52 protein-coding genes (2 of these 52 cut by a window edge) are annotated in these 57,671 nt (G+C 53.9%); 32 read left to right on the top strand and 20 right to left on the bottom strand.

Translation table 11 applies throughout. The features are described from left to right. From QVF11_RS28505 to nagE, 4 genes are all read left to right on the top strand, one after another. On the top strand, positions 1-228 hold the 3' end of the coding sequence (locus QVF11_RS28505; protein ID WP_287861204.1) for a glycyl-radical enzyme activating protein. It extends 687 nt beyond the left edge of the window; the window shows 228 of its 915 coding nt (coding positions 688-915); the start codon falls outside the window, past its left edge; it ends in the stop codon at positions 226-228. A gap of 9 nt (positions 229-237) precedes the next feature. Next, the gene (gene nagB, locus QVF11_RS28500) at positions 238-975 is read left to right on the top strand and encodes a glucosamine-6-phosphate deaminase (RefSeq protein ID WP_112216356.1); all 738 of its coding nucleotides are present in this window, start codon (positions 238-240) and stop codon (positions 973-975) included. Positions 976-984: 9 nt separating this feature from the next. Further along, entirely contained in the window at positions 985-2,127 is a 1,143-nt protein-coding gene (gene nagA, locus QVF11_RS28495) for an N-acetylglucosamine-6-phosphate deacetylase (RefSeq protein WP_287861203.1), read from the top strand. 273 nt (positions 2,128-2,400) lie between these two features. Beyond that, a complete protein-coding gene (gene nagE / locus QVF11_RS28490) occupies positions 2,401-4,416 on the top strand; it encodes an N-acetylglucosamine-specific PTS transporter subunit IIBC (protein ID WP_287861201.1) in 2,016 nt (671 codons plus the stop codon). Between the two features lie 180 nt (positions 4,417-4,596). On the opposite strand, the gene QVF11_RS28485 is transcribed toward nagE, so the two are convergent. Both QVF11_RS28485 and metF read right to left on the bottom strand, forming a co-directional pair. Next, the gene (locus QVF11_RS28485; protein WP_287861199.1) at positions 4,597-5,502 is read right to left on the bottom strand and encodes a DMT family transporter; all 906 of its coding nucleotides are present in this window, start codon (positions 5,500-5,502) and stop codon (positions 4,597-4,599) included. A gap of 136 nt (positions 5,503-5,638) precedes the next feature. Continuing rightward, entirely contained in the window at positions 5,639-6,526 is an 888-nt protein-coding gene (gene metF, locus QVF11_RS28480) for a methylenetetrahydrofolate reductase (RefSeq protein WP_181484205.1), read from the bottom strand. A 396-nt stretch (positions 6,527-6,922) separates the two neighbouring features. Between metF and QVF11_RS28475 the strand changes: the two genes are divergently transcribed. Both QVF11_RS28475 and malI read left to right on the top strand, forming a co-directional pair. After that, positions 6,923-8,422 carry a PTS transporter subunit EIIC gene (locus QVF11_RS28475; protein WP_287861196.1) on the top strand — a complete coding sequence of 500 codons (1,500 nt, stop codon included), beginning with the start codon at positions 6,923-6,925 and terminating at the stop codon, positions 8,420-8,422. A 91-nt stretch (positions 8,423-8,513) separates the two neighbouring features. Next, on the top strand, positions 8,514-9,524 hold the full coding sequence (gene malI, locus QVF11_RS28470) for a Mal regulon transcriptional regulator MalI (RefSeq protein WP_287861194.1): 1,011 nt from the start codon (positions 8,514-8,516) through the stop codon (positions 9,522-9,524). Here the strand turns inward: malI and QVF11_RS28465 are convergent. Next, a complete protein-coding gene (locus QVF11_RS28465) occupies positions 9,516-10,424 on the bottom strand; it encodes a LysR family transcriptional regulator (RefSeq protein WP_287861192.1) in 909 nt (302 codons plus the stop codon). The two genes, malI and QVF11_RS28465, sit on opposite strands and share 9 nt — an antisense overlap. A gap of 91 nt (positions 10,425-10,515) precedes the next feature. Between QVF11_RS28465 and QVF11_RS28460 the strand changes: the two genes are divergently transcribed. Beyond that, a complete protein-coding gene (locus QVF11_RS28460) occupies positions 10,516-10,887 on the top strand; it encodes a carboxymuconolactone decarboxylase family protein (protein ID WP_110276159.1) in 372 nt (123 codons plus the stop codon). A 37-nt stretch (positions 10,888-10,924) separates the two neighbouring features. Here the strand turns inward: QVF11_RS28460 and QVF11_RS28455 are convergent, their stop codons facing one another. Continuing rightward, complete coding sequence (locus QVF11_RS28455) at positions 10,925-12,481, bottom strand: bifunctional metallophosphatase/5'-nucleotidase (RefSeq protein WP_287861190.1); 1,557 nt, start codon at positions 12,479-12,481, stop codon at positions 10,925-10,927. Between the two features lie 138 nt (positions 12,482-12,619). Here QVF11_RS28455 and QVF11_RS28450 point away from each other — a divergent pair, with 138 nt between their 5' ends. Then, complete coding sequence (locus QVF11_RS28450; RefSeq protein WP_287861188.1) at positions 12,620-13,756, top strand: cytoplasmic protein; 1,137 nt, start codon at positions 12,620-12,622, stop codon at positions 13,754-13,756. On the opposite strand, the gene QVF11_RS28445 is transcribed toward QVF11_RS28450, so the two are convergent. Further along, positions 13,731-16,163 carry a bifunctional aspartate kinase/homoserine dehydrogenase II gene (locus QVF11_RS28445; RefSeq protein WP_112216346.1) on the bottom strand — a complete coding sequence of 811 codons (2,433 nt, stop codon included), beginning with the start codon at positions 16,161-16,163 and terminating at the stop codon, positions 13,731-13,733. The two genes, QVF11_RS28450 and QVF11_RS28445, sit on opposite strands and share 26 nt — an antisense overlap. A gap of 2 nt (positions 16,164-16,165) precedes the next feature. After that, positions 16,166-17,326 carry a cystathionine gamma-synthase gene (metB, locus tag QVF11_RS28440; RefSeq protein WP_112216345.1) on the bottom strand — a complete coding sequence of 387 codons (1,161 nt, stop codon included), beginning with the start codon at positions 17,324-17,326 and terminating at the stop codon, positions 16,166-16,168. Positions 17,327-17,592: 266 nt separating this feature from the next. Here metB and metJ point away from each other — a divergent pair, with 266 nt between their 5' ends. Together metJ and QVF11_RS28430 are read left to right on the top strand one after the other, a co-directional pair. Next, positions 17,593-17,910 (top strand): met regulon transcriptional regulator MetJ, encoded by a 318-nt coding sequence (metJ, locus tag QVF11_RS28435; RefSeq protein WP_004869405.1) that lies wholly within the window; start codon positions 17,593-17,595, stop codon positions 17,908-17,910. 63 nt (positions 17,911-17,973) lie between these two features. After that, positions 17,974-18,582 (top strand): YiiX family permuted papain-like enzyme, encoded by a 609-nt coding sequence (locus QVF11_RS28430; RefSeq protein ID WP_287861183.1) that lies wholly within the window; start codon positions 17,974-17,976, stop codon positions 18,580-18,582. A gap of 159 nt (positions 18,583-18,741) precedes the next feature. Here the strand turns inward: QVF11_RS28430 and rpmE are convergent, their stop codons facing one another. Continuing rightward, positions 18,742-18,957, bottom strand: coding sequence for a 50S ribosomal protein L31 (rpmE, locus tag QVF11_RS28425; RefSeq protein WP_045853658.1), 216 nt, complete (start codon positions 18,955-18,957; stop codon positions 18,742-18,744). A gap of 241 nt (positions 18,958-19,198) precedes the next feature. Between rpmE and priA the strand changes: the two genes are divergently transcribed. From priA to rraA, 7 genes are all read left to right on the top strand, one after another. After that, positions 19,199-21,394, top strand: coding sequence for a primosomal protein N' (gene priA / locus QVF11_RS28420; protein ID WP_287861179.1), 2,196 nt, complete (start codon positions 19,199-19,201; stop codon positions 21,392-21,394). Between the two features lie 150 nt (positions 21,395-21,544). Next, on the top strand, positions 21,545-22,573 hold the full coding sequence (gene cytR / locus QVF11_RS28415; protein ID WP_110276153.1) for a DNA-binding transcriptional regulator CytR: 1,029 nt from the start codon (positions 21,545-21,547) through the stop codon (positions 22,571-22,573). A gap of 91 nt (positions 22,574-22,664) precedes the next feature. After that, positions 22,665-23,636, top strand: coding sequence for a cell division protein FtsN (ftsN, locus tag QVF11_RS28410; RefSeq protein WP_287861177.1), 972 nt, complete (start codon positions 22,665-22,667; stop codon positions 23,634-23,636). Between the two features lie 90 nt (positions 23,637-23,726). Then, positions 23,727-24,257, top strand: coding sequence for an ATP-dependent protease subunit HslV (hslV, locus tag QVF11_RS28405; RefSeq protein ID WP_110276151.1), 531 nt, complete (start codon positions 23,727-23,729; stop codon positions 24,255-24,257). Between the two features lie 9 nt (positions 24,258-24,266). Then, positions 24,267-25,601, top strand: coding sequence for an HslU--HslV peptidase ATPase subunit (gene hslU, locus QVF11_RS28400; protein WP_287861175.1), 1,335 nt, complete (start codon positions 24,267-24,269; stop codon positions 25,599-25,601). Positions 25,602-25,869: 268 nt separating this feature from the next. Beyond that, complete coding sequence (menA, locus tag QVF11_RS28395; protein ID WP_112216340.1) at positions 25,870-26,796, top strand: 1,4-dihydroxy-2-naphthoate polyprenyltransferase; 927 nt, start codon at positions 25,870-25,872, stop codon at positions 26,794-26,796. A gap of 92 nt (positions 26,797-26,888) precedes the next feature. Further along, on the top strand, positions 26,889-27,374 hold the full coding sequence (gene rraA / locus QVF11_RS28390; RefSeq protein WP_112216339.1) for a ribonuclease E activity regulator RraA: 486 nt from the start codon (positions 26,889-26,891) through the stop codon (positions 27,372-27,374). 62 nt (positions 27,375-27,436) lie between these two features. Here rraA and pfkA read toward each other — a convergent pair whose 3' ends face one another. The 3 genes from pfkA to cpxP all read right to left on the bottom strand — a co-directional run bounded on the left by pfkA (position 27,437) and on the right by cpxP (position 30,161). Then, entirely contained in the window at positions 27,437-28,399 is a 963-nt protein-coding gene (gene pfkA / locus QVF11_RS28385) for a 6-phosphofructokinase (RefSeq protein WP_112216338.1), read from the bottom strand. Between the two features lie 203 nt (positions 28,400-28,602). Beyond that, entirely contained in the window at positions 28,603-29,499 is an 897-nt protein-coding gene (gene fieF / locus QVF11_RS28380) for a CDF family cation-efflux transporter FieF (protein ID WP_112216337.1), read from the bottom strand. A gap of 158 nt (positions 29,500-29,657) precedes the next feature. Beyond that, the gene (gene cpxP / locus QVF11_RS28375; protein ID WP_112216336.1) at positions 29,658-30,161 is read right to left on the bottom strand and encodes a cell-envelope stress modulator CpxP; all 504 of its coding nucleotides are present in this window, start codon (positions 30,159-30,161) and stop codon (positions 29,658-29,660) included. 149 nt (positions 30,162-30,310) lie between these two features. On the opposite strand from cpxP, the gene cpxR reads away from it, so the two are divergent. Both cpxR and cpxA read left to right on the top strand, forming a co-directional pair. Further along, positions 30,311-31,009, top strand: coding sequence for an envelope stress response regulator transcription factor CpxR (cpxR, locus tag QVF11_RS28370; RefSeq protein WP_110276144.1), 699 nt, complete (start codon positions 30,311-30,313; stop codon positions 31,007-31,009). Then, positions 31,006-32,379, top strand: a complete 1,374-nt coding sequence (gene cpxA / locus QVF11_RS28365) for an envelope stress sensor histidine kinase CpxA (RefSeq protein WP_112216335.1) — start codon at positions 31,006-31,008, stop codon at positions 32,377-32,379. The genes cpxR and cpxA overlap by 4 nt, the downstream gene beginning before the upstream one ends. Before the next feature lie 153 nt (positions 32,380-32,532). On the opposite strand, the gene yiiM is transcribed toward cpxA, so the two are convergent. After that, entirely contained in the window at positions 32,533-33,207 is a 675-nt protein-coding gene (gene yiiM / locus QVF11_RS28360; RefSeq protein ID WP_142514971.1) for a 6-hydroxyaminopurine reductase, read from the bottom strand. Positions 33,208-33,278: 71 nt separating this feature from the next. Beyond that, positions 33,279-33,899, bottom strand: coding sequence for a superoxide dismutase [Mn] (gene sodA, locus QVF11_RS28355; RefSeq protein ID WP_110276139.1), 621 nt, complete (start codon positions 33,897-33,899; stop codon positions 33,279-33,281). Positions 33,900-34,190: 291 nt separating this feature from the next. Between sodA and rhaT the strand changes: the two genes are divergently transcribed. The 4 genes from rhaT (at position 34,191) to QVF11_RS28335 (ending at position 38,262) form a co-directional block, all read left to right on the top strand. After that, positions 34,191-35,225 carry an L-rhamnose/proton symporter RhaT gene (gene rhaT / locus QVF11_RS28350; protein ID WP_110276138.1) on the top strand — a complete coding sequence of 345 codons (1,035 nt, stop codon included), beginning with the start codon at positions 34,191-34,193 and terminating at the stop codon, positions 35,223-35,225. Positions 35,226-35,487: 262 nt separating this feature from the next. Beyond that, positions 35,488-36,447 carry a TRAP transporter substrate-binding protein gene (locus tag QVF11_RS28345; protein ID WP_376767684.1) on the top strand — a complete coding sequence of 320 codons (960 nt, stop codon included), beginning with the start codon at positions 35,488-35,490 and terminating at the stop codon, positions 36,445-36,447. Between the two features lie 14 nt (positions 36,448-36,461). Next, positions 36,462-36,965 (top strand): TRAP transporter small permease, encoded by a 504-nt coding sequence (locus QVF11_RS28340; RefSeq protein ID WP_112216332.1) that lies wholly within the window; start codon positions 36,462-36,464, stop codon positions 36,963-36,965. Next, on the top strand, positions 36,958-38,262 hold the full coding sequence (locus QVF11_RS28335; protein WP_112216331.1) for a TRAP transporter large permease: 1,305 nt from the start codon (positions 36,958-36,960) through the stop codon (positions 38,260-38,262). Before QVF11_RS28340 ends, QVF11_RS28335 begins: the two co-directional genes overlap by 8 nt. 124 nt (positions 38,263-38,386) lie before the next feature. Here QVF11_RS28335 and QVF11_RS28330 read toward each other — a convergent pair whose 3' ends face one another. From QVF11_RS28330 to rhaS (QVF11_RS28320), 3 genes are all read right to left on the bottom strand, one after another. Continuing rightward, the gene (locus tag QVF11_RS28330; protein WP_462346287.1) at positions 38,387-39,058 is read right to left on the bottom strand and encodes an oligogalacturonate-specific porin KdgM family protein; all 672 of its coding nucleotides are present in this window, start codon (positions 39,056-39,058) and stop codon (positions 38,387-38,389) included. A gap of 447 nt (positions 39,059-39,505) precedes the next feature. After that, complete coding sequence (gene rhaR / locus QVF11_RS28325; RefSeq protein ID WP_112216329.1) at positions 39,506-40,357, bottom strand: HTH-type transcriptional activator RhaR; 852 nt, start codon at positions 40,355-40,357, stop codon at positions 39,506-39,508. A 73-nt stretch (positions 40,358-40,430) separates the two neighbouring features. Next, positions 40,431-41,267: an HTH-type transcriptional activator RhaS gene (gene rhaS, locus QVF11_RS28320; RefSeq protein WP_112216328.1), complete on the bottom strand. Its 837-nt coding sequence runs from the start codon at positions 41,265-41,267 to the stop codon at positions 40,431-40,433. 311 nt (positions 41,268-41,578) lie between these two features. Between rhaS (QVF11_RS28320) and rhaB the strand changes: the two genes are divergently transcribed. The 9 genes from rhaB (at position 41,579) to rhaM (ending at position 51,499) form a co-directional block, all read left to right on the top strand. Beyond that, on the top strand, positions 41,579-43,045 hold the full coding sequence (gene rhaB / locus QVF11_RS28315; RefSeq protein WP_287861162.1) for a rhamnulokinase: 1,467 nt from the start codon (positions 41,579-41,581) through the stop codon (positions 43,043-43,045). Next, positions 43,042-44,301 carry an L-rhamnose isomerase gene (gene rhaA / locus QVF11_RS28310; protein ID WP_142512761.1) on the top strand — a complete coding sequence of 420 codons (1,260 nt, stop codon included), beginning with the start codon at positions 43,042-43,044 and terminating at the stop codon, positions 44,299-44,301. Before rhaB ends, rhaA begins: the two co-directional genes overlap by 4 nt. A 104-nt stretch (positions 44,302-44,405) precedes the next feature. Further along, complete coding sequence (gene rhaD, locus QVF11_RS28305; protein ID WP_142512760.1) at positions 44,406-45,236, top strand: rhamnulose-1-phosphate aldolase; 831 nt, start codon at positions 44,406-44,408, stop codon at positions 45,234-45,236. Positions 45,237-45,317: 81 nt separating this feature from the next. Continuing rightward, positions 45,318-46,304 (top strand): rhamnose ABC transporter substrate-binding protein, encoded by a 987-nt coding sequence (gene rhaS / locus QVF11_RS28300; RefSeq protein ID WP_287861159.1) that lies wholly within the window; start codon positions 45,318-45,320, stop codon positions 46,302-46,304. Positions 46,305-46,411: 107 nt separating this feature from the next. Next, positions 46,412-47,923, top strand: a complete 1,512-nt coding sequence (locus QVF11_RS28295; protein ID WP_287861157.1) for a sugar ABC transporter ATP-binding protein — start codon at positions 46,412-46,414, stop codon at positions 47,921-47,923. Further along, entirely contained in the window at positions 47,923-48,927 is a 1,005-nt protein-coding gene (locus QVF11_RS28290) for an ABC transporter permease (RefSeq protein ID WP_287861155.1), read from the top strand. The genes QVF11_RS28295 and QVF11_RS28290 overlap by 1 nt, the downstream gene beginning before the upstream one ends. Beyond that, positions 48,924-49,928 (top strand): ABC transporter permease, encoded by a 1,005-nt coding sequence (locus QVF11_RS28285; RefSeq protein ID WP_287861153.1) that lies wholly within the window; start codon positions 48,924-48,926, stop codon positions 49,926-49,928. The genes QVF11_RS28290 and QVF11_RS28285 overlap by 4 nt, the downstream gene beginning before the upstream one ends. A 111-nt stretch (positions 49,929-50,039) precedes the next feature. Next, positions 50,040-51,188, top strand: a complete 1,149-nt coding sequence (fucO, locus tag QVF11_RS28280; RefSeq protein WP_287861151.1) for a lactaldehyde reductase — start codon at positions 50,040-50,042, stop codon at positions 51,186-51,188. Beyond that, positions 51,185-51,499 carry an L-rhamnose mutarotase gene (gene rhaM / locus QVF11_RS28275; protein ID WP_287861149.1) on the top strand — a complete coding sequence of 105 codons (315 nt, stop codon included), beginning with the start codon at positions 51,185-51,187 and terminating at the stop codon, positions 51,497-51,499. The genes fucO and rhaM overlap by 4 nt, the downstream gene beginning before the upstream one ends. A gap of 46 nt (positions 51,500-51,545) precedes the next feature. On the opposite strand, the gene QVF11_RS28270 is transcribed toward rhaM, so the two are convergent. The 5 genes from QVF11_RS28270 to QVF11_RS28250 all read right to left on the bottom strand — a co-directional run. Next, positions 51,546-52,925 carry a carbohydrate porin gene (locus QVF11_RS28270; RefSeq protein WP_287861147.1) on the bottom strand — a complete coding sequence of 460 codons (1,380 nt, stop codon included), beginning with the start codon at positions 52,923-52,925 and terminating at the stop codon, positions 51,546-51,548. 233 nt (positions 52,926-53,158) lie between these two features. Next, positions 53,159-53,749 (bottom strand): DapH/DapD/GlmU-related protein, encoded by a 591-nt coding sequence (locus QVF11_RS28265; RefSeq protein ID WP_287861145.1) that lies wholly within the window; start codon positions 53,747-53,749, stop codon positions 53,159-53,161. A gap of 56 nt (positions 53,750-53,805) precedes the next feature. Continuing rightward, positions 53,806-55,071: an MFS transporter gene (locus QVF11_RS28260; protein WP_112217393.1), complete on the bottom strand. Its 1,266-nt coding sequence runs from the start codon at positions 55,069-55,071 to the stop codon at positions 53,806-53,808. A gap of 41 nt (positions 55,072-55,112) precedes the next feature. Further along, entirely contained in the window at positions 55,113-57,236 is a 2,124-nt protein-coding gene (locus tag QVF11_RS28255; protein WP_287861143.1) for an alpha-galactosidase, read from the bottom strand. Positions 57,237-57,350: 114 nt separating this feature from the next. After that, positions 57,351-57,671, bottom strand: partial view of a substrate-binding domain-containing protein gene (locus QVF11_RS28250; RefSeq protein WP_112217390.1) — the 3' portion only. 675 nt of this gene lie beyond the right edge of the window; the window shows 321 of its 996 coding nt (coding positions 676-996); its start codon lies off the right edge, out of view — the gene reads right to left on this strand; its stop codon occupies positions 57,351-57,353.

Below are 57,671 nucleotides of genomic sequence, written 5' to 3'. Positions count from 1 at the left end.
AATGATGACGCGGAAGATATCCGTAAACGCCTCGATTTTATCCGCAAGCTTGGCAGTGCCGTGCTGCAGGTCGATATCCTTGAATATCATATCTATGGCGTTGGGAAGTATCAAAAACTTGGCATGCCCTATCTTCTCAACAATATTCCGGCATGCCCGCGAGAAATGACGGAACAAATAAAATACTACGCCGAAGAAATTGGTCTAAAAGCAACTATAGGCGGATAAAGGATGAACATGTTAAATTTTATCATTACTGAAACCTACAAAGAAATGAGTGAGCTATCGGCAAATAGAATAGCTATTGCGCTAGCGAAAAAACCGGACTTAGTCATGGCTCTGCCGACCGGAGGAACGCCTGTTGGTCTTCTGGAAGAGATGTCCCGAATGGCAAAAAGTGGTGAAGTTAATTTCTCCCAGTCCAAATCATTTAACATTGATGAATATATTCCGCTAAAAAAAGACAATCCACAGAGCTATTATTGGTTTTTAGAACATTACTTTTATCAACACGCTAATATTCCATCTGAAAACACCTTTGTACCAAACGTGCTGGCCGATGATTTAACCGCAGAATGCGCACGCTATGAGCATGAAATACAGTCACACGGCGATTTTGACATCACCATTCTGGGAATTGGTCACGACGGGCATATCGGCTTTAACGAGCCTCATGCTACTCATAGCCCCGTCTGCCATATTATCGATCTCAATGAAGAGACGATCGAAGCAAATTCTCGCTTTTTCTCGCGCAAAGAAGATGTCCCGCTGCAGGCCATAACCCTCGGCATGGGGACTATCCTGAGAAGTAAAGAGATTGTCCTGATTGCTAACGGAAAATCGAAGGCGGCAGTGATGAAACAGCTTCACGACTGCATCCGCATCGATCCGTTATTCCCTGCATCATTCTTACTGATGCATCCTGACGTCACCATTATTTGCGACCGCGAGGCGGCATCGCTTATCAACGCGTAAGGTGGGCATATGAAAATCCAGAGTAAACGCGTCTGGCTGGCCGGTGGATTCTATCCGGCGCAGTTAACGCTGGAAAATGGCCTGATCAGCGACATTACGCTGGGGCTGAGCGCAAATGCCGATCGCGACTACGGTTCCCTACGCATCATTCCGGGCCTTATCGATACCCACGCCCACGGAGCCTGGAACTACGATACTAACGAAAACGACCCCGAAGGGCTGCGGCGCTGGACATCACGTCTGCCGGAAGAGGGCGTTACCGCATTTTGCCCCACTACGGTCACCGATGAAGACACAACCTTACTGGCCGCGCTGGAAAATATCTCCCGCGTGATGGATGAAGGCTACCAGGGCGCGGAAATTCTCGGCATCCACCTGGAAGGACCGTTTCTTAGCCAGCTATATCGCGGCGCGCAGCCGGAAAAACAGATTCGTCCCGCCAGCGTCAGTGAGTTTCAGGCTTTTGAGCGTGCCGCCCACGGGCGCATTATCGCCATCAGCCTCGCGCCGGAAGAAGATACCGGATTTGCCCTAACGCGCTACTGCGCGCAAAAAGGGATCGTGGTCAATATGGGCCATTCGGATGCCTCCTTCGAGCAGGCAGTGGAAGCCGTTGCCAATGGTGCAAAAAATGTGACCCACGTGTTTAACGGAATGGCGAAATATGTCAACCGCGAGCCCGGTCTGTTAGGCGCCGTGCTGCGCCTCGACGGCCTGTATGGAGAAGTGATTGCTGACGGCATTTTCGTCAGCCTGGTCTCCGCGTCCCATCTGTATCGCATAAAAAATGATGATGACGTCATTATGATCAGCGATTCAATGAAAGCAAAAGGTTGTCCACCCGGTCGCTATATGTTCGGCGGAGAGCCGATGATTTTATGCGAAGATGGTGCAACGCGACGGGAAAACGGCGTGCTGGTCGGCAGTACGTTAAAACTTAATCGCGGACTCTATAATATGGTCGAAGGCGCGATGGTACCTTTTGGCGCGGCATTAAAATCCTGCACAATTAATCCAGCCCGACTTTTAGGGTTAGATAATCACAAAGGTAAATTACAGCGCGGTTTTGATGCCGATATCGTCGTATTAGAAGATAATTACCAGGTCAATACAACTTATTGCAAAGGAGTCATCGCCTATTCCGTAAATTAAGAATAGTTTTATCGATCTGGCATCACATAATTAAGCGGTTATTGAAAAATAACCGCCAATTTTTTATTGCCAAAATTTAATTAAAAATGAGCCTGCTAAAGAATTTAATAAAATGCGACAGAGCTAACATTAAGCCTTGATAAATTCCCTTAAAAATAAAACCACAAAAATAATATAGCTATTAATGCCGTAATACCCATCGCCGGGTCAGTCAGTATAAACAATCTATTGATTGTTGCTGGCTTCAGGAACTTTATTTCTAAGGGAACGACTATGAATATATTGGGTTATCTCCAGAAGGTTGGCCGCGCGCTAATGGTGCCGGTCGCTACATTGCCCGCCGCAGCGATTTTAATGGGTATCGGGTATTGGATTGATCCCAATGGTTGGGGAAGTTCTAACGCCCTCGCGGCGTTATGCATTCAATCCGGGGCCGCCATTATCGATAATATGGGCGTACTTTTTGCTGTAGGTGTCGCTTATGGTATGTCAAAAGATAAAGACGGTGCGGCTGCGCTGGCGGGTTTCGTTGGTTTTCTCGTCTTAACCACGCTGTGTTCGCCAGCCGCCGTCGCAATGATCCAGAAGATTCCAGCAGATCAGGTCCCTGCAGCCTTCGGTAAGATTAAAAACCAGTTTATCGGTATTATGGTCGGTATCATCGCCGCCGAACTTTATAACCGCTTCAGCAGCGTCGAACTGCCCAAAGCACTCTCCTTCTTCAGCGGTCGCCGTCTGGTGCCCATAGTCACCTCCTTCGCCATGATCGTCGTAGCCTTTGCCCTGATGTTTATCTGGCCGGTGGTATTTAGCGGTCTGGTGAGCTTTGGCGAGCATATCCAGAAACTTGGATCGGTCGGTGCCGGGATCTATGCCTTCTTCAACCGCCTGCTGATTCCGGTCGGTTTACACCACGCGCTCAACTCGGTGTTTTGGTTTGATGTCGCTGGAATTAACGATATTCCCAACTTCCTCGGCGGCGCACAGTCGCTTGCCTCAGGCAAAGCGGTACTCGGTATCACTGGCCGATACCAGGCAGGTTTCTTCCCCATTATGATGTTCGGCCTGCCGGGCGCGGCGCTGGCTATTTATCAATGCGCGCGGGCGGAAAACAAAGCCAAAGTGCTGGGTATTATGATGGCTGGTGCCTTTGCCGCCTTCTTTACTGGCATCACCGAACCGCTGGAGTTTTCCTTCATGTTCGTTGCGCCGGTGCTGTACCTGATTCACGCCTTCCTGACAGGCCTCTCAGTATTCATCGCGGCCTGCATGCACTGGATTGCGGGTTTTGGCTTTAGCGCTGGTTTAGTCGATATGGTGCTCGCCTCCCGCAACCCGCTCGCCACGCAATGGTATCTGCTGATCCCAATGGGCCTGGTGTTCTTTGTTATCTACTACCTGGTCTTCCGCTTCACCATCATCAAATTTAATCTGATGACGCCGGGCCGCGAACTGGCTGTAGACGGAAGTGGCGCCGATGGCGAAGACCTGAATATTAGCGCAAACAAAGAGCAAAGCGCTGCAGCGCTGGCCCGCCAGTATATTGCGGCTATCGGCGGGTCTGATAACCTGACCAACATTGATGCCTGCATCACTCGCCTGCGTTTAGGCGTTAAAGATGCTGCTCTGGTGAACGACGCGCTGGCAAGACGTTTAGGTGCCAGCGGCGTAATTCGTCTGAACAACACGAATGTGCAGATTATCGTCGGATTTGTGGCAGAGAAAATCGCCAATGAGATGAAAACTACTGGTCACGTCGACGCTGCAGAAGCTCTGCCGGTCGCCGCGGCACCTACCGCATCCAAACCACGTACGACAACCGCCACCACGGTTATCGCCGAACTGCTCTCCCCGGTCAGCGGCGAAGTTGTCGCTTTAGAACAGGTGCCAGACGAAGCTTTTGCCAGCAAAGCGGTCGGTGACGGTATCGCCATCAGACCGACCAGCCCTATCGTCTTCTCTCCTGCCGCGGGCACAATAGTCAAAATCTTCAACACCAATCACGCGTTCTGCCTAGAAACCGAAAAGGGTGCGGAAATTGTGGTTCACATGGGACTGGATACCGTCGCGCTGGATGGTCAGGGGTTTAAGCGGTTAATTGAAGAAGGCGCAGAAGTCGTCGCAGGACAGCCTATCCTTGAGATGGATCTTGAGTTTCTCAATGCGAATGTACGTTCGATGATTAGCCCGGTGGTGTGTAGCAACGTTGAAGACTTCGCCTGTCTGGAAATCAAGGCACAAGGCCAGGTTATTGCCGGGCAAACTCTGCTCTATGAGATTAGGGGATAAACTTACAGACAAAATGAGACTGATGACAAACTTGGTTTAGATAGGGTGCCGTATTCTTGTCGGGTGGCGGCTGACGCCTTACCCGACCTACAAAACCATCAATATCATCAGGTTATGCACTCCCCGTAAGCCCGGTAAGGCGCTAGCCGCCACCGGGCAATGCCTGAGACGCACACTTTGTTAGCAATCTGAGACACTTTGTACCTGAGCTTCGCGTTTTTTCAGGCTAATAATGGTCAGCGCCAGCACGATAAGCACGATACCTGCGCCCTCCACCAGACCCGGGTTTTCCCCTAACAGCCACCAGGAAAAAAGTACACCGCAGACCGGCACCGCCAGGGTGCTCAACCCCGCGACGCTGGCGGGCAAATTACGCAATACAAACAGCCATAGACACCAGGCCAGCGCTGTCGCCAGAATGGCGCTATATCCCAACGCCCAAAACACGCCGGGTTGCCAGTCAATACTGCGCTGCGGCACCAGCCACGCCACCGCGCTCATCACCAGCGCGCCATACAACATCTGCCAGGTCGTCAACGCCAGCAAATCAACATGCGGATAGCGGACATACATCCGCTTTACCACAATCGCACTGGCTCCCCAGCTCATCCCGGAGAGGATCGCCAGTAGCGCGCTTTTCATTGATGAAAAATCAAGTTGCCACGGTTGCAGCACCAGCAATAAGCCGCATGCTGCCACCCCAATCGCAGCATACTGCAACCGCCGCATGCGTTCGCCTAAAAACAGCGCCGCCATAATCACCACCCAAAACGGCATGGTATAGCTCAGAATTGCGACCTTTCCGGCCCCACCGCTGACCAGCGCCCACTGCGCCAGCCCCACCATACCGCAGGTCTGCAACAGGGCAATCGCCAGCGTATAGCCAAACGGTGTTGGCCGCATCCCACGCCCGCGCAGGAGCAAAACGATAAGCAGCAAAGCGGCACCCGAAATACAGCGTAGCGCGGTAAAATCGAACGCGCCGATATAGAGCGTCACCTGCTTCATCGCAATCCAGCTGTAGCTCCAGATAAGCGTCAGAATAATCAGGCCGCCGAAGGCCCGCAGGCTGCTGTTCCCTGCCATAGTTATCATCTATCCGTTATGAAGATTTTGCGGGCACTATACTCGCTTTACTGACGGGGCGATAAACCAAAAGCGGCGACGAAGGGTGTTTTCGTCGCCGCAGAGCAGAGAAAGCGGGGATAAATCTAAATCTTACTTACGCCGGGCGCACGCCCAGGGTGTGGCAAATCGCGTAGCTCATTTCCGCGCGGTTCAGCGTATAGAAGTGGAAATCCTTGACCCCTTCGCGACTTAAAATCTTCACCATGTCCATGGCGATGTTCGCGCCCACCAGCTGACGGGTTTCGGCGTCATTGTCCAGACCTTCGAACATTTTCGACATCCACGTCGGGATCCGCACGTTGGTCATATCGGCAAACTTTTTCGCCTGTTTAAAGTTCGAGACCGGCAGAATACCCGGGATAATTTCCACGTCAATTCCCGCAGAGACGCAGCGGTCGCGAAAACGCAGATAGCTTTCGACATCAAAGAAGAACTGGGTGATTGCGCGGTTTGCACCCGCATCCACTTTACGTTTCAGGTTGAGCAGGTCAGCCTGGGCGCTTTTGGCTTCCGGGTGGACTTCCGGATAGGCCGCAACGGAAATATCAAAGTCACCCACCTCTTTGAGTAAAGTGACCAGATCGGCTGCGTACATATCCGGCTTACCGCTGCCCGGCGGCAGGTCGCCACGCAGAGCAACGATATGGCGGATTCCACTATCCCAGTAATCCTGGGCAATGGCGCGCAGCTCATCGCGGCTGGCATCAATACAGGTCAGGTGCGGCGCGGCTTCCAGACCGGTACGATCCTTAATGCCTTTGATAATACTATGGGTACGGTCACGTTCACCGGAATTGGCGCCGTAGGTAACGGAGACAAACTTCGGCTTCAGGCTGCTCAGGCGATCGATGGATTTCCACAGGGTTTGCTCCATTTCACTGGTGCGCGGCGGAAAGAATTCAAAGGACACATTAATCTGACCCTGCACTTCCGCCAGGCTCTGATTCAGGGCTTCCCGCTGATTGGCGTGAAAAAAGCTCATACCTTACCTCATCAATCGCATTTTATTGTTTGTTGTGTTCGCGAACTTCTATACGTTTAGACGTCCAGATGTAAAAATGACGGAAAAGAGCGCAGGCGTCAATAGAAAAATCTGCGTAAAGAGTGAGGAATATTCAGGCAAGTTGAAAAAAGCTCATCTGTTTTCGAGCCGCTTTACCTACCCCTGTCAACCGGCAGCAGCAAACTCTCAGCAAATTAGGATTTTTTTATCCGCACAATTTTGAAGCACTTCAAATAATCACAATTTCCCCCGATCCGATGATGAAAATGAGGTTGCGATGTAATCGGCCTTGTCTCACGATAAGTATAACGTTCTACTACAACGTTCTACTTAATAAAAATAACGCAACATTGCGTCTTCATCGGGGGAATCAGCATGGGTCTGATATCTGGGTTCATAAAGTCATTATCAAAATTGTCGATGATTGGCCGGGCATTAATGCTGCCAATTTCACTTCTGCCCGCAGCGGGCTTACTGCTGGCTTTCGGCGATAAATTCCATTTACCGCTGATGATGAACGCAGGCGGGGTTATCTTTGATAACCTCCCGATGCTGTTCGCTATCGGTTCTGCGGTTGGTCTGGCATCGGAATCCGGTATCGCCGCGCTTTCCGCCGCCGTTTCCGTTTTCGTCACCAATATCACCATCGGTACCGTGCTGAGCATTACGCCGGAGATGGCGTCCCAGGGCGGAAAATATGCCATGGTGGTCGGCATCCCAACGCTGCAAATGGGGGTCTTTGGCGGGTTAATTTGCGGCATCCTTGCCGCCTGGTGCTACAACCGCTTCCACTCGTTGCAACTGCCTGAGTTCCTGGGTTTCTTTTCCGGCAAACATTTTGTGGCAATCGCCACCGCCTTCCTGTCATTTATCCTCGGCCTGCTGCTGCCGTATATTTGGGAGCATATCCAGTCGGGCATCGATGCATTATCGGTGGTTATCAACGGCGATAACCAGGCGGCGTCAACCTTTATCTTTGGTCTTGTTGAACGTGCGCTCATCCCGCTCGGCCTGCACCATATCTGGTATCCCTCCTTCTGGTACTCTTTCGGCGACTTCACGACCCAGAGCGGCCAAATGATTCACGGCGACCAGACCATCTGGTTCAAAATGCTGGAAGAAGGCGTGAAATCGTTCAGTTCCGATAGCTATCAAAACGCGGGTAAATTCATGCAGGGCGAATTCCCGCTGATGCTGTTCGCGCTGCCAGCAGCCTGCCTGGCGATGTACCACGAAGCGCATACCAAAAATAAGAAAATCGCGGCCGGTATTCTCTTTTCCGCCGCCCTGACCTGCTTCCTGACAGGTATTACCGAACCGGTTGAATTCACCTTTATTTTCGTCGCACCGATTTTGTATGTGTTCAACGCCATCATGGCGGGCCTGTCCTATATGGCCATGTACCTGCTGCACGCGCATATCGCCAAGTCGTTTTCCGCAGGGCTTATCGACTACATCTCCTTTGGCATCCTGCCATCGTTGAATGGCTACCAGACCAACTTCCTGAGCGCAGTGTTTGTTGGCGTGCCGATGGCGTTGATTTATTATTTCACCTTCCGTTTCGTCATCCGTCGTTTTGATGTTAAAACACCGGGCAGAACTGAAGTGACCGTGACCGCTGATGACAAAACCGATGCCGAGCTGGCAACGGAGATCATCAACCTGCTCGGCGGCGCGAAAAATATTGATTCTGTCGGTTCCTGTATCACCCGACTTCGCCTGGAAGTTGCCCAGCGAGATGCTGTCGATAAAGATGGCCTGAATGGAATTGGTGCACGCGGGGTGGTATTTGTCGGCGATAATGGCATCCAGGTTATTTTTGGTGCCAGAGCGCAATTTATCGCACAAACCATGTCGGGGATGATTGGCAAATAATCAGAAGGTGTTATGGTGTGGAAGATCGCCCGTCCCTGGCAGGCGATCTTCTTCTATCTGACTGTCATAAAAGAGTTTTCAGGGAGAGATTTTGAAGAAAGTCAGCATCATTGATGTCGCTAAAATGGCGGGCGTTTCCGTTTCTACGGTATCGCTGGTACTTCGTCAAAAAGGGAAGATTTCCGAAGCCACCATTGAAAAAGTCAATGCTGTTATCAACGAACTGGGCTACGTCCATAACGTTGCCGCTGCGAACCTGCGTTCAAATACCTCCAATCTTATCGGCCTGATATTGCGCGACTTTAGCGACAGCTTCTCCATCAAAGTCATGGCCAGCATCGTGCAGGAACTGGAAACACAAGGCTATATGGTTTTCCTCGGCCAGCCACGCGACGATGGCGAATATCTTGAACGCTGCTTACTCTCTTTCAAACAGCAGGGCGTTGCGGGCGTGATTTATCTGGCCTCCGGCTCCGCTACATTGCCCGCCCCGCTGCTTCAATATCCACTTCCGCTGGTTATCGTTTCACAGACGCCGCTGGTGGAAAACTGCAACCAGGTAGTTCGCGATAATCGTCAGGCGGCAAGCCTTGCCACGCGCTATTTAATCGAGCGCGGCCACCGCTATATTGCCTATATCGGCGGTCAGGAAAACGATCTTATTCGTCAGCAGCGCCTGCTTGGTTTTCGCTCCGTGCTGGAGAAATACGGCATGACGATGCGCGATGAATTCATTCCCGCATGCAGTAACGATACTCAGGCCGTCAGCGTTGCTACCCGCCAGCTACTGGAGAAAAACAACGCTATCACCGCGTTACTCTGCCACTCTCCGGACGCCATGATCGGCTGCCTCAGCGGGATTAATCAGGTAGGGAGAACCGTTGGTAAAGACGTCTTCCTTACCCAGCAGGTCGCGCTAGTCGGCTTTGAAGACATGATGCACGTCAATCTGACCTCCCCGTCATTTACCTACGTCTCTTCCGCTAGCGAAGAGACCGGACGCCAGGCGGCAACGCTGATAACGCGCAAGATCAAAGAGCCTGCGCTGCAAACGCAGAGTATTACCCTTTCCGGGCAGCTGGTGACCAGAGAGTCAGCCTGACACTAAGTGGTTCTCCAGCAAAGGAAGCCATTCTTGAACGGATTTATCATTGTGCGGCGCGTATATAACACCGATGCTTAACAGCATTCGTCCCCCTTCATCCAGCGGGCAAAAAACCACCCCCTGACGCTGAATGGCGGAAAATGATGCCGGCAGCAGGATCATCCCTTCTCCACGCGCAATCCGTGCCAGCAGGACGTCATGCTCGGCAGGTTCCTCCACGTATGCGGGCGCATATCCTGCACGGTCAAAAATACGTCGCGTATAGTCAAAAAAATCTGGATTGCGTTCGCGCTTAAACCAAAAAAGCGGCCGATGGTTGAGCGTGCTTAGCGTAAGATTTGCCGCACTGGCCTCTGGCCAGGATGCGGGTAATGCTGCAATTAGCGGCTCGTGATACGGCAAAGGGTGCAGACTCAGCCCTTCGGTATTCAGCGGCAGCGCCACCAGCGCCGCATCGAGTTTGCCTTTGCGCACCAGTTGGGCCAATGCTGGTGATGATTGCCGGGTGACATGCAAAGTGCTCGAATAATCACTCAGTGCAGACTCTACTGCGGCAAAAATACCCTGCTCAAAAGCCGTCGTCAGCCCCAGACGCAGAGGATGTTGCGAATATTCAGAAAGCTGGCTCAGCGCGGCCAGCGTGCGGTCCTGAACCTCCAGCAGCGGCCGAATGATGTCCAGCACCCGTCTCCCCTCGTCGGTAAGAATCAGGCCTTTGGTGTGACGCAAAAACAACGTCACCCCCAGCTGCGTTTCCAGATGGCGGATATGACGGCTTAGCGGCGGCTGCGAAATAAATAGCCGCTGCGCCGCCCGACTGATGTTGTTCTCCTGTGCGACGACGGCAAAGTAGCGCAGCAGGCGAATGTCCAGAGTATGTAAAGATGGATTTGTCATACTGAAAAGGTATCACGAAAAGGGTATTACTCAAGCCCGGCAAACTCCCCTAACCTTCCTCACAACGCATAATCACCATGAGGAAAAAGTTATGACCAGCGTTCGTTTTACCACCGGACAGGAAATGCTGCAGCGCGTGGATGGCAAAGGCGGCGATGCCGTCATCAATAGCCTGAAAGATATCGCTCCCGATTTTGCCCGCTATCTGATTGAGTTCCCCTTCGGCGATATTTACGCCAGACCGGGGCTTGATTTACGTAGTCGGGAAATCGCCACCATCGCGGCGCTAACGGCCCTCGGCAACGCCGCCCCGCAGCTAAAAGTGCATATCGCCGCGGGACTCAATGTCGGCCTGACGCAAGAAGAAATTACGGAAGTCATCATGCAGATGGCGGTCTATGCCGGGTTCCCGGCGGCCCTGAACGGCCTGTTTGCCGCCAAAGAGGTCTTCGCGGCGCACTGATTATTTCAGGCCAGGCTAACCGCCCGGCCTGAGGTTCTTATTTCTTCACATCGATGACGCGCATGCCGTTAAGCTGTTCATCCGTTATCTTATTCCCGGCCTTAAAGTAGTCTACTACCGCATTTGAAACGTAGTAGCCGCCGGAAGTGTTACGCGCCTGCCCTTGGGTAAACGCGGCAAACCCATCACCGCCATCGGCAAGGAAGCTATTGGTGGCAATATGATAAACCGCCGCATCTTCAACGGGTTTGCCGTTCAGCATAAATGACACGACACGCTGGCCCAGCGGTTTGCTGCTGTCATACTGCATCTCCAGGCCTTTGGAGACCTGCAGCACGCCGTTGCTCAGCCCTGCACCGTGTTCCATCAGGCTGCGCAACCGCTTGCCGCTCAGATCCATGGTGACCAGCTCGTTCGGGAACGGGAAAGTACTGATAACAGCTCCCATGCTCACCGCCCCGGCAGGGATTTCATTACGGATACCGCCCGAGTTGGTTAACGCCACCTGCGTCTCCTTACCTGCCGCCAGCATCAATGCATCTGCGGCAAGATTGCCCAGCGGCGAAGAGACGCCATAAGCGCGGGTCAGTTCAACAGGCGATTGAGTAATAACCTGCTGCACCACCTGATCCAGTTTCTTATTCCAGCCATCAATGACCTGCTTCGTTTGCGGGTCGGCCTGCCACTCATCGGCATAAATAGTTTTCAGCTCGAAGCTCTTCACCGCAAACTGATGCGGCTTCTCCTGATAATCCAGTACCAGTTTCCCCACGTCGATGCCGCCGCTATCGGTGGATAGAATCAGCGTATTACCCACTTTAATCGGCTCCGGCGTGCCAACATGGGCGTGGCCGGTAATCAAAACGTCCAGCCCTTTGACCTGGCCTGCGGTCTGAATATCTTTATCCAACGCGCGACGCACATCGGTTCCTCCCTGGCTCGACTGACGCGCCGGAACGCCTTCATGAATCAGGGCAACGGTCAGATCCACTTTGCCCTTAAGCTCATCAATATAATGCTGTAGCCATTTCACCTCATCGCGCGCTTCAATACCGACCCGCGTCGCGGCGGAAACCGTATCGTCAAAAGCAAACACGCCGTGCAGGCCAATCACGCCGATTTTCACGCCATCTTTTTCGATAATAGTATACGGCTTATCCCAGAACGCTTTATCGCTGTTCTGGTAGAAAATATTGCCCTGCACAATCGGGAATTTCGCCTGGCTAAGCTGGAGCAACGTATTGTCCCAGCCGTGATCAAACTCATGATTACCGATGGTTACCGCGTCGTAGGGCATGGTGTTCATAATATCGATGACCGCTTTGCCCTTGGTCAGGCTGCTGATATAGGGGCCGGTAAAATAATCACCGGCATCAAAAAACCAGGTCGCATTATTTTTCGCTTTTTCCTGTTTCACCATCGTCGTGATATTCGCCCAGCCGCCGATATCCCGCTTACCGTCGGCAATCCACGGCACTTTATAGGGTTCGACATGGGCATGAAGATCGTTGGTGTAAATGATGGTGACATCTTTGGCGCATGCCCAGAAAGGCAAGGTCAGCAGGATAACGGCGCTCATTGTTTTTAATTTCATCGGAGTTCCTTTCAGAGAGGTAAAGAACCGCTAAGTTACGTTCTGAAAGACTTTTTTATGTGAGAGCATTCACATTTGTATGCAACTTGAGCAAGGCAAAATTAACGACCTGCAAAAATCGTTGGTATTGGCCTGTAAATGGATAACCTTTTTACCCTTAACGCCTGCAAAACCTACGGCTGTCGCAATTTAGGCTTACCGTCTGCGGCCGACTATCATTCCCCGGACTATCGGCTGGGCTATCCCGCGCTGCACTGTTCAGCCTGCGGCAGCTATCCGCCCTTATTTAATGATGAGGAGTTCCGGCCCTGGCTGGCCGCTTATCTGACCGATTACGCCCGTCGCGAGGGCTATTTTTGCCCGGCCTGTTACCAGCGGGACATTATTCGCTACGGCTACAATCCGAAGGGAACCCAGCGCCTTCAGTGCCGCCGCTGCGAAAAAGTCTGGACGCCGAAACTCCCGCGCCCCGCCACGATTGCACTTCCGCAGCATATTTGCAGCGTGCCGCTGATCGTGCCATTTCAGGGGACTCATGAAGGGCAAAAGCTCTATGTTTTGCTGAGTTTCGACGCCGTTCGCGGCAATGTGCTCCATCTGTCGACCAACTTTACCCCTCTTTCGGCTGGCGCATCATTACGTTATCGCTGGCGGGGAACGCCAGAGACGCAGGGCGCGGCTGGCGATATCGTTCAGCGAGTTTCGCAGACCGAAGCGGGCTTTTTGCAACGCAGTCAGTTCGATGAAATACAGTACGGCAGCGCCGCACCAAAGCGAAATTCCCGCGGCAGTATTCTGCGTCCGGTTATCACCGCGCACGGTCACTTCAAGCTGCTCAGCCATCGGTTTCCTGAGGTGAAAACGCACGTGATTGCCCATGAATGTTTTTTACGCGGTGCGGCAATCGTTGCCTGGGCTAAGGTGTTCCGCCAGCGGCAGGGAGAGTTGTGGTATGTGGAAGAAGAAATAAATAATCCTGCCAGCTCAGCCCCGTGGCGGCTACAGGGAAAAACGTATCATGGCTGGTGGCAAAATCCGTGGCAGCTCTGGACGCAGGAAGAGAACCAGAAAATGACCTGCCTGCTTGCCGGTACTTCGGGTAAGAGCGCCTTCACCCCGGACCTCGCGGCCAGCCGATGTTTCACAACATGGCTGGAAAAGAGGCCAGAGTTCACACAGAGCGCCCTGTTTTCCGCAGGACGCGTGACGCAAATACTGGCCTCGTTGGCGCGAGAGTATAGCGTGGCGCTTACAGCAGCTGCGCCAGGCGGTTGATATCGGACTGAATCGCCCCGGCGGTCACATCACGACCCGCGCCCGGTCCGCGGATCACCAGCGGGTTATCGCGATACCAGCGGCTCTCGATGGCAAAGACGTTATCGCACGGCAGCAGGGCAGCCAGCGGATGCTCTTCGCGCACCGCCTCAACGCCAACGCGGGCTTTACCGTTGGCGTCAAACCGCGCCACATAGCGCAGCACCAGGCCCATTTCACGCGCCGCTTCCAGACGCTGTAGCATCTGCTCGTTCAGCTCTTCGCCATTCTCGAAGAAATGATCGACGGAACCCTCTTCACAGTGGGCAGGCACCAACGACTCAACGCGCACCTGATCCGGTTCGATGTCATAACCCGCTTCACGCGCCAGGATCACCAGCTTACGCATGACGTCTTTCCCGGAGAGATCGACGCGCGGATCCGGCTCGGTCAGCCCCTGTTGCCAGGCCTGATCGACAAGGTCGGTGAACGGCACGGTGCCGTCAAACTGCAGGAACAACCACGAAAGCGTGCCGGAGAAAATGCCGCTCAGCGCCAGGATATTATCGCCGCTATCAATCAGATCGCGCACCGTGTGGTTGACCGGCAGCCCGGCACCGACGGTGGCGTTGTATAACCAATGACGGCCCGTTTTCTCAAACGCGTCATGAATCTGCCGATATTTACTGCTGCTACTGGCCCCCGCCAGCTTATTCGCGCTGATAACGTGGAAACCATGGCTAGCGAAATCAAGGTACTGATCGGCCAGTTGCTCGCTGGCGGTCACGTCCAGCACCACTAAATCATCGTACGGATGCGCACGCATCCACAGGAACAGCGACTCTTCATCCTGTTCAACGGCTTCATCATTAAAGAAAGCGAGCGCGCGACTGGCGTCAAGGCCTTCGTAATTGAGCAGGCTGCGGCGGCTATCTACCACGCCGGCAAGGATGAACTCAAAACCGGTACGGGCGGAGAGCGTAGTCTGCTCGCGAGCAAACAGCTCCAGCCAGCGGGAGCCGATATTACCTTTGCCAAACAGCACCAGACCAATGCGCTTTTCCGCACGAAACAGCGACTGATGCAGCCCCTGGATTAGGCTTTCGGTCGGCCCGGCGCGCAGGACCGCGACCAGGCTGATGCCCTCTTCCGATTGCCAGGTAAACTCCACCGGCTGGCCTTTTAGCTGCTGCCAGAAACGGTGGCAGTGCAGCGGATTACGGGTCACACCAGCACCAACCATCGCTACCAGCGCCAGCTTCTGACGCAGGCGCAGCTCACCCGGCAGCCCTGCTTCATCCAGCAGTTTAAGCGCGCTGTCGGCCACCTCAGAGGTGTAGCAGAATTGCAGCAGCTTACGATCGGCATGTACACCAACCGCCAGCGGACGCAGCTGGGCGCGTTTTAAAATGGCATCCAGCTCTTTATGCGCCAGTTTGAAATCCTGACCGCCTGGCACCTGGAACTCAATCAGGCAGACATCATCATGACTGGTGACAATCCGCGCCCCGGTGCCGGAAGCCAGCACGCGCTCGATACGCGTCGAACCCTGATCCGGCGTATAGCTACAGCGTAATTGTAAATCGATATCGCTGCCGGATACCGGCTGCAATGTACGGGCATGCAGCACCGGAGCCGCCAGACGAGCCAGTTCGCTGGCTTCGTCAAGACGCAGCAGCGGCAGCAGGCAGGCATCTTTTACTTTACGCGGGTCCGCGCTGTAAACCCCGGCCACATCGCTCCAGATAGTAACGCGAGACGCCCCGGCCAGCGCGCCAATTTGGGTCGCGGAGTAGTCAGAACCATTACGTCCCAGCAGTACGGTTTCTCCGGCATTGTTGCGCGAGATAAACCCGGTCACCACCAGACGTTTATTTGGATGCTGCGCCATCAACTGCTGTAAAAGCGGGTAGGATAAACCTTCATCCACCTGCGGCTGCGCGGAGCGCTCGGCGCGTAAGAAGCTACGTGCGTCCAGCCAGGCAGCTTCTACGCCCAGATGATTGAGCACCGCCGCCATCAGGCGGGCTGACCAGACTTCGCCGTGGCCGACGACTTCGGCATATATCGCGTCCGTCACGCCGCTATCAAGCAGCCCGGCCAGGCGCTCAAGATCGTGAATAAACGTGGCGATCAGCGTATCGGCAGCGTCTGCCGACAGCAGCCCGGAAATCAGCTCCGTCTGGTAACGACGAAGCGACTGTTGCACTTGATGCGCAGAGAGACGATCGGTTTGGCTGAGTTTCAGCCAGCTAATCAACTGGTTGGTGGTACTGCCGGCGGCGGACACGACCATCATATCGCCCGCCTGCGAATACTCCGTCATGATCCCCGCGACGCGCAGGTAACATTTCGCATCCGCTAAACTACTCCCACCAAACTTGTGCAGCTGACGACCCTTCGCCCCTGCCTGCGCAATCACACTCATGTTTATTCCTCGTTTGCTGCCCGGAAGCCATTTTCCAGGTCGGCAATTAAATCTTCACCATCTTCAATACCGGTCGAAATACGCAGAAGCGTTTCTGAGATCCCCGCCGCCGCACGCGCCTCAGGCGCCATGCCCGCGTGGGTCATCGTCGCGGCGTGGGAAATCAGACTTTCAACGCCCCCCAGCGATTCCGCCAGCGTAAACAGCGACAATCCGCTCAGGAAACGACGCAGCGTTTGCTCATCGCCATCCAGCTCGAAACTTAACATCGCGCCAAAACCTTTTTGCTGACGCGCCGCAATCTCATGCCCCTGGTTTTCCGGCAGAGACGGATGGTACAGTTTTTTTACCAGCGGCTGGGTTTTCAGATAGTCGACAATCGCCAGCGCGTTACGCTGAGCCACTTCCATACGCGGAGAGAGCGTACGTAAACCGCGCAGCAGCAGATAGCTATCAAATGCCCCACCGGTGACGCCGATATTATTCGCCCACCATGCCAGTTCGGTGACAGTCGCCGGATCTTTGGCGATAACCACCCCGGCCACCACATCAGAGTGGCCGTTTAAATATTTGGTGCATGAATGCAACACCAGATCGGCGCCCAGCGCCAGCGGATTCTGCAAAGCCGGGCTCAGGAAGGTGTTATCCACCACGCTCACCGCTCCAGCCTCACGGGCCAGACCGCAGATTTTCGCAATATCCACAACTCTCAGCAATGGATTACTTGGACTTTCGACCAGAACCAGCTTGGGTTTTTCCGCCAGCGCGGCGCTCAGCGCCTGCTCGTCATTCTGATCAACAAACAGCACGCGATAGCAGCCGCGCTTCGCCAGGCTATCAAACAGGCGATAGCTGCCGCCGTAGCAGTCGTGCGGCGCCACCAGCACATCGCCTGGTTTCAGGAATACCGTGGTGACCAGCAGAATCGCCGACATCCCGGTATTGGTGAGAACCGCCCCCGCGCCGCCCTCTAGCTCTGCCAGCGCACGCTGCACCACATCACGGGTCGGGTTACCGCGACGAGAATAGTCGTGAGCGCGAGGTTCGTTAAATCCGGTGAAGTTATAGGTGCTGGAGAGGTGAATCGGCGGGACAACGCAACCGTACTGCTCGTCGTCATTTAAACCGCTACGCACTGCGATGGTGGCCTGTTTACGCGTCATGTTGGGGAGTTCCTGGCTGAATCGGTGAAAAGTCAGGCTTCAGAGTAAACATAGTTATAATAGACGTCAATACATCTGGACATCTAAACTTCTTTGCGTATAGATTGAGCAAACAGGAAATAGCCGTTAAAATTATATGCATTAGCGCACATCCGTAGCGGCTTGTTTGGTGTCAGACGCGCCCCTCTGCGGTAAACTACGCGCAATTATGGCCTGAACTCGCGTTCCTGGCCCTTAACTAATGAATAGAGGATTAAAGGTAACTCATGGCTGAATGGAGCGGCGAATATATCAGCCCATACGCTGAGCACGGTAAGAAGAGTGAACAAGTAAAGAAAATTACGGTTTCCATTCCTCTGAAGGTGTTAAAAATCCTCACCGATGAACGCACGCGTCGTCAGGTGAACAACCTGCGTCACGCCACCAACAGCGAACTGCTGTGTGAAGCGTTCCTGCATGCCTTTACCGGCCAACCGTTGCCTAACGATGAAGACCTGCGTAAAGAGCGCAGCGATGAAATCCCGGAAGCGGCGAAACAGATTATGCGTGAAATGGGTATCGACCCGGATACGTGGGAATACTAAATCACTGAGAGCGGCCAGGGAAACCAGCCGCTCTTTTTATATGTATAACAAGGACGTTATGCCATGAAGTATTGTGTTCTGGGCCTTAGCCTGGCGTTGACCTTCTCCGCACATGCCTGGGAACCGCAGACTGGCGATATCGTTTTTCAGATATCTCGCTCATCGCAAAGCAAAGCTATCCAGCTGGCGACTCATTCCGATTACAGCCACACCGGCATGGTCGTGATTCGCAATAAAAAACCCTACGTCTTTGAAGCCGTTGGGCCGGTGGTTTACACGCCGCTGCATAAGTGGGTCGCGCAGGGCGAGGACGGTAAATACGTCGTCCGGCGCGTGCGCGGTGGGCTTACCGCTGCGCAGCAAAAACAGCTGGCGCAAACGGCAAAGCGCTACCTCGGTCAACCTTACGATCTCTTCTTCTCATGGAGCGACGAGCGCCAGTACTGCTCCGAGGTCGTGTGGAAGGTGTATCACCGCGCCCTGGCGCTACAAGTGGGTAAACTGCAAAAGCTGAGTGAGTTCGATCTCAACTCCCCGGTCATTCGCGCCAAACTCAAAGAGCGTTATGGTCAGAATATCCCGCTGAACGAAACCGTGATCTCGCCGCAGGCGCTATTTGACGCCCCGCAGCTGGAAACCGTAGAAAAAAACTGGCCGCTGTTCTCCTGGTAATGAATCAGGAAATCCTGGTTATTACATGGATATACTTACTGACAGGGGGAAATGTAGTGAAAGCGGTAAAAGAGAAAACAACCTGCCTGAATGGGTACTGCTATCCTCTGTAAAACAGAGACAAAAAAGCCGCCCTGAGGCGGCTTCTTCTTCAGCAAATTACTTGCTGGTACCCGGTACGCTGAAGCGCTTGTTGAAGCGGTCAACGCGGCCACCGGTGGCAACATCACGCTGTTTGCCGGTGTAGAACGGGTGGCATTTACCGCACACGTCGAGGTTCAGGTCGTGACCTACGGTAGAACGGATTTTCATGACGTTACCGCAAGAGCAGTTTGCAGTAACTTCTTCGTATTTCGGATGAATATCTTTTTTCATGGGAGAACCTCAGTTAAGGCCGCGTCGCTCTTCCAGCCCTAACGCCAGACACCACGCGATGTTAATAATTTCCCGGCACGATTTCGCAAAGCAAAATTCCCGGGTAATAGATTTTGATGCTATACAAAGCACATCAAAGGCGGCGAATCATACAGAATTTGACCAGCATATGCAAACTGATCCGCGGGCCCTTATCACAATGTGTATACTAACCCGCCAGATTTCAAGTCAGGAAGATTAAATGCCCGTCGCTCACGTTGCCCTGCCCGTTCCGCTGCCCCGCACTTTTGACTATTTGCTGCCTGACGGTATGCCGGTCAAAGCAGGCTGTCGCGTGCGCGTTCCGTTCGGCAAGCAGGATCGCATCGGCATCGTAACGGCGATCAGCGAGCACAGCGAATTACCGCTCAATGAGCTCAAACCGGTTGCTGAAGTCCTCGACGCCGAGCCCGTCTTCTCCTCTTCCGTCTGGCGATTACTGCTGTGGGCAGTGGATTACTATCATCATCCGATTGGCGATGTGTTATTCCACGCGCTACCGATCATGTTGCGCCAGGGGAAACCTGCCAGCGCGACGCCGATGTGGTACTGGTTTGCCACCGAACAAGGGCAAGCAATTGATATCAATAGCCTTAAACGCTCGCCAAAACAACAGCAGGCGCTGGCGGCTCTGCGTCAGGGGAAAATCTGGCGTCATCAGGTTGCCGAGCTGGAATTTAACGACGCCGCGCTACAGGCGCTGAGGGGTAAAGGTCTTACGGAGCTGGCCAGCGAAGCGCCTGGTATCACCGACTGGCGAACAAGCTTCTCGGTACCCGGCGAGCGCCTGCGCCTCAATACTGAACAAGCGACCGCCGTTGGCGCGATTCACAGCGCCTCAGACAGCTTTTCCGCCTGGCTGCTGGCCGGGATCACCGGCTCCGGGAAAACGGAAGTTTACCTGAGCGTCCTCGAAAACGTGCTGGCGCAGGGTCGCCAGGCGCTGGTGATGGTACCGGAAATCGGCCTGACGCCGCAGACTATCGCCCGCTTCCGCCACCGTTTTAACGCTCCGGTAGAAGTGCTGCACTCAGGTCTTAACGACAGCGAGCGTCTCTCTGCCTGGCTAAAAGCCAAAAACGGCGAAGCGGCGATTGTGATCGGCACCCGTTCGTCGCTGTTCACCCCATTTAAAGACCTTGGGGTGATCGTTATCGACGAAGAGCACGACAGTTCTTACAAACAGCAGGAAGGCTGGCGCTACCACGCTCGCGATCTGGCGGTCTGGCGCGCACATAGCGAGCAGATCCCGATTATTCTCGGTTCGGCGACCCCGGCGCTGGAAACGCTTTATAACGTCCGCCAGGGTAAATATCGTCAGTTGAAGCTAACCAAACGCGCGGGCAATGCGCGCCCCGCGCAACAGCATGTTCTGGATTTAAAAGGTCAACAGCTTCAGGCTGGACTATCCCCTGCGCTTATTGGCCGTATGCGGCAACATTTGCAGGCCGATAATCAGGTCATTCTGTTTTTGAACCGCCGCGGCTTCGCGCCCGCACTGCTGTGCCATGACTGCGGATGGATAGCGGAATGCCCGCGCTGCGACAGCTACTACACCCTGCATCAGGCCCAGCACCATCTGCGCTGTCACCACTGCGACAGCCAAAGGCCGATTCCACGCCAGTGCCCCTCCTGCGGCTCAACGCACCTGATACCGGTGGGGCTTGGAACCGAGCAGCTTGAGCAAGCGCTGGCACCGATGTTTCCCGATGTGCCGATTTCCCGTATCGACAGGGATACCACCAGCCGTAAAGGCGCGCTCGAACAATACCTTGCCGACGTTAATCGCGGCGGCGCGCGTATTCTTATCGGTACCCAAATGCTGGCGAAGGGCCATCATTTTCCGGATGTCACCCTGGTCTCTCTATTGGACGTTGACGGGGCGCTGTTTTCCGCTGATTTCCGCTCTGCGGAGCGTTTTGCTCAGCTCTATACGCAGGTTTCGGGACGCGCAGGCCGCGCTGGTAAGCAGGGTGAAGTGATCCTTCAAACTCATCACCCGGAGCACCCGCTGCTGCAAACACTGCTCTATAAAGGATACGACGCGTTTGCCGAGCAGGCGCTGGCGGAGCGGCAGAGTATGCAACTGCCGCCGTGGACCAGCCACGTTCTGATTCGCGCGGAAGATCATAATAATCAGCAAGCACCGCTATTTTTACAGCAGCTGCGTAACCTGCTACAGGCCAGCCCGCTGGCTGACGATAAGCTCTGGGTGCTCGGCCCGGTCCCGGCGCTGGCACCGAAGCGCGGAGGCCGCTGGCGCTGGCAGATTCTGCTCCAGCATCCATCACGCATTCGTCTGCAGCACATCGTCAGCGGGACGTTGGCGTTGATTAATACCTTACCGGAAGCGCGCAAAGTGAAGTGGGTCCTGGATGTCGATCCTATTGAAGGTTAAAGCTTCTCTTGCGAGACTGATCGAAAAATTCAACCGCCGTCACGTTTTTCATGAAAATTCTGTAACTCTCTGGATGTACTATCTGTTAAAAATGTTGCTGATGTCAGAACGCAAGGGATGTGTCTGCGCCAGTCAGCGAGGAGAAAACAGGTGAAGCCCAAAAAACAGGTGGTTGCCGCCACGATGAAAGACGTTGCCGAGAAGGCAAACGTCTCTACGGCAACTGTATCCCGAGCGTTAATGAACCCCGATAAGGTTTCGCAGAGCACCCGTAATCGGGTAGAACAGGCGGCGCTTGAAGTCGGCTATTTACCGCAATCGCTCGGGCGCAACATGAAGCGCAATGAGTCGCGCACTATCCTGGTGATTGTGCCGGATATTTGCGATCCCTTCTTTAGCGAGATTATTCGCGGCATCGAAGTCACCGCTGCGGAACAAGAGTATCTGGTGCTGATTGGCGATTGCGCTCATCAGAACCGTCAGGAAAAAACCTTTATCGATCTGATTATTACCAAGCAGATCGACGGTATGCTGCTGCTGGGTTCGCGCCTGCCCTTCGATGCAGGCGTAGAAGAACAGCGTAATCTGCCACCGATGGTGATGGCTAATGAGTTCGCGCCTGAGCTGGAACTGCCGACGGTGCATATCGATAACCTCACCGCCGCGTTCAACGCCGTTAACTATCTGCAAGAACTGGGGCATCGCCGTATTGGCTGTATCGCTGGTCCGGAAGAGATGCCGCTCTGTCATTACCGTCTACAAGGCTACGTCCAGGCACTGCGCCGCAGTGGAATGACCGTCGATCCACACTATATCGCTCGCGGTAATTTCACCTACGAAGCCGGAGCCAATGCGCTGGAACAGCTTCTGTCATTACCTGTACCGCCAACAGCTGTTTTCTGTCATAGCGACATTATGGCGCTGGGCGCACTCTCGCTGGCGAAACGTCGCGGGCTGAAAGTTCCTGAAGATCTGTCTATTATTGGCTTTGATAACATCTCTTTGTCTGAATTTTGCGATCCGCCATTGACGACCGTCGCGCAACCGCGTTTTGATATTGGCCGCGAAGCGATGCTGCTTTTGCTGGATCAGTTGCACGGGCACAACGTCAGCAGCGGCTCTCGATTACTCGACTGCGAGCTCATCGTTCGCGGCAGTACGCGCAAAATCCGAACATAACCATCAGGCTTTCGGGCCTGCTCTTCTGGTCAAAGGCCCGCCGCTTAAGTAACATGGCGGGCTGAAAAACGAATAAGACAGCGAAACGATAGTGGCACAACGAGATTATGTACGCCGCAGCCAACCGGCTTCTTCGCGGCGCAAAAAGAGCAATACCCGAAGCTCAAGGAACAAGCAAAGCGGCCTTTCAGCGGTTTCGCCCACTATGGTTGCGATCGCGGCGGCAGTGCTGGTGGCTTTTATCGGTGGACTGTACTTCATCACGCACCACAAAAAAGAAGAAGCTGAAGCGCTGCAAAACCGCCAGGCGGCAGGTAACGGTTTACCGCCGAAGCCGGAAGAACGCTGGCGCTATATTAAAGAGCTGGAAAGTCGCCAGCCTGGCATTCGTGCGCCTACTGAACCGACAGCCGGTGGTGAAGTCATGAAGCCGGAACAGCTCACTAACGAACAGCGCCAGCTACTGGCGCAAATGCAGGCCGATATGCGTCAGCAGCCCACGCAGCTGACCGAAGTGCCGTGGAATGAACAAACCCCGGCGCAGCGCCAGCAAACCCTACAGCGCCAGCGTTTAGCTCAGCAGCAGGTGCAGCAACAGCAGTTAGCACAGACCCAACAGCAAACTCAGGTTCAGCAGCCGCGAACTCAATCACGAGTTGTGGAGCAACCCAAACAGGTACAGCAGCCGAAGCAAACCGCTTCAACCCAGCAGCCGTATCAGGATTTGCTGCAAACGCCAGCGCATACCAATACCGCGCAGCCTAAAACGCAGGCTGCCGCACCGGTAACCCGCGTCGAGGAAGCACCGAAAACCGCCGCGACGGAGAAAAAAGACGATCGCAGCTGGATGATTCAGTGCGGGTCCTTTAAAGGCGCCGAGCAGGCTGAAACCGTTCGCGCACAGCTGGCATTTGAAGGTTTTTCCTCGCACATCACCACCAATAACGGCTGGAACCGGGTAGTGATCGGGCCACTGAAAGGCAAAGAAAACGCCAGTAACATGATTGAACGCCTGAAGATGGCCGGACACGCTAACTGCATTCGTCTCGCCGCCAGGGGTTGAAACCCTCAAAATCCCCCCCATTTATAATTGCATTCTGCCCCGCGTAAACGCGGGGCCTCTATTCCGCTTTTGCAACCAAGGGGTCTGCTCGTGACTACAATTGTAAGTGTTCGCCGTAACGGCCATGTCGTTATTGCCGGTGATGGCCAGGCTACACTGGGCAACACCGTAATGAAGGGCAACGTGAAGAAAGTTCGCCGTCTGTACAACGACAAAGTGATCGCAGGCTTTGCTGGCGGTACCGCTGACGCCTTCACCCTGTTCGAACTGTTTGAACGTAAGCTCGAAATGCATCAAGGCCACCTGGTGAAAGCCGCCGTTGAACTGGCGAAAGACTGGCGTACCGATCGCATGCTGCGCAAGCTGGAAGCACTTCTGGCCGTGGCTGACGAAAACTCATCGCTTATCATCACCGGTAATGGTGACGTGGTGCAGCCAGAAAATGACCTGATTGCTATCGGCTCCGGCGGTCCTTACGCCCAGGCCGCAGCCCGCGCCCTGCTGGAAAATACCGAACTGGGCGCACGCGATATCGCAGAGAAAGCGTTGAATATTGCAGGTGATATCTGCATATATACCAACCACTTCCATACCATCGAAGAATTGACCTCCAAAGCGTAAGGATCTCCCATGTCTGAAATGACCCCACGCGAAATTGTCAGCGAACTGGACAAACACATTATCGGCCAGGACGCAGCCAAGCGCTCCGTCGCTATCGCGCTGCGTAACCGCTGGCGTCGTATGCAGCTTAACGAAGAGCTGCGCCACGAAGTCACGCCGAAAAATATTCTGATGATCGGCCCAACCGGCGTCGGTAAAACCGAAATCGCCCGTCGTCTGGCAAAACTGGCCAACGCGCCGTTCATCAAGGTTGAAGCAACTAAATTCACCGAAGTGGGCTATGTTGGTAAAGAAGTGGATTCGATTATCCGCGATCTGACCGATGCAGCGATCAAAATGGTCCGCATGCAGTCCATCGATAAAAACCGCTACCGTGCAGAAGAGCTGGCAGAAGAGCGCATCCTTGATGTGCTGATCCCACCGGCAAAAAACAACTGGGGCCAGGCTGAACAGCCTCAGGAACCTTCTGCCGCGCGCCAGTCTTTCCGCAAAAAACTGCGCGAAGGGCAGCTCGACGACAAAGAGATTGAAATCGATCTCGCGGCTGCGCCGATGGGCGTTGAAATCATGTCCCCTCCGGGCATGGAAGAGATGACCAGCCAGCTGCAATCAATGTTCCAGAATCTGGGCGGCCAGAAGCAAAAACCGCGTAAGCTGAAAATCAAAGATGCGATGAAGCTGTTGATTGAAGAAGAAGCGGCGAAGCTGGTAAACCCGGAAGAGCTGAAGCAGGATGCTATCGATGCGGTTGAGCAGCACGGTATCGTGTTTATCGACGAAATCGACAAAATCTGTAAACGTGGCGGCAACGCTTCAGGCCCTGACGTTTCACGCGAAGGCGTACAGCGCGACCTGCTGCCGCTAGTTGAAGGCTGCACCGTCTCCACCAAGCACGGGATGGTGAAAACTGACCACATTCTGTTTATCGCCTCCGGCGCGTTCCAGGTGGCCAGCCCGTCTGATCTGATCCCAGAGTTGCAGGGTCGTCTGCCGATTCGCGTTGAGCTGAAAGCACTGACCACCCATGACTTCGAGCGCATCCTGACTGAGCCGAATGCCTCTATCACCGTGCAGTATAAAGCGCTGATGGCGACTGAAGGCGTTAATATCGAGTTCACGGAAGATGGCATCAAACGCATTGCTCAGGCCGCCTGGCAGGTCAACGAAACCACTGAGAACATCGGTGCGCGTCGCCTGCATACCGTACTGGAGCGTCTGATCGAAGATATCTCCTACGACGCCAGCGAAATGAACGGTCAAAGCGTGACTATCGATGCAGAATATGTCGGTAAACATCTGGATGTTCTGGTGGCAGATGAAGATCTGAGTCGTTTTATCCTATAATCCGGTTCAATATATTTTCATCACTATAGATGGGGCTATAGATACCCAAAATAATTCGAGTTGCAGGCAGGCGGCAAAGGAATGAATCCCCAGTCACGTACATAAGTACGTGACTGGGGTGAATGACAAATCTGCCGGGAGCAGATTTGAACGTCGCTTGCGACGGCCCGTGAGGGCGAGGCCCATGGATGGGCCGAGTCGTCCGTAGCCAACGTACCTGCAGCTTGAAGTATGAAGGGTAGAGCCCCATTTTTATTGGCCGGAACCTATGACTGAACAAACGATAACCAAAACCCAGGCCTGGCTGGAAAGCCTGCGTCCTAAAACGTTACCTCTGGCCTTTGCCGCCATTATTGTCGGCTCCGCTCTTGCCTGGCATCAGGGCAGTTTCGATCCCTGGGTTGCCCTGCTGGCAATCATTACCGCCGGCCTACTGCAAATTCTCTCCAACCTCGCCAATGATTATGGCGATGCGGTCAAAGGCAGCGACAAACCCGATCGCATCGGCCCCCTGCGCGGTATGCAGAAAGGGGCAATTACTCAGGCGCAAATGAAACGCGCGTTAATTCTGACCGTGGTGCTGATTTGCCTCTCTGGCCTGGCGCTACTGTTCTCAGCCTGGCAAACCATGGCCGACTTTATCGGCTTTATGGTGCTTGGCGTGCTGGCAATCATCGCAGCCATTACCTACACCGTCGGTACACGCCCTTACGGATATATTGGTCTCGGCGATATTTCCGTACTGGTTTTTTTCGGCTGGCTTAGCGTTGTCGGAAGCTGGTACCTTCAGGCACACAGCATTGAAGCGGTCATTTTCTTACCTGCCACTGCCTGCGGACTGCTGGCGGCTGCGGTGCTGAATATTAATAACCTGCGCGATATCGATAGCGACCGCGACAATGGCAAAAACACCCTCGCCGTACGCCTGGGGCCAGTTAACGCTCGTCGCTACCATGCCTGCCTGCTGATTGGCGCTCTACTGTGCCTGGCGCTGTTTAACCTTATCTCGCTGCATAATCCCTGGGGTTGGCTGTTCCTGCTGGCAGCGCCTCTGCTGGTCAAGCAAGCACGTTACGTTTCACGTGAGCGCGATCCCATCGCCATGCGCCCGATGCTGGAAAGAACGGTAAAAGGCGCGCTGCTGACCAACCTTTTGTTTGTCATCGGAATTATTCTCAGCAAGCTGGCAGGTTAACTGACAAATATCAATTAACAATTGATGATTTTGCCAACAACACGATTCACGAGATATACTGAAAATTCTCGCAGCAACTGAACGTTAAGCCTATGAAATACGATACTTCCGAGCTTTGTGACATCTACCAGGAGGATGTCAACGTCGTGGAACCTCTGTTCTCCAACTTTGGGGGGCGGTCGTCGTTTGGTGGACAAATCATCACGGTGAAATGTTTCGAGGATAACGGGTTGCTCTACGATATGCTTGAGCAGAACGGCCGTGGTCATATCCTGTTAATCGATGGCGGTGGTTCCGTTCGACGCGCATTAATCGACGCCGACCTGGCGCGTCTGGCCGTGCAAAACGAATGGGAAGGGCTGGTCGTCTATGGTGCCGTGCGCCAGGTTGACGACCTTGAAGAGCTGGATATCGGCATTCAGGCGTTGGCCGCCATTCCAGTAGGAGCCGCAGGCGAAGGCATCGGCGAAAGCGACGTTCGCGTTAACTTCGGCGGCGTCACCTTCTTCTCTGGTGATCATCTCTACGCCGATAATACCGGGATTATCCTCTCCGAAGATCCACTGGATATTGAGTAGCTTCCTCCGCCCATAAAAAAAGCCTTCTCTCTGAGAAGGCTTTTTTGTTTGCGCCGGAAAACTTAGTACAGCTTTTTAGCGCAATCCAGCCAGTCGCTTTTGAACGGACGCTTCATGTTTTCGATAGCGTCGATAATGTCGTGGTGCACCAGCTTCTCGTTCTGAATACCGACGCAGCGGCCACCGAAGCCCTGCAGCAGCAGGTCAATGGCGTACGCGCCCATACGGGATGCCAGAATACGGTCATAAGGAACCGGGGAGCCGCCGCGCTGAATGTGGCCCAGTACGGTTGCGCGAGTTTCACGGCCGGTCTCTTTCTCAATGTACTCAGCCAGTTCGTGGATATCGCACATATGTTCAGTAATGGCCACGATAGCGTGTTTTTTCCCTTTGGCGATACCGGCTTTAATTTCTGTCACCAGATCATCACGGGTGTAGTCAACTTCAGGAACCATGACGAATTCACAGCCGCCGGAGATTGCTGCTGCCAGGGTCAGGTCACCGCAGTAACGGCCCATAACTTCAACAACGGAAATACGTTGGTGAGAGGAAGAAGTATCACGCAGGCGGTCAATCGCCTCAACAACGGTGCTCAGCGCAGTAAAGAAACCGATAGTGTAGTCAGTACCTTTAATATCGTTGTCGATAGTGCCCGGCAAACCGATGCATGGGAAACCCATTTCAGTCAGGCGCACAGCCCCCATATAAGAACCGTCACCACCGATAACGACCAGCGCATCCAGGCCGCGTTTTTTCATATTCTCAAGAGCAACTGCGCGAATATGTTCTTCGCGGAATTCCGGGAAGCGCGCCGAACCCAGGAAGGTGCCGCCACGGTTGATCATGTCGGAAACGCTATAGCGGTCGAGCTGAACCATACGATCTTCATACAGGCCGAGGTAACCGTCATAGATTCCAAAAACTTCCAGACCTTCCGTTAATGCCGCGCGCACAACGCCACGAATTGCTGCGTTCATGCCCGGCGCATCACCGCCACTTGTCAACACACCGATTTTCTTAATCATGACTACCTCTGAACTTAGGAAGCAAAAAATAATCCTGTTGCCTGAAGCGCCCCCTCACCAGGAGTGCCCATCGATAATTGCAATAGTATATCAAACGCTTCTGGCTGAATTGATTCAGGTCAGACCAAATGGCGGTAATTTATACAAATAATGCCGATCCGCCCCACATTTTTACATCGAGTTTACAGACTATAACCGAAAGCTCATAAAACACCCTGCTGTGCTAACGGCACCACAGAGCACGGATCCTGATGAATAATCACATCAGAACCCGGAAAACGGTGCAGAATCGCCTGCTCCACCTGGTCGGCAATCACATGAGCCTGAACCAGCGGGAGATTATCTTCCATTTCCAAATGTATCTGAATAAAGCGAGTCGGCCCTGACTGCCGCGTTCGTAGATCGTGTGCTCCGCTGACTCCTGGCCATGCGGTCACGATATTGATAATGTCCTGGCGTTCCTCATCAGGAAGAGCACGGTCTAATAACGACTGGACGGCGTCATAAGCCATGCGCAGAGCGCTATATAAAATATAGACGCCAATGCCCAATGCAAACAGCGCATCGGCACGGTGCCAGCCATACCAGGAGAGACCGAGCGCCACCAGAATTGCGCCGTTCATCATAACATCAGACTGATAATGAAGCATATCCGCCCGTACTGCCTGACTTTGGGTTTTTCTCACTACCCAGCGCTGGAACGTTACCAGTACCAGAGTACTTATCAACGCAATGAGCGTCACAATCATCCCGACCCCCGCGGCCTGCATCGGTTCAGGGCGCACCAGGTGCTGGATGCCGGTCAGAAACAGAAATAATGCCGAGCCGGAAATAAACATACTTTGTGCCAGCGCGGCCAGCGACTCCGCCTTACCATGGCCAAAGGTATGTTCTTCATCGGCAGGTTGTAGCGAATAACGCACGACTAACAGATTGGTTAACGAGGCGGCAATATCGACTAACGAATCAACCAACGCCGCCAGAATACTCACTGAGCCGGTATACCACCACGCAAAAATCTTGATCAAAAGTAACGCAGAGGCCATCACCGTCGCCGCAATCGCCGCGCGGCTGACTAACTGCCCATAGGATTGATTCATAAACGCTCCTTACTTCGCGATGCGCTTAGTATAACCCGATCTTTTGCCGGGACGGGGAGCAAGGGAGAGGCCATTTGGCCGAATAACAGGCAAAAAAAACCCCCACATCATGTGGGGGAAGACAGGGATGGTGTCTATGGCAAGGAAAACAGGGTTTGTTACTGGGGTTGCAGGGTATTGCTACTACTGGAAAGCATCATCGCTGAGCCTTTTTGCATCCTTGCAACCTCACGCAACTGATCCATTCGTTGCTGGTGCTTAGCGTTTAAAACCGCTTGCTGCTCTGGCGTTAACAGGTGGTACATCTGGTTGCGAACTTTTGCCATTTCAACCTGGCGGGCAACCTGTTCTTGCGCCATCTTATCTGCCTGAGCGCGTACAGCGTTTTCATCAAATTTTTCTGCGGTGACAAGGCTATGCATTGTCTCCATTTCGCTAACATTAACGGGTAACCTGTCGTGGCGTGCCCGGTGCATAAGATCACGTAACTGCTGTCGTTGGTGTTCGGTTAAACTTATGCCGTCAAACATATGGCTCTGGCCGCTGCGCTGGGCCCCGACATCTCCGGGTAGCCAGTTAACGCTGGTGACGACTTCAGCAGCCTGGCTATATGCACTTAGCACCAGCGTTGAGGCCATGACGGCAGCGATAACATTGCGCATCACATACTCCCAAAACGTTTGTGTCGCGATTCAACGAGAGACAGTTTACGATGCAGGCTGCAAACATGCGTCAGGGGGTGTAAAACAACGTAAAGTCATGGATTAGCGGGCCTTGATGACGTAATTTCTGCCTCGGAGGTATTTAAACAATGAATAAAATCCTGTTAGTAGATGATGACCGGGAGCTCACCTCCCTGTTAAAAGAGCTGCTCGATATGGAAGGTTTTAATGTGCTTGTTGCCCATGACGGGGAACAGGCACTGGCCCTTCTTGACGACAGCGTCGATTTACTTTTGCTTGATGTGATGATGCCGAAGAAAAACGGTATCGATACGCTCAAAGAGTTGCGTCAGACACACCAGACCCCGGTTATCATGCTAACGGCCCGCGGTAGCGAGCTGGATCGCGTTCTTGGCCTTGAGCTGGGCGCGGATGATTATTTGCCTAAGCCGTTCAACGATCGCGAGCTGGTGGCGCGTATACGCGCTATTCTGCGCCGTTCCCACTGGAGCGAGCAGCAGCAAGTGACCGAAGCCGGTTCGCCGACGCTGGAAGTGGATGCCCTAAGCCTTAACCCGGGTCGCCAGGAAGCCAGCTTCGATGGACAGACTCTGGAACTGACTGGCACCGAGTTCACTCTGCTCTACCTGCTGGCGCAGCATCTCGGCCAGGTCGTGTCGCGTGAGCACTTGAGCCAGGAAGTACTGGGCAAACGTCTAACGCCATTTGACCGCGCTATCGATATGCACATATCCAACTTGCGGCGTAAGCTGCCAGAGCGCAAAGACGGCCATCCGTGGTTTAAAACTCTGCGCGGACGCGGCTATCTGATGGTATCGGCTTCATGATTGGAAGTTTAACCGCACGCATCTTCGCTATTTTCTGGCTCACGCTGGCATTGGTGTTGATGCTGGTTCTGATGCTGCCCAAGCTGGACTCGCGCCAGATGACCGAGCTGCTGGAGAGCGAGCAACGTCAGGGCATCATGATTGAACAACACGTCGAGGCCGAGCTGGCGAACGATCCGCCGAACGACCTGATGTGGTGGCGTCGTCTGTTTCGTGCCATCGATAAGTGGGCTCCGCCGGGCCAGCGCTTGCTGCTGGTGACCAGCGAAGGACGCGTTATTGGTGCTGAACGCAACGAGATGCAGATCATCCGCAACTTTATCGGCCAGGCGGATAACGCCGACCATCCGCAGAAAAAGCGCTATGGTCGTCTGGAAATGGTCGGGCCCTTTTCCGTGCGGGATGGCGAAGATAACTACCAGCTCTATCTGATCCGCCCTGCCAACACGTCGCAATCAGACTTTATCAACCTGCTCTTTGACCGGCCGTTATTGCTGCTGATCGTTACAATGTTAGTCAGCGCCCCGTTGCTGCTATGGCTCGCATGGAGTCTGGCTAAGCCCGCGCGTAAGCTGAAAAACGCCGCCGATGAAGTCGCCCAGGGCAACTTGCGTCAACATCCGGAACTGGAAGCCGGCCCGCAGGAGTTTTTAGCCGCCGGGACCAGCTTTAACCAGATGGTGACCGCGCTGGAACGCATGATGACCAGCCAGCATCGTCTGCTGTCCGACATCTCCCACGAGCTGCGCACGCCGTTGACGCGCCTGCAGTTAGGCACCGCATTGCTGCGCCGCCGCAGTGGGGAGAGCAAAGAACTGGAGCGCATCGAAATGGAAGCGCACCGGCTGGACAGCATGATCAACGATCTACTGGTGATGTCGCGTAATCAGGCTAACAACGCGTTGGTCAGCGAGACGGTAAAAGCTAATCAGCTTTGGGGTGAAGTGCTGGATAACGCCGCATTTGAAGCCGAGCAGGTAGGGAAATCGTTCACTGTGGAGTATCCGCCAGGGCCGTGGCCGCTGTACGGTAACCCCAATGCGCTGGAAAGCGCGCTGGAAAACATCGTGCGTAACGCGTTGCGCTACTCGCATACGAAGATTTCAGTGAGCTTCTCGGTGGATAAAGACGGGATTACGGTGAACGTCGATGACGATGGTCCGGGCGTCAGTCCGGAAGATCGCGAACAGATTTTCCGTCCGTTTTACCGGACCGACGAGGCGCGCGATCGCGAGTCTGGCGGTACCGGCCTGGGGCTGGCGATTGTTGAAGCTGCGGTTCAACAGCATCGCGGTTGGGTGAAAGCCGACGACAGCCCGCTGGGCGGCTTGCGCTTAACCATCTGGCTGCCGCTATACAAACGCACCTGATGAGTTTCTCCCGGCTGCAGAGTAGCAAGGATAGGTAGCCCGGACAGGTGCGCCAGCACCGCTTCCGGGAAATTATGCCACCTTGCGCTATGCTCCCGGGGGCGGCGCCAGGCGCCTGCCCGGGCTACGGTTCACCGCCGCCATCCGGGGAAATCATTTCCCCCACAATCTCCTGGAGTTGTCTTCGATCTGCCCGCTTAAACGCCGTTTCTGCATGGTACGGCTCCAGCTCACTGACAGCCCCGCCGCCGATAGCAGGCGGTGGTACTGTTCATCATCAAACGGCATAGACCAGGCGATCGCGCCAGCCTCGTGCACGCTAACATCGCTTAGTCGGGAAACCAGCTCCAGCGGCTCATCGCCGGATACCTGCCCACCCGCTACGACACGATACAGCCAGCCGGTTTTACCGCTGTTTTGCATCAGCTGCGCCATATCGCTAACAGCAAAGTGATAGTTGAGTTTGAAGCACGGTGAACGCGGCTGCGTCACCTGAATCAGTGCCTCTCCCCAACGGAAGATATCGCCAATAAAGACGTTTTGCTCCGTAAGCCCCTCGGTCGAGAGGTTCTCACCAAACGCCGGGGCGCAGAACAGGTCCGCCTGCTGAGGCAGCTCGCGAGCCCAGTGGGCATAATGTTCACGCGGATAGTGGCACAGCGCGCGGTCCGGCCCGCCGTGAATTTTCTTCTCCGCCTGCTCATCGCCCTCAAGGCCGAGATCGCCGAGGGTTAATTCACCATCGACCTGAATTTTGCTTATTGCGCTCGGGCGGCTGCCGGGATAGTCGCGAATGCGCCCAATGTAGACATTTAGCGGATAGTGCATCTGCTGCTCCTTGCTGCGGACATAAAAAAAGCGAGCCATCAGACTCGCTTCTCGCTCAGCACAATGCAACCTTATTTTTTGGCGGCAAAACGCGCTGCGGCTTCGTCCCAGTTAACCACGTCCCAGAACGCTTTGATGTAGTCCGGGCGACGGTTCTGGAATTTCAGGTAGTAAGCGTGTTCCCACACGTCCAGACCCACAATTGGGAAACCGGAAGCACCAGAGATAGCTTCGCCCATCAGCGGGGAATCCTGGTTCGCTGTAGAAACCACAGCCAGCTTATCGCCTTTGAGCACCAGCCACGCCCAACCGGAGCCGAAACGGGTAGCAGCCGCTTTTTCAAATTCCGCTTTGAAGTTATCAACGGAACCGAAATCGCGCTCGATAGCCGCTTTCAGGTCGCCCTGCAGCGTAGTACCGGTTTTCAGGCCTTTCCAGAACAGGCTGTGGTTAGCATGGCCGCCAGCGTTGTTACGCAGAACGGTTTTTTTGTCAGCCGGCAGCTGATCCAGTTTGGTGATCAGTTCTTCAGCAGACAGGCTAGCGAATTCCGGCAGGCTTTCCAGCGCAGCGTTGGCATTGTTAACGTAGGCCTGGTGGTGTTTAGTGTGATGGATTTCCATCGTCTGCTTGTCAAAATGCGGTTCCAGGGCGTCATAAGCGTACGGCAGGGCTGGCAGTGTATAACTCATAATCATCTCCATTATTGTCGAGCGGCGGAAGGTGTTAATGCCGCGTAAGCAGTTGGTTCATTATAGTTAATTAAATGATATTGAAAACGCTTATCAATGCCGTATTTTTAATAAGGTTATAACAGACGGTTATACACGTGGTTTTGTGATGTAGAACAACGAATTAAGCTTCTGGTTGCCAAAGAAGGATGTTATGTGGCAACAGGCTGAAGGCAGTAAAACTGACCGATTTTTACACTCATCGGGTCGGAAAATGATTTATCCGATAAAAAATAGATGAGGATAGAATCAATGAATCACGCGATTACGATGGGTATTTTTTGGCATTTGATAGGTGCAGCCAGTGCAGCCTGTTTCTATGCCCCGTTCAAGAAAGTTAAACATTGGTCCTGGGAAACCATGTGGTCTATCGGCGGGATTGTCTCATGGCTGATACTCCCCTGGGCCATCAGCGCCATGCTGCTCCCTGATTTTTGGGCCTACTACGGCTCCTTTAATGCCTCCACGCTCCTGCCGGTGTTCCTGTTCGGCGCAATGTGGGGTATCGGCAATATCAACTACGGCTTGACCATGCGCTATCTCGGCATGTCGATGGGGATCGGTATCGCCATTGGCATTACGTTGATTGTCGGCACGCTAATGACCCCAATCCTCAACGGTCAATTCGATGTCTTAATTAACACTAAAGGCGGCCAAATGACGCTGCTCGGCGTGCTGGTTGCGGTGATTGGCGTGGGGATAGTCACTCGCGCAGGCCAGCTCAAAGAGCGCAAAATGGGCATCAAAGCCGAAGACTTCAACCTGAAAAAGGGGCTGGTACTGGCGGTAATGTGCGGCATTTTCTCGGCCGGCATGTCCTTTGCGATGAACGCCGCAAAACCGATGCATGAAGCCGCCGCCGCGCTCGGCGTTGACCCACTCTACACCGCGCTGCCAAGCTACGTGGTGATTATGGGCGGCGGTGCGCTGGTCAACCTCGGCTTCTGCTTTATTCGCCTGGCCAAAGTGAAAAACTTGTCGATCAAAGCCGACTTCTCGCTGGCGAAGCCGCTCATCATCAGCAATATCCTGCTTTCCGCATTAGGCGGCCTGATGTGGTACCTGCAGTTCTTCTTCTACGCCTGGGGCCACGCCAGCATTCCGGCACAATACGACTACATGAGCTGGATGCTGCATATGAGCTTCTATGTCTTGTGCGGCGGGCTGGTTGGCCTGGTGCTGAAAGAGTGGAAAAACGCTGGCCGTCGCCCGGTTGGCGTACTGAGCCTCGGCTGCGTGGTGATTATCATCGCTGCAAACATCGTCGGCCTGGGGATGGCGAACTAGCTTCATCAGGCGGCAGTGCGATTGTGCTGCCGCTTCAAGCGATAACTTGAAACACAGTTCCTAATAAAAATCACCTGCGTTTTACCTTTATAGAATCCGAAAAAAACTGCATTTTGATCTCCTCCTCATTTACCCCGTCACGATTGCCACTTTTAGCGCATCGTGGCAATAAACCAAAGGTCTTATAGCTGATAACCGCGTAATTTCGCCCTCAGAATTCATTGATAGCGAGGACAAAATGAAATTAATACGGATATTTGGGATGCTTTTGGCCAGTCTGCTGTTGCTGCCTCAAGGAGCGCAAGCGGAGACGATTCTGCGCCTGGCTTATGCGGAAAACAGCCAGCCGGTAAAAGATGCATTACGTTTTCTTGGTCAACAAATTGAGGACAAAACCCACGGTGAAGTGAAAGTTATGTACTTCCCGGACGGCCAACTTGGCGGTGAACGCGAGCTGGTTGAGCTTACCCAGGTTGGCGTGGTGGATATTACCAAAGTCTCTTCCGGCCTTATGGAAAGCTTCTCGCCGATGTACGGCGTGTTCTCATTACCTTACCTGTTTGCCAACCCGCAAGAGTATTACAAAGTGATGGACGATCCTCTGGTGATGCAGGAAGTCTATCAATCTACCGCCGCCCAGGGATTTATAGGCGTCGGCTGGTTCGACTCCGGCGCACGCAACTTCTACATGAGCAAAGGACCGATCCGCAACCTCGACGATCTGAAGGGAAAAAAGATCCGCGTTATGCAGAGCGAAACCGCCATTAAAACACTCAAACTTTTGGGAGCCTCACCCATCGCCATGAGTCAGGCGGAAGTTTATACCTCTCTGCAACAGGGTATTCTGGATGGCGCAGAAAACAACGAATTCGCCCTCACCATTGCCCGACACGGAGAAGTTGCCCGTTATTACACCTACGATATGCATACCCGTATTCCCGATATTTTATTGATGAGTTCATTGACGCTGAAAAAGTTGACGCCAGAGCAACAAAAAGTCATTGGCGAGGCGATAAAAGCATCAATTGAATTTGAAAAAATGGCCTGGGATGCGGAGATCGAAAAGACGAAACAGTCGGCAGTCAACGATTTCAAGGTCGAATTTTTCGATGTGGATCAGAAGCCTTTTCAACAAGCAGTGCAGCCTATTTATGACGAGTTAAAAACTCGCGCAGAGCTGTACTCGCTTTATCAAAAAATTCAATCCGCTAAATCCAGATAATTATGGGAAATGTTATGGAAAACTTCAGAAAAGGACTCGACAGGCTGCTCGAAATTGTCTGTTGTCTGGTACTGACCATTATGGTGGTGGTGTCGTGCTGGCAGGTTATTAGTCGCTATCTTGTGGGACGTCCCAGTACCATTACCGAAGAGCTGCTGCGTTTTATGCTGGTTTGGATTTCCATGCTCGGCATGGCCTATGTTGCCGGTAAACAGCAGCACATCAGTCTGACTCTACTGATCGATAAGGTCTCGGCAAACGTGCGCCACTGGTGGACTATCGTTTTGCAATTAACATTCATGGCGTTCTCTGCGTGGATACTGATTATTGGCGGACTGAAAATTTCCGCTATCTCCATGCTTCAGGTATCCCCGGCGCTGGGGATTCCAATGGGCAAAGTTTATTACGCACTTCCCATAGCGGGCGTTTTGATCATTATTTACAGCTTAATGAACATCTTCGACACACTACGCGCCATCCGTGCCTCCTCATTGCTCGTGGAGAATCATCATGATTGATCCAATTTCCGCCTCCCTGACATTACTTGGTGTGTTCATTGTCTTACTCGCGATGGGCGCGCCCATTGGGATCTGTATCGTTATTGCCTCCTGCAGTACGATGATGTTGGTCTTACCGTTCGATATTTCAATGTTCGCCACCGCGCAGAAAATGTTCTCCAGTCTCGATAGTTTCGCGCTGCTGGCAGTCCCATTTTTTGTTCTTTCTGGCGTCATTATGAATAGCGGCGGAATCGCCACTCGCTTGGTCAACTTCGCTAAACTCTTCACCGGTCGTCTGCCTGGCTCATTAACTTATACCAACATCGTCGGTAATATGATGTTCGGCGCTATTTCCGGCTCAGCAATCGCTGCGTCCACCTCAATCGGTGGCGTCATGGTGCCGATGAGCGCGAAAGAAGGCTATAGCCGCGCCTTTGCTTCCGCGGCCAATATCGCCTCCGCACCAACCGGGATGCTGATCCCGCCAACCACCGCTTTTATTCTCTATGCACTGGCCAGCGGCGGGACGTCGATCGCCGCGTTATTCGCCGGGGGTATGGTCGCGGGGGTGTTATGGGGGGTCGGTTGCATGATCGTCACCTGGGTTGTGGCGAAACGAAATAACTACCGCGTATTTTTTACCGTTCAGAAGGGTATGGCGCTAAAGGTTACTCTTGAAGCAGTACCAAGCCTGTTGCTGATCGTGATTATTGTCGGCGGAATCGTGCAGGGTATTTTTACCGCAATTGAAGCATCGGCAATTGCGGTGGTCTACACATTGTTACTGACCCTGTGCTACCGGACGCTATCCCTGAAAGATATGCCAACCATACTGATTCAAACGGTAGTGATGACTGGGGTGATTATGTTCCTGCTGGCTACCTCGTCAGCCATGTCCTTCTCTATGTCGATAACCAATATTCCAACCGCTCTCAGCCAGATGATTCTGGGTATATCTGAAAGCAAAGAGGTTATTTTGCTGGTGGTCACCGTCTTCCTGCTGATCATCGGTGCGTTTATGGATATTGGCCCGGCAATTCTGATTTTTACCCCGATTCTGCTGCCGATTATGGTCAAACTTGGCGTCGACCCGGTACACTTCGGTATCATCATGATCTATAACCTGGCTATCGGTACTATCACACCCCCGGTGGGTAGTGGATTATATGTCGGGGCCAGCGTCGGTAAAGTGAAGGTTGAAGAAGTAATTAAGCCTCTCATCCCTTTTTATATCTCCATCGTTGGTATTCTGTTACTCATTACTTACCTGCCAGAAATAACATTATTCCTGCCGCGTCTACTGGGCGTAATGTAATATAACGCGTAAGCAAAACCATCCGCCTTCTGTCGAAGGCGGCTTTATTTTTTAATAAGAAAAAAACGGCCATCAATCACTGATGGCCGAAAAGAAGGGAAAATAAATAATGTAACTCAAAAAATCAGAAAGTATAACCAATACCCACGCGGAAACGTGTCTGTCGTTCATCTGTTGTACTGCGTACCGAAACATTACCGACTTCTATAAATGGAGACCACTGTTCGATAATATATGCCGTACGGAAATTCATCTCATAGTTATCCTTGCCGTTATTAAATTGGTTATATTTGTCCGCTCTTTTATAAATCCCTTCCAGCGTCCAGTCGAAATTATTCCATTTATATCCAGCCCAGGCATCCATACGATTAACAGTATCATCCTCACGAGAATCAGAAGAGCGACGAACATATTCGAAACGATAGCGAGCACCTAACCACCAGCTCTCATTAAGGGTCCAGGTTGCTCGCAGGTAAGGTTTATAGTTGGAGTAGCCGTTTCCTGTTTCCAGAACAAACCCAGGCTGCCAGGCAACATCTCCCGCTTTAAACTGATAGCTGGCGGTATATTCGTTACCCTGAGTCTCCATATCATTGAAAGCTCTATCGGCATCATCACCACCAGACTTTGAAATAGCCTCAATGGCAAAACCAAAACCATTATTAAATCGATGTGATATGTAAGCACGGTCATAGTTAGCCTTGCTATCATCAAGATATTCATGACGTACATCTACATATACAGCATGAGCACTACTTACAGTAAGAGGTAGCAGTAATAAAAGCGCTTTTTTCATAAAAATATCCATATAAAATTTGCAGAGAAGTATTTAAATCAAAGCTCAACAAATAAGATAATCAATACGAAACGATGTTTCAATATCAGTTATTTTTTTAATTATAAAATGCGATTAGGCTCAAGGTTACATAATTTAATATTCTTACACCATAAGCATAAAATATAAAAAGAGCGCTTTGATATTTATCCGATAAATATTAAAAGAGTTAAATTAAATTTAAATCTATGATTTTGAAGGATTATAAAAATTCATAATACAACCAAATCATGTATTTGATAAATAAATAAAAAGAAGAACTTCTCATTATTGCCAGCTTTGTTAACTCCATGTCCATTAATAGAAGGTTTTCTTTAGAATTATATGCACACAAAAAATAATAAAGTATTTAAAAAGAAAGCAAAGAAGGTAATGGGAGAAAAAAGTGACGAGAGCTAAGAATGGTATTTACAGTACCGCCGCTCGACTGCGCTGCCGCCACTGCCCAGGCGTCATGCCAATCTCACGGTTAAACACCACCGAAAAGTAGTTACTGTCTTCAAAGCCGCACTGCATCGCCACTTCGCCAATCAGTCGTTCCGTATGCTGTAACAGATACTGAGCGTGGCAAATCCGCAGCTGGCGCAAATAGTGGTTGATGGTCATTCCCGTCTGCTGACGAAACTGCTGGCGTAGCGCGCGTTCACTGCACCCTTCCCGCTCACAAAATTTATCCAGAAAAAAAGGGCGGTTCAGGCTACCCGCCAGTTCGGTAAGCAGCTTATCGAGCAGTGCCTCGCTCTGAGTTGCTGCCAGATTATCGGTGGCATAGCGATAACGCTGGAGGATAAGCACCAGTTGAGCAAACAGCAGTTCGGCCATATCATTGGCCTGCGCATCGCTACGGCTACTCTCGTGCTCAAGTTGGGTAATCACCTGCCGGACCTGAGCCATGCCGCTGCTGCCAATTCGCCAGTGCGGGACCCACGGCGTACCGAACAGGCCGGGAATATGTGCCGCCCAGTCAAAATTAAGCCGTAACCGGTCCGGGCAATAAATGACGTTTTGCAGGACGAGATCGTTCACCGAGGCGTAGGAGTGTTTGTCTTCGGCGCGGATATAGAACAAATCGCCGCGGGTTATGCGCCACGGGCGATCGTTAAGGACGTGCAGGCCGTTTCCCCGCCACACCAGCACCAGTTCACAAAATTCATGAGTGTGTTCGGCGAAGACGTTTTGCGGATAGCGATCCGCCACCGCCACCGCCTGAGCGGGGGAAGCAAAAAATTCATTTTTGCGAAGAATCAACTGACCTGCCACTCATCAACTCCAGACGCGAAAAAACGAATCATTATTCGCGTTTATGCCTGTTAATACGTTGACTGCTCTCGCGTTACTGAAGAATCGCGTCGCGCCCCTGGCGAATATCGCGCGGGGACCAGTCAAACTCCCGGCGAAAAAGCGTCGAAAAGTGGTTACTATCGCCAAAACCACAGCGATACGCGATATCCGTCACGCTATCATCGCTATGTCGTAGCAGATGGCGGGCTTTCATCAACCGCACCCGGTTCAGATAGCGTTGCGGCGTCAGGCCAGTTTGCTGTTTTAACTGGCGGTGCAGAGTGCGCAGGGACAGCGAAAACTGCGCCGCCACCTCTTCCCAGCAGACATCTTCGGCAAAATGATCTTCCAGCCAGGCCATCAGGTGATTCAACCGCGCATCGTTATCGGCGATTCCTTCAGCAAGGCTGCTTTTACGCAGTAGCACCAGCAACTGCATAAAGAAAATCTCGCGGCTGGCGATGGAATGCATGTCCAAATCCGCACCAACGTTTTCCATCTGGCCAACAATCTGGCGAACCTGCTGCAACGCGCTTTGGTTAACTCGCCAGTGTGAGAGGTAATTCCCCTCCTGCTCCTGCGGCAGCAGTTCGTGCAGACCGGACAAAAAACGAAACGCGTCCGGCGCGCGATAAAGCACATTGGTCAGGCATAAATTATCCGTGTGCTCGTAGAGATGGCGATCGTGATCGCGAATAAAACAGACCGACCCGCCGCTGATGGTGTAGGGCTGACCGTTGAAAACATGAATTCCCGTACCGTGTTCGACGATAACAATTTCATGAAAATCATGATGATGCTCAGGAAAGGCCGATTGCGGGAGCCGCGGTTCAATGGCAACAGCAGAAACGCCGGACTTGAAGAAATCCACACTGTGCAACATGGTCATAGCCGCTCCTCGAAATGAGAAAAATTATCAATCAGTGGTGCAAATAGTAATTAAGGGTCGGCAATCCGGCCTTCAATTTTTGACTACAAAGTTCGTAAAGCCTGCCGCTTTTTCAAGAAATGACGGGAAAGATCGGGAACTGCGGACAACATCACATCCCTCAGTGAGCCACTGATCAAACGAAACTGTGACCTCCCTCACGGTCACCTTTGCTTTCTTGCCAGCGGCGAATTTTCCCTGTCAGTAACAAGAAGGTGAGTCAGACGTAACTTTTTTAGACTGCTTGCAATGATTTTCACAAGGATCTTCCCATGAGTTTTCGTCATTGTGTTGCGGTTGATTTAGGCGCCTCCAGCGGGCGGGTGATGCTCGCCAGTTATGAACCCGGGCAGCAAACGCTGGCGCTGCGCGAAATTCACCGCTTTACCAATAGCCTACAGAAGGTAGATGGCTTCGACTGCTGGGATATCGATAGCCTGGAAAATGAAATTCGCTGCGGCCTGGTGAAAGTATGCGAACAGGGCATCCTGATCGATAGCATCGGCATTGATACCTGGGGCGTGGATTATGTTCTGCTGGATAAACAGGGCCAGCGAGTCGGCCTGCCGGTTTCCTATCGCGACTCCCGCACTCAGGGCCTGATGCGCCATGCCGAAGAGCAGATGGGACGTGCAGATATCTATCGCCGCAGCGGTATTCAGTTTCTGCCGTTTAACACCCTTTATCAGCTTCGCGCGCTGGTTGAACAGCAGCCGGAGCTGGTCAGCCAGGCCGCGCACGCGCTGCTGATCCCGGACTACCTTAGCTTTCGCCTGACCGGCAAAATGAACTGGGAATACACCAACGCCACCACCACACAGCTGGTCAATATCAATAGCGATAACTGGGATGAAGAGCTGCTGAACTGGACTGGCGCGCCGCGCGAATGGTTCGGTACGCCGACGCACCCGGGCAACGTTATCGGCCACTGGATTTGCCCGCAGGGAAATCATATTCCGGTAGTTGCCGTCGCCAGCCACGATACCGCCAGCGCGGTTATCGCCTCACCGTTAGCCAACAAAAACGCCGCTTATCTCTCTTCCGGCACCTGGTCGCTAATGGGCTTTGAAAGCAAAACCCCCTGCACCAGCGATGAGGCGCTAAAGGCCAACATCACCAACGAAGGCGGGGCTGAAGGTCGCTATCGGGTACTGAAAAATATTATGGGCCTGTGGCTGCTCCAGCGGGTGCTGAAAGAGCAAAACGTCGGTGACCTGTCGGCGCTGATCGCCCGCACCGCGGCGCTCCCAGCCTGCCGTTTCGTTATTGATTGCAACGACGACCGCTTTATCAACCCGGACAACATGAGCGCTGAAATTCAGGCCGCCTGCCGCGAATCCGGGCAGCCGGTTCCTGCCAGCGATGCCGAACTGGCGCGCTGCATTTTCGACAGCTTAGCGCTGCTCTACGCCCGGGTGCTCAACGAACTGTCGGCGCTTCGCGACCAGCCATTCAGTCAGTTGCATATCGTCGGCGGCGGCTGCCAGAACGAACTGCTTAACCAGCTGTGCGCCGATGCCTGCGGCATCACCGTGGTCGCTGGCCCCATTGAGGCCTCTACGCTGGGCAACATCGGCATCCAGTTAATGACCCTCGACGAGCTGCATAACGTCGATGAATTCCGTCAGGTGGTGAGGCAAAACTACGCCCTCACCACCTTTACCCCTAATCCTGAAAGTGAAATTGCCCGCTTCGTCGCGCAGTTTCAGCCACAACAGACCAAGGAGCTTTGCGCATGACCACTCAACTTGAACAAGCCTGGGAAATTGCCAAACAGCGCTACGCCAGCATCGGCGTGGACGTCGAGGAGGCCTTGCGCCAGCTGGACCGCTTGCCTGTTTCCATGCACTGCTGGCAGGGCGATGACGTCGTCGGTTTTGAAAACCCGGAAGGGAGCCTGACCGGCGGTATTCAGGCCACCGGTAACTATCCGGGCAAAGCGCGTAACGCCACCGAGCTGCGCGCTGACCTTGAGCAGGCGCTGAGCCTGATTCCAGGGCCAAAACGCCTGAACCTGCACGCGCTCTATCTGGAATCCGAAACGCCGGTACCGCGTAATGAAATCAAACCGGAGCACTTTAAAAACTGGGTCGAGTGGGCGAAAGCCAACAAGCTGGGGCTGGATTTTAACCCCTCCTGCTTCTCGCACCCACTGAGCGCCGACGGCTTTACGCTGTCGCACGCCAACGATGAAATCCGCCAGTTCTGGATCGATCACTGCAAGGCCAGCCGCCGCGTTTCCGCGTATTTCGGCGAGCAGCTGGGCACACCGTCGGTGATGAATATCTGGATCCCTGACGGCATGAAAGATATCACCGTTGACCGTTTCGCTCCGCGTCAGCGTCTGCTGAATGCGCTTGATGAAGTGATCAGTGAAAAATTCGACCCAGCGCATCACATCGACGCCGTGGAGAGCAAGCTGTTCGGTATTGGCGCAGAGAGCTACACCGTCGGCTCCAATGAGTTCTATATGGGTTACGCCACCAGCCGCCAGACCGCCCTGTGCCTGGATGCCGGCCACTTCCACCCGACGGAAGTGATCTCCGACAAAATATCCGCCGCGATGCTCTATATCCCACGCTTGCTGCTGCACGTCAGCCGCCCGGTACGCTGGGACAGCGACCACGTGGTGCTGCTGGATGACGAAACTCAGGCCATCGCCAGCGAAATTATCCGTCACGATCTGTTCGACCGCGTGCATATCGGTCTCGATTTCTTCGATGCCTCGATCAACCGCATCGCTGCGTGGGTGATTGGTACTCGCAATATGAAGAAAGCGCTGCTGCGCGCTCTGCTGGAGCCGACCGCACAGCTGCGCCAGCTGGAACTCGATGGCGATTACACCGCCCGTCTGGCGCTGCTGGAAGAGCAGAAATGTCTGCCGTGGCAGGCCATCTGGGAGATGTACTGCCAGCGTCACGATACGCCAGCAGGCAGCCAGTGGCTGGATAACGTCCGGGCTTACGAGAATGCAGTTCTGAGCCAGCGCGGGTAAACACTGGACTTTCCCCGGGTCGCGGCTGACGGCTTACCCGGGGACTCGCACGTATTTACGGTGAGGGGCTAACCCCGCACCGAATTAACAGGAAACACAAGACTATGCAGACCATTACTGACTCCTGGTTCGTCCAGGGCATGATTAAAGCCACTTCCGACGCCTGGCTGAAAGGCTGGGACGAGCGCAACGGCGGCAATCTGACGCTGCGCCTCGATGAAGCGGATATCGAACCTTATGCAGCGGATTTCCACGCTAAACCGCGCTATATCGCCCTGAGCCAGCCGATGCCGACGCTGGCTAACCAGCCGTTTATCGTGACCGGTTCCGGCAAATTCTTCCGCAACGTCCAGCTCGACCCGGCCGCTAACCTCGGCGTAGTAAAAGTCGACAGCGACGGCGCGGGATACCATATTCTGTGGGGCCTGACTCACGATGCGGTACCGACCTCCGAGCTGCCAGCGCACTTCCTGTCGCACAGCGAGCGCATCAAGCTAACCAACGGCAAAGATCGGGTGATCATGCATTGCCATGCCACCAACCTGATCGCCCTGACCTACGTGCTGGAAAACAACAGCGATCTGTTCACCCGCAAACTGTGGGAAGGCAGCACCGAATGCCTGGTGGTATTCCCGGACGGCGTCGGCATTTTACCGTGGATGGTGCCGGGCACTGACGAAATCGGCCAGGCCACCGCCGAGGCCATGCAGCAACACTCGCTGGTGCTATGGCCGTTCCACGGCGTCTTCGGCAGTGGCCCTAATCTGGACGAAACCTTCGGCCTGATCGACACCGCCGAGAAATCTGCCGAAGTGCTGGTGAAAGTCTATTCAATGGGCGGTATGAAACAAACCATCACCCGTGAAGAGCTGGTCGCCCTTGGCAAACGCTTCAATGTTCAACCAATGCAGTCCGCGTTAGACCTTTATCAATAACAACATCGCGCCCCGCTCACCGAGACGGGGCGAAACATCACCTGCAAACCCTACAAAACTGACTCATGTGGAGTAAAAGCAATGAAAATAAAGACAAGCTTGATCCTCACCGTTGCCGCCATGGCGTTGTCCGGTTCCGCTTTAGCTGAAGTTAAAATTGCCCTCGTGGCAAAATCATTGGGAAATGGATTCTTCGAAGCAGCGAACGTCGGCGCGCAGGAGGCGGCCAAAGAGTTAGGCGATGTAAAAGTTATCTATACCGGCCCGACCACCACCACGGCCGAAGCGCAGATCGAAGTGCTGAATGGATTGATCGCCCAGGGGGTGGATGCGATCGCGATTTCCGCTAACGATCCCGACGCCGTGGTGCCGGTGCTGAAAAAAGCGATGCAGCGCGGCATTAAAGTGGTCTCCTGGGACTCCGGCGTCGCGCCTGCGGGCCGCCAGATCCACCTGAATCCGTCCAACAACGCCTTGATTGGCGAAACCAACGTCAAGCTCGCCGCCGATGCGCTGAAAGCGCTGAACGTTGAAAAAGGCGATGTGGCGATTTTAAGCGCCACGCCCACCTCTACTAACCAGAACATCTGGATTGCGGAGATGAAAAAGGTGCTGCCGCAGTACCCGTCCGTCAATCTGGTGACCGTCGCCTACGGTGACGATCTGTCCGATAAAAGCTATCGCGAAGCGGTGGGCCTGCTGAAGTCATATCCGGACCTGAAAGTGATCGTCTCGCCTTCATCTGTGGGGATCGTTGCCGCCGCACAGGCGGTGAAGGACCAGGGCAAAATCGGCAAGGTGTACGTGACCGGGCTGGGGCTGCCGTCGGAAATGGCCGGGGCGATTAAGTCCGGCGCCAGCAAAAGCTTCGCCATCTGGAACCCGATTGACCTCGGCTACGCCGCCACTTACCTGGCGGATGATTTAGTCAAAGGCACAGCGACCAAAACTGAAGCCAATATGGGCAAACTGGGCAAAGTGAAGCTGGATGCCGACGGTAACGGCGCGATGGCCGAACCGTTCGTCTACGATGCCGGCAACATCGATAAGTTCTCGAAGATTTTCTAATCCCTGCTCCCTCACCCCGGCCCTCTCCCAAAGGGAGGGGCGCTAACCATTCCCTAGCCCCTTTGGGGAGAGGGTTAGGGTGAGGGGCGATTTTACGGAGAACTATCATGTCAGCATCCACCCCACTGCTGTCGCTGAAGGGCATCACTAAGGTTTTTCCCGGTGTGCGCGCCCTTGAGAACGTGCAGCTCGATCTCTGGTCCGGCAAAGTGACCGCCCTAATCGGTGAAAACGGCGCAGGCAAATCCACGCTGGTCAAAGTGATGACCGGTATTTATCAGCCCGAAGAGGGCGAAATTCTCTATAAAGCGATCCCTATCCAGCTGCCGAACCCCGAGTCGGCGCACAAGGTGGGGATCACCGCCATTCATCAGGAAACTGTGCTATTTGATGAGCTATCGGTCACTGAAAATATTTTCGTCGGTCAGTATCTGCATACCGGCCTGCTGAAAAAACTCGACTGGCCTGCGATGCACCGCAAAGCTAGCGAAATTCTCAACCGCCTTGAGGTACAGATTGACCCGCGCGCGACGCTGAAAACCCTCAGCATCGCCCAGCGCCATATGGTGGCCATTGCCCGGGCACTCTCCTTTGAAGCCCAGGTGGTGATCCTCGATGAACCGACCGCGGCGCTCTCGCAACATGAAATTCTGGAGTTTTATCAAATCGTTGAGCGCCTGAAGCAGGACGGAAAAGCGATTCTGTTTATCTCGCACAAGTTCGATGAGATTTTCGAACTGGCGGACTACTACACCATTCTGCGCGACGGCGTGTACGTCAGCTCCGGGGCGATTAACGACATCACCGAAGAGCGGATGGTGGCGATGATGGTCGGTCGCGCGATTACGCAAACCTACCCGAAAGTCGACTGTACCCCAGGGGAAACGGTGCTAGAGGTGAAAGACCTCTGCCACCCTACCGAATTTGCCCATATCAACTTCAGCCTGCGCAAAGGGGAAATTCTCGGCTTTTACGGCCTGGTGGGCGCCGGACGTACCGAGCTGATGCAGGCACTTTCCGGTGTATCGCATCCCTCTTCCGGCGAGATCGTGCTGAAGGGCAAAGCGATACGTTTTCGCCAGCCTGCCGACGCCATCAACGCCGGTATCGTCTGCGTGCCGGAAGAGCGACAGAAACAGGGGGCAATTATCGCCCTGCCGATCGCTCAGAACATCAGCCTGCCGCAGCTCAGCAAACTCAACCCTAACGGCGTGCTGAACGACGCCCGCGAATGGCGGCTGGCGGATGAGTACGCTTCGCGCCTGCAGGTCAAAGCCTTTAGCTGGCGACAGGCGGTAGAGACCCTCTCCGGCGGCAACCAGCAGAAAGTGGTGATCGGCAAATGGCTGGCGACCCATCCGGAAGTGATTATCCTCGACGAGCCGACCAAAGGTATCGATATCGGCTCCAAAGCAGCGGTGCATCAGTTTATGTCCGAGCTGGTCAGTCAGGGGCTAGCAGTGATCATGGTCTCTTCGGAGCTGCCGGAAGTCATGGGTATGGCCGACCGGATTATCGTGATGCACGAAGGGCTGATGGTCGCAGAGTATCAGGCCGGCGAGGCGACGGCGGAAACCATCGTCAGCGCCGCCAGCGGCGTCAGTCAGGAGGCCGCGTAATGGGTAAAAAACTGCTTAAACATCGTGAAGCGCTGCTGGCGGCGGTGATCATTTTGATGATCGGTGCTATCGGCAGCCGGGCACCGTCGTTCGTCTCGCCGGGTAATCTGGTGGAGATGTTTAACGACACCGCCATTCTGATAATCCTCGCCCTCGGCCAGATGATGGTGCTGCTCACCAAGGGCATCGATCTGTCGATGGCCGCCAATCTGGCACTCACTGGAATGATCGTCGCCCTGCTTAACGCCCACTATCCAGGGATTCCCGTGGTGGCGCTGCTGGTGCTGGCAACCCTGCTTGGTCTGATAATGGGGATGATTAACGGCCTGCTGGTCTGGCGGCTCGGCATCCCGGCTATCGTGGTCACGCTCGGCACCATGAGCATTTATCGGGGGATTATTTTTCTGCTTTCCAACGGCGGCTGGATTAACTCGCACCAGATGAGCGCTGACTTTCTCGGCCTGCCGCGCGCCTCGTTGTTGGGCCTGCCGCTGCTGAGCTGGTGCGCTATCGCCGCGCTATTGCTGGTGGGCTATTTCTTACGCTACAGCCGCACAGGCAGGGCCTTGTATACCGCGGGCGGCAACGCCACGGCGGCGTACTACACCGGCATTAACGCCGGGAAAATGCAGTTCGTCAGCTTCTGCCTCTCCGGCGCGCTGGCCGGGTTCTGCGGTTATCTGTGGATTTCACGCTTTGCCGTCGCCTACGTCGATGTCGCCAACGGTTTTGAACTGCAGGTGGTCGCCGCCTGCGTCATCGGCGGCATCAGCACCATGGGCGGAACCGGACGGGTGCTCGGCTGCCTGTGCGGTGCCTTATTCCTCGGCGTTATCAATAACGCGCTGCCGGTGATCGGCATTTCGCCGTTCTGGCAAATGGCGATTTCCGGCGCGGTTATCGTGATTGCGGTGCTGCTTAACGAGCGCGGCAATAAAGGGCACGGGCGGTTAATCCTGCGCAATGCGGCGTTAGCCCGGCAAAAACAGGCGGTGAAATCATGAGCAAAATGATGATGTCTGAAGAGATGAAAAATCCGCCGGTCGCGCCGTCGCCTCTGCGGCGCCTGCTGTGCTGGGAAGGATTTCTGCTGGCGGTCACTCTGGCGGTCTTTATCGGCAACGCCCTGGCTTCCCCTTATTTCCTTAATATCTGGAACCTGTCGGACGCCACGTTTAACTTCACCGAGAAAGCGATCATCGTGCTGCCAATGGCGATGCTGATTATCGCCCGCGAAATTGACCTTTCGGTGGCGTCAACGATGGCGCTGAGTTCAACGGTGATGGGCTTCTGCGCGGCGGCGGGCATGGACACGCCGCTGCTGGTGGTCATCGGGCTGGGCGTGGGGCTGTTGTGCGGCCTGTTCAACGGCATTCTGGTGACGCGCTTTAACCTGTCATCGATTGTGATCACCATCGGCACCATGAGCCTGTATCGCGGGATGACCTACATCCTGCTGGGCGATAAGGCGCTCAATCACTATCCGGATAGCTTCGCCTGGTTCGGTCAGGGCTACGTGTGGGGGGCGCTCTCTTTCGAGTTCGCGCTGTTTATCCTCCTCGCCGCCACTTTTACCTTCCTGCTGCATAAAACCAACTTTGGCCGCCGGACCTACGCCATCGGCAATAACCCAACCGGGGCCTGGTTCTCCGGGATCAACGTTAAACGCCACAACCTGATGCTGTTCGCGCTGGTTGGGTTGATGGCCGGACTGGCAGCGGTCCTGCTGACCTCAAGGCTCGGCAGTACGCGCCCGACGCTGGCGATGGGTTGGGAGCTGGCTGTGGTCACCATGGCGGTGCTCGGCGGCGTCAATATTCTCGGCGGTTCCGGCAGCATGGTGGGGGTGATTATCGCCGCCTTCCTGATGGGGCTGGTGACCTTCGGGCTGAGCCTGCTCAACGTGCCGGGCATCGTGATGTCGATCATCATCGGCGCGATGCTGATTGTGGTTATCTCGCTGCCGATTATTACCCGGCGGATGATGCAGCGAAGACGAATTTAATTTCCCCTCACCCTCAATCCCGGAGGCGGTGCTACGCACCTGTCCGGGCTACGAAATGGGCCGGGGTGAGGGGAAACGGATTTCACAAAATAGATATCAAGGAGAATTATCATGAGTTTTATGTTGGCACTTCCTAAAATCAGCCTTCACGGCGCGGGCGCAATCGGCGATATGGTCAAGCTGGTGGCGGGCAAACAGTGGGGCAAGGCGCTGATCGTCACCGACGGTCATCTGGTCAAAATGGGCCTGCTCGACAGCCTGTTCGCCACGCTGGACGCCCAGCAGATGTCTTACCATCTGTTTGACGAGGTATTCCCCAATCCAACCGAAGCGCTGGTGCAAAAAGGCTACGCGGCGTATCAGGAAGCAAACTGCGACTTTATTATCGCCTTTGGCGGCGGCAGCCCAATTGATACCGCCAAAGCGGTGAAAATCCTCACCGCTAACCCGGGGCCGTCAACCGACTACTCCGGCGTTGGCAAAGTGAAAAACGCCGGCGTGCCGCTGGTAGCAATCAACACCACTGCCGGAACGGCGGCGGAGATGACCAGCAACGCGGTGATCATCGACGCCGAACGTCAGGTTAAAGAAGTGATTATCGACCCGAATATTATCCCGGATATCGCCGTTGATGACGCCAGCGTGATGCTGGATATTCCAGCTTCCATCACCGCCGCCACCGGCATGGATGCCCTGACCCACGCCATTGAAGCTTTCGTTTCCGTGGGCGCGCACCCGCTGACCGACGCCAACGCCCTGGAAGCGATTCGCTTGATCAACCTGTGGTTGCCGAAAGCCGTGGACGACGGACACAATCTTGAAGCCCGCGAGCAGATGGCGTTTGGCCAGTATCTGGCGGGCATGGCGTTTAACAGCGCCGGTCTTGGCCTGGTGCATGCGCTGGCTCATCAACCGGGCGCTACCCACAATCTGCCGCACGGCGTGTGCAACGCTATCCTGCTGCCAATCATCGAAAACTTTAACCGCCCGAACGCCGTCGCGCGCTTTGCTCGCGTGGCGCAGGCAATGGGCGTCGAGACCCGTGGCATGAGCGATGAAGCCGCCAGCATGGAGGCGATCAACGCCATCCGCACCCTGAGCAAGCGCGTCGGTATTCCGCAGGGCTTCAGCCAGCTTGGCGTCAGCAAAGAGGACATCGAAGGCTGGCTGGACAAGGCGCTGGCCGACCCGTGTGCGCCGTGCAACCCGCGCACCGCCACCCGTGACGAAGTTCGCGAGCTGTATCTGGAGGCATTATGATCCGCAAAGCTTTCGTGATGCAGGTAAACCCTGAAGCACATGAAGAGTATCAGCGCCGCCACACGCCAATCTGGCCGGAATTGGAAGCGGTGCTGAAGGCCCACGGCGCGCACCACTACGCAATTTACCTCGATAAAGAGCGCAACCTGCTGTTCGCCACGGTGGAGATTGAATCGGAAGAACGTTGGAACGCCGTCGCCAGTACCGAAGTGTGTCAGCGCTGGTGGAAGTATATGTGTGATGTTATGCCAGCAAACCCGGATAACAGCCCGGTGAGCGCGGAGCTCAAAGAGGTGTTTTATCTGGAGTAAATCCATGGCTGCCCCGCTGCGCTCAGCGGGGCAATCTTTCAGGACGTTAGAAGAAATACTTAAATCGCAACCGCGCGCCGTAGCGGTCGTCGTCATCGCCCTGACTCAGCTTATTGTCACTATCCAAAATAGAGTAATAAGCACCGAGATAAATATTAAAGTTCTGCATATTCATCACGTTCGGGATTTGATATGAGGCATGGAAGGTATGAATATTGTAGGTACCTTCATCTTTAATCCAGCAGTCGTTATCGCAAATCACCCCGGCATAATCGCTGATTTTGTTATGCGCATAGATGTACCCCAGCTCAAAGCGTTGCCACAGCGCGTTCACCCCGGCGGTAAAATCCTTCTCGTTGCTGGCATCCATATAAGCGGTATTCAGGTTTACCACCACACCGTCCTCCGGGTCGCTTTTCAGGCCGTTCCAGGTCATGGTCAGGCCATAGCCGGTGCGGTCGGACTGATCGACAAAGTTACCCTGAGCATCGTGATAACCGTAGGCATTCTGCACCACGTTGGCTTCCATTGCCGCCGCAACGGAGAATTCATTCTTCGCCCACGACACGACAGGGCGCAGGTACGCAACGTTCTTTTTCTGCTCCATGTCGCGACCGTGGTAGCCGCCGTCGTCATACAACGAAGTGCCGTCCTCCAGCAGAGTGTTAAGCTCAAAATACCAATTATCTATCTGCTTACTCAGCAGGAAGTTGCCGCCTGCGTCAGAGCGACCACGCCCCTCTTTCATCATATAGATGTAGCCATGGCCGTCGCTGTACAGGTCGTTGGCGGTATTCCCCGAGTGCTCAACGAAAGTGTCCTGATTTAGCGGGAACATATCGTAAGCTTCAAAGCGCCCTACCTTAACCTTCCAGTCGTTCTCCCGGCCAAAGAAGAATGCGGCATCATCAAGGTTCATTGAGCCGGTCATATCCGCCAGAGGTTGAATGGAGAATCCGGCAAAATAGCCCTTGTCCATCTTACGGATGCCGTCAAAACCCAGCAGAATGCGGCCATTTAAATCCCAGTTGTCGTAGGTCGGATCGCTGCCGACATCGGCGTTGGTCATCGCCAGCAGGCCATGTTTACTTTCCGCATCCATATTAAATTCAACATCGCCATAAATTTTCAGGTCGCCATACCCGGATAATTTAAGCTCAGGAGCCGAAATATTCTTTTTACTCTCCGCCACAGGGGCCTGGCTTTTTACCGGCACCGTATTTTGTGCGACCTGCATAGAGGCATTCTGTTTATCCTGTAATTCTCGCACCAGGCTTTCCGCCACCGTCGCCCGATTTTCAGCAACAGCCAACCGCGCTTCAAGCTGTTCCATTCTTTGCTCCAGGGTCAGATGATTATTTTTAGCCACTGCCGAACCTGCTATCAAACATAAACCAATCGCTATCGATAATACTTTTTTATTCATTTTTATATTCCGGAGGTAAAAGGGGGTCAGGTGAGTAGAAAACTCACCTGTGTTTACTTCTAATTATTTATATACCCGTCATACTTCAAGTTGCTTATGTGTTGGCTACGCTCACTCGCCCCAGTCACATAGTTATCTATGCTCCTGGGGACTCCCTCCCTTGCCGCCTTTAAGCAACTCGAATTATTTAGGGAATATAAGACGGATAATTTAAATTATTATTTGATATATTATCACCCCGCAAATAGCTGATATTTATTTTTATCCTCATCGGTAATATCTCTTAATACCCGGCAAGGTATCCCGACGGCGACCACGTTTGCCGGTATTGAGCGATTAACCACGCTGCCGGCGCCAATCACCGAGTTTTTGCCGATGGTGACGCCTGGGTTGATAATCACTCCGGTGCCCAGCCAGACGCCATCTTCGATAATCACCGGTTTTGAGAACTGCTGCTGCGTATGGCGCAAGTCCGGATGCACTGGATGGCCCGCAGTAGAAATTGTTACGTTTGGCGCAAACATGACATTATTGCCAATAATAATCTCAGCATCATCAACCAACGTCAGATTGAAATTAGCGTAAAAGTTATCGCCAATAGTGGTGTGAGTTCCGTAGGCAACATTAATCGGTGGTTCTATCCAGCACTCTTTACCTATGCTCGCAAACATTCGCTTAATAATATCTTTTCTTAATTCCTGATTAAAAGGATGCGAGTGATTATATTCATAGGCCCGCGCTTTGCCCATCAGTCGTTGTTCCGGCAAACCATACCCAGAATCAAGGTATAGCTCCCCGCTGTTCATTCTTTTTTTCATATCCATAATGAAAACTATTCCTCACGTATTCAACACATCCGTGTGAATTATCACTCCGGTTTTCAAACCGTCATTGCGTTTTTATTCACAGCTTCAGACTTTGATTTACCCGACAAGGTAAAGGCGGAGATTAGCGTGACGGCCAGGGCAATTCCGCCTAGGATCATATAGGTATCCTGGAAACCGATCCGGTCATACATATTCCCGGCAAAAGCAGAAAGGAAAATCGCTGCAACCTGTTTGGAGAACTGGAAACCGACCAGGTAAATCGTCGCCGACAGGCGGACATCAAACACGCCGGTAATATATTTAAATGCGCCCACCAGCAGGAACGGGACTTCCAGCGCGTGGAGCATTTTCAGGGCCACCACTTCCGCAGCCGTGGTGGCGAACGATGAACCAATCATCCTTGCCGCCATCACCATCCCGGCAATCAGTAGCGTGTTCTTCGCCCCGATGCGGTTAATAATCCACGGTGAGCTGAACATAATAATCGCGTTGCATATTTCCCCGGCGGTGGTCGCAAAACCAAAGGCCCGTGTGCCTGACTCTGGAGTGGCAAAGAAGGATTTAAAGAAAGTGGCAAACTGCTGATCGAAGACGTCATACACACAGGCTACGCCAATCACATACAGGATAAACATCCACATTTTGCGCTGACGGAACATGCTCACGGCGGTTTTTAAATCCACCGCTGGGCGATTCGCGCCCAAAGAATCCATCACCTGGGCGCTCTGACTGGCCTGGGGTTTAGCGATAGCCACCAGCACGACCAACACCAGCGCGGCGGCCGATCCCATCCAGAATACCCACTCAGGGTTTACGCTGAACAACATCCCCGCCGTGGTTGCGCACAGCGCCCAGCCGAGGCAGCCAAAGGTACGCGCCTTGCCGTACTCAAACCCGCTATTGCGGCTCACGCGTTCGATATAGGCTTCCATCGCCCCGGCACCGGCGGAGAAAACAAAGCCAATATAAGCCCCACCGCTGAGCGCGCCGAGCCAGATATTGGTTTTCAACAGCGGCGCAAAAACGTAGAGGAAAAAGGGCGCAATCAGCACCAACAGCACGGTCACTATCCACATCAGGTGCTTTTTCAGCCCGAGCTTATCGGAAATCACGCCCAGGATGGGCTGAAAGCAGATAGCGAACAGCGACAGGCTGGAGAAAACGATACCGGTCTCGGTTTTATTCAGGCCGATAACATCCGATAGCCAGATCGGCAAAAACGGAAAGCAGGTGGCCATAATGAAAAAGTAGAGAAAGAAGAACAGCCCGAAAATCCAGAAATTGGGGTTGTTTTTATGGGTACAGACGGTCGGGTTCATTGTGTTTTCCTCAAAAAGGGCCGACGCGCGGCCCGTCACCATCACACGCGTTGCAGGCCAATCAAAATGGCGCTTTCCGGGTCAAGGATTGGCAGCGCCAGTCCCGCCTGTTGTAACCACTCGCCGCTTACGGTCTGTGGCGTCATCATCCATTCCGGCAGCTTACGCATCGTATGGCCGCCCTCTCCTGTAATTTGAATATTCGGATGATCGAGCAGCGTCACCTGATAGCGCGCGCCCGCGTCCAGTCCCGCCACGCGCAGCGGCGCCATCAGGGTATAGTCCGGCATCGCCAACTGGCTGACGAGGAAAATTGCCTGGCTCTTATCTTCACTGACCACGCCGTGCGCAAGCGTCGTGGCGTCCGGCATATCTGCCCGCCACTGCACGCCGTGATGGATTAAGTCTCGCCACTGCTTATGCAACGCCGCGTATTTGCGATACCCCGCGCGTTCTTGTTCATCGGCGCTCACCGGGTCCAGCTCAAGGCCCATATGGCCGAACAGCGCCGTCAGGCCGCGAAAAGCGATACTATGCTGGCGGAAGGTGGCGTGGCAGTGGCGGTTGCCGATGTGTGCGCCCATCACTTCCGGCGGGAAGAAGTAGCTCATGCCACGCTGGATGGTATTGCGCTCCAGCGCATCGTTATTATCGGAAGCCCAGAAGCGGTGGCTGCGCTTCAGCACTTCATAGTCAATACGCCCACCGCCGGAGGAGCAGGATTCAAATTCGATATGCGGGAAACGGGCCACCAGAGTATCCAGCAGACGGTAGAACTGACGAGTCTGCGCGTCGGCGGCGGCTTTGCCGTTATGCCCTGGCTGCACCAGCTCGCGGTTCATATCCCACTTCACATAATCCACGGCGTGCTCGCCCAGCAGCCAGCTCATCCGCTCCAGCAGATAGTCAAAGGCTTCAGGGATATTCAGGTTCAGCACAAACTGATGACGCCCAGGGATCAGCGTATAGCCCGGCAGCGCAAGCACCCAATCCGGATGGGCACGATATAAATCCGAGTTCGGGCTAATCATTTCCGGCTCAACCCAGATACCAAATTCCATTCCCAGCGACTTCACGTGGTCGATAACCGGGGTCAGGCCGTTAGGGTATTTTTTCTCATCGAGATACCAGTCGCCGAGCGCCGCCCAGTCGTCGTTGCGCCCTTTAAACCAGCCGTCGTCGATGATAAAGCGCTCGACGCCCAGCTCCGCCGCCTCATCCGCCATGCGCATGATGTATTGCGGGTTGTGGTCGAAATAGATCCCTTCCCAGGTATTGAGGTGCACCGGGCGCGGTTTGTTGCCCGGGAAACGAATAATCTGTTCGCGCAGGTAGCGATGGAACTGCTGGCTCATGCCGTTCAGCCCTTGCGCGGAGTAGCTAGCGTAGAGGTTCGGGGTCCACAGCGTTTCTCCTTCCGCCAGCGCCATTTCGCCCGGCAAGTAGAGGGCTTCCGCCTGCAGATAACGGCGACCATCGGTTTTGGCCTCCGCCCGCAGACGGTGGTTGCCGCTCCAGCCCAGATGAACGCCCCACACTTCGCCCTGCATCTCGCTAAAGGCTTTGCTACCGGTAATCAGCGCCGGAAAATGTTCATGAGAGGTGCGTCCGCGGCGGTTTTCCAGCACGAAGCTGTCATGTTCGAGAATCAGACGATGGGGCTGGAATTCGCGGATCCAGCGGCCATGAAAGGCCATCACTTCGCGGGCTCGCTCCGCGACCGGCAGCGTAATCGCCAGACGGTCCACCTGCCAGGGCTGCGCGCGCAGGTTAGTTAAACCATGACGAACGCTCAGTACGCCGCTGCTGTCGAGCTGGATTTCACTGCATAGCCGCAGGCCTGCCTGCACATCTTCACTGGTAATCGTTAAATTTTGCCCATCCTGCACCACATCAGTGGTGGTAAAAATCGGCGAGGCGTCCAGACCCTGGCGATGACCTTCAATACCCGGCGCGCCGAACAGACCGTGGCCCAGCTCGGCCATTAAAGTCACCGGTGAATCGACGTCCACGCGGCTATTGGCGACCGGACGAGCCAGACTGACCGCATCCTGCGGCGAAAAGTGGCTTAAATGCGGCCCCCAGTAGATAATTTCGGCGAACGGATGAGTTTTTATCACCACATCAGCCACCGCGCTTTGCAGGCGTAAAATCGAATCAGACATCAGACATCTCCACAACAAGGAATGCCTTACTGTTGATCCGAAACGTTTCGGACGCCAACCAAAACGTTTCGGATCCGTGATCGAGTTCAGGAAATTAATCTGAAAAGGAGTGAATCAGGCGGTTTCGCCTGGGACAAATTCGGGCTGCCAGAGCACCTGGAGAGAGGCGAGATCGTCACCGGCAATCAAGCGACGAACCATGCTGGCTATCTGGCGACCCACGCCCTGGCGAGTAGATTGAATCACCGCGCCGACCGGGGTTTCAATGATGCTGTCCTGCGGCAAGCCGTCGTAAACCACCAGCGAAACGCGATTTTCGCCGGTAAGACGTCCCAACTGAGCCAGGGCCATCGCCGCGCCGTCACCATGGCTATTACAATCGGTGACGATCGCCGTGGGCGGTTCAGGCAAACGCAGCAGCTCCATCGTCGCCTG

This window comes from Klebsiella sp. (genome assembly GCF_027492335.1).
GTDB lineage: Bacteria > Pseudomonadota > Gammaproteobacteria > Enterobacterales > Enterobacteriaceae > Klebsiella > Klebsiella huaxiensis.
Note: the sequence above shows the minus strand (reverse complement) of the source record. Positions and strands in the feature narration are given on the sequence as shown.

Coding starts and splice junctions, on each gene's coding strand:
- nagB (WP_112216356.1), top strand. CDS start 238: ATGTTAAATTTTATCATTACTGAAACCTACAAAGAAATGAGTGAGCTA.
- nagA (WP_287861203.1), top strand. CDS start 985: ATGAAAATCCAGAGTAAACGCGTCTGGCTGGCCGGTGGATTCTATCCG.
- nagE (WP_287861201.1), top strand. CDS start 2,401: ATGAATATATTGGGTTATCTCCAGAAGGTTGGCCGCGCGCTAATGGTG.
- QVF11_RS28485 (WP_287861199.1), bottom strand. CDS start 5,502: ATGGCAGGGAACAGCAGCCTGCGGGCCTTCGGCGGCCTGATTATTCTG.
- metF (WP_181484205.1), bottom strand. CDS start 6,526: ATGAGCTTTTTTCACGCCAATCAGCGGGAAGCCCTGAATCAGAGCCTG.
- QVF11_RS28475 (WP_287861196.1), top strand. CDS start 6,923: ATGGGTCTGATATCTGGGTTCATAAAGTCATTATCAAAATTGTCGATG.
- QVF11_RS28465 (WP_287861192.1), bottom strand. CDS start 10,424: ATGACAAATCCATCTTTACATACTCTGGACATTCGCCTGCTGCGCTAC.
- QVF11_RS28460 (WP_110276159.1), top strand. CDS start 10,516: ATGACCAGCGTTCGTTTTACCACCGGACAGGAAATGCTGCAGCGCGTG.
- QVF11_RS28455 (WP_287861190.1), bottom strand. CDS start 12,481: ATGAAATTAAAAACAATGAGCGCCGTTATCCTGCTGACCTTGCCTTTC.
- QVF11_RS28450 (WP_287861188.1), top strand. CDS start 12,620: ATGGATAACCTTTTTACCCTTAACGCCTGCAAAACCTACGGCTGTCGC.
- QVF11_RS28445 (WP_112216346.1), bottom strand. CDS start 16,163: ATGAGTGTGATTGCGCAGGCAGGGGCGAAGGGTCGTCAGCTGCACAAG.
- metB (WP_112216345.1), bottom strand. CDS start 17,326: ATGACGCGTAAACAGGCCACCATCGCAGTGCGTAGCGGTTTAAATGAC.
- metJ (WP_004869405.1), top strand. CDS start 17,593: ATGGCTGAATGGAGCGGCGAATATATCAGCCCATACGCTGAGCACGGT.
- QVF11_RS28430 (WP_287861183.1), top strand. CDS start 17,974: ATGAAGTATTGTGTTCTGGGCCTTAGCCTGGCGTTGACCTTCTCCGCA.
- rpmE (WP_045853658.1), bottom strand. CDS start 18,957: ATGAAAAAAGATATTCATCCGAAATACGAAGAAGTTACTGCAAACTGC.
- priA (WP_287861179.1), top strand. CDS start 19,199: ATGCCCGTCGCTCACGTTGCCCTGCCCGTTCCGCTGCCCCGCACTTTT.
- hslU (WP_287861175.1), top strand. CDS start 24,267: ATGTCTGAAATGACCCCACGCGAAATTGTCAGCGAACTGGACAAACAC.
- menA (WP_112216340.1), top strand. CDS start 25,870: ATGACTGAACAAACGATAACCAAAACCCAGGCCTGGCTGGAAAGCCTG.
- rraA (WP_112216339.1), top strand. CDS start 26,889: ATGAAATACGATACTTCCGAGCTTTGTGACATCTACCAGGAGGATGTC.
- pfkA (WP_112216338.1), bottom strand. CDS start 28,399: ATGATTAAGAAAATCGGTGTGTTGACAAGTGGCGGTGATGCGCCGGGC.
- fieF (WP_112216337.1), bottom strand. CDS start 29,499: ATGAATCAATCCTATGGGCAGTTAGTCAGCCGCGCGGCGATTGCGGCG.
- cpxP (WP_112216336.1), bottom strand. CDS start 30,161: ATGCGCAATGTTATCGCTGCCGTCATGGCCTCAACGCTGGTGCTAAGT.
- cpxR (WP_110276144.1), top strand. CDS start 30,311: ATGAATAAAATCCTGTTAGTAGATGATGACCGGGAGCTCACCTCCCTG.
- cpxA (WP_112216335.1), top strand. CDS start 31,006: ATGATTGGAAGTTTAACCGCACGCATCTTCGCTATTTTCTGGCTCACG.
- yiiM (WP_142514971.1), bottom strand. CDS start 33,207: ATGCACTATCCGCTAAATGTCTACATTGGGCGCATTCGCGACTATCCC.
- sodA (WP_110276139.1), bottom strand. CDS start 33,899: ATGAGTTATACACTGCCAGCCCTGCCGTACGCTTATGACGCCCTGGAA.
- rhaT (WP_110276138.1), top strand. CDS start 34,191: ATGAATCACGCGATTACGATGGGTATTTTTTGGCATTTGATAGGTGCA.
- QVF11_RS28345 (WP_376767684.1), top strand. CDS start 35,488: ATGCTTTTGGCCAGTCTGCTGTTGCTGCCTCAAGGAGCGCAAGCGGAG.
- QVF11_RS28340 (WP_112216332.1), top strand. CDS start 36,462: ATGGAAAACTTCAGAAAAGGACTCGACAGGCTGCTCGAAATTGTCTGT.
- QVF11_RS28335 (WP_112216331.1), top strand. CDS start 36,958: ATGATTGATCCAATTTCCGCCTCCCTGACATTACTTGGTGTGTTCATT.
- QVF11_RS28330 (WP_462346287.1), bottom strand. CDS start 39,058: ATGAAAAAAGCGCTTTTATTACTGCTACCTCTTACTGTAAGTAGTGCT.
- rhaS (WP_112216328.1), bottom strand. CDS start 41,267: ATGACCATGTTGCACAGTGTGGATTTCTTCAAGTCCGGCGTTTCTGCT.
- rhaB (WP_287861162.1), top strand. CDS start 41,579: ATGAGTTTTCGTCATTGTGTTGCGGTTGATTTAGGCGCCTCCAGCGGG.
- rhaA (WP_142512761.1), top strand. CDS start 43,042: ATGACCACTCAACTTGAACAAGCCTGGGAAATTGCCAAACAGCGCTAC.
- rhaD (WP_142512760.1), top strand. CDS start 44,406: ATGCAGACCATTACTGACTCCTGGTTCGTCCAGGGCATGATTAAAGCC.
- rhaS (WP_287861159.1), top strand. CDS start 45,318: ATGAAAATAAAGACAAGCTTGATCCTCACCGTTGCCGCCATGGCGTTG.
- QVF11_RS28295 (WP_287861157.1), top strand. CDS start 46,412: ATGTCAGCATCCACCCCACTGCTGTCGCTGAAGGGCATCACTAAGGTT.
- QVF11_RS28290 (WP_287861155.1), top strand. CDS start 47,923: ATGGGTAAAAAACTGCTTAAACATCGTGAAGCGCTGCTGGCGGCGGTG.
- QVF11_RS28285 (WP_287861153.1), top strand. CDS start 48,924: ATGAGCAAAATGATGATGTCTGAAGAGATGAAAAATCCGCCGGTCGCG.
- fucO (WP_287861151.1), top strand. CDS start 50,040: ATGAGTTTTATGTTGGCACTTCCTAAAATCAGCCTTCACGGCGCGGGC.
- rhaM (WP_287861149.1), top strand. CDS start 51,185: ATGATCCGCAAAGCTTTCGTGATGCAGGTAAACCCTGAAGCACATGAA.
- QVF11_RS28270 (WP_287861147.1), bottom strand. CDS start 52,925: ATGAATAAAAAAGTATTATCGATAGCGATTGGTTTATGTTTGATAGCA.
- QVF11_RS28265 (WP_287861145.1), bottom strand. CDS start 53,749: ATGGATATGAAAAAAAGAATGAACAGCGGGGAGCTATACCTTGATTCT.
- QVF11_RS28260 (WP_112217393.1), bottom strand. CDS start 55,071: ATGAACCCGACCGTCTGTACCCATAAAAACAACCCCAATTTCTGGATT.
- QVF11_RS28255 (WP_287861143.1), bottom strand. CDS start 57,236: ATGTCTGATTCGATTTTACGCCTGCAAAGCGCGGTGGCTGATGTGGTG.